The sequence below is a fragment of the Enterobacter sp. Tr-810 genome (genome assembly GCF_011752765.1).
Taxonomy (GTDB): Bacteria; Pseudomonadota; Gammaproteobacteria; order Enterobacterales; family Enterobacteriaceae; genus Enterobacter; species Enterobacter soli.
This window is the reverse complement of the sequence record NZ_VWWW01000008.1, coordinates 1-57,450: the sequence shown is the minus strand read 5'-3', so window position 1 is coordinate 57,450 and position 57,450 is coordinate 1. Positions and strand designations below refer to the sequence as shown.

The window sequence follows — 57,450 nt, the reverse complement described above, 5'->3', positions numbered from 1 at the left end:
TCTTCACTAACCTGAAGCTTTCCGGTCAGCGCGCGAAAATTGCAGAAAAAGTACTGAAAGAGATTGGCGATCGCCTGAAATTCCTGGTGAACGTCGGTCTGAACTATCTGACGCTTTCCCGTTCGGCTGAAACGCTCTCCGGCGGTGAAGCGCAGCGTATCCGTCTGGCAAGCCAGATTGGTGCGGGCTTAGTGGGCGTGATGTACGTGCTGGATGAGCCCTCTATCGGCCTGCATCAGCGCGATAACGAGCGCCTGCTCGGTACGCTTATCCACCTGCGTAATCTTGGCAACACGGTGATTGTGGTCGAGCACGACGAAGATGCTATTCGCGCCGCAGACCACGTTATCGACATCGGCCCGGGCGCAGGCGTACACGGCGGCCAGGTCGTGGCGGAAGGGACGCTCAAGGACATTATGGCAGTGCCGGAATCGCTGACCGGCCAGTACATGAGCGGCAAGCGCAAAATTGAGGTGCCGAAACAGCGTGTAGCGGCGAACCCGGAAAAAGTACTGAAACTCTCCGGTGCGCGCGGCAACAACCTGAAAGACGTGACCCTGACACTACCCGTTGGCCTGTTTACCTGTATTACCGGCGTGTCCGGTTCCGGTAAATCAACGCTTATCAACGATACGCTGTTCCCGATTGCGCAGACCCAGCTTAATGGCGCTACGCTTGCTGAACCAGCGCCGTACCGCGATATTCAGGGACTGGAGCATTTCGATAAGGTTATCGATATCGATCAGAGCCCAATTGGCCGTACGCCGCGTTCCAACCCGGCAACCTATACCGGCGTGTTCACGCCTGTACGTGAACTCTTCGCCGGTGTGCCGGAATCGCGTTCGCGCGGGTATACGCCAGGACGTTTCAGCTTTAACGTACGCGGCGGCCGTTGTGAAGCCTGTCAGGGCGATGGGGTTATCAAGGTAGAGATGCACTTCCTGCCAGATATCTACGTGCCGTGCGACCAGTGCAAAGGTAAGCGTTATAACCGCGAAACGCTGGAGATTAAATACAAAGGCAAGACCATCCACGAAGTGCTGGATATGACCATTGAAGAGGCGCGCGAGTTCTTTGATGCCGTGCCTGCGCTGGCGCGTAAACTGCAAACGCTGATGGATGTGGGGCTGACCTATATCCGTCTTGGGCAGTCAGCGACCACGCTTTCCGGCGGTGAGGCGCAGCGCGTGAAGCTGGCGCGCGAATTGTCCAAGCGCGGCACCGGCCAGACGCTGTACATTCTGGATGAACCGACCACTGGTCTGCACTTTGCGGATATTCAGCAGCTGCTCGACGTTCTGCATCAGTTGCGCGATCAGGGCAACACCATTGTGGTGATTGAACACAACCTCGACGTGATTAAAACCGCAGACTGGATTGTGGATCTCGGTCCGGAAGGCGGTAGCGGCGGCGGCGAAATTCTTGTATCCGGTACGCCAGAAACCGTTGCAGAGTGCGAAGCGTCGCACACCGCACGTTTCCTCAAGCCTTTGCTGTAATCGTCACACGGAGAGCTGTTGTCGGGTCGATTCCGGCAACAGCTCAACGGCCTGCTGATAAGATGCATCCACCAGATAGTAAATTTGCGAGCCGGGCAGCGATCCATCAAGATAGACGGTGCTCCAGTGGGCTTTATTGAGATGCTTGCTTGGCCGGACATCATGGTGCTGCTCGCGTAGCAGTTCAGCCAGCTCCGGGCTGGTTTTCAGCGATGCCGCCGGGCGACCTTCAACCTCTTTCACCATGGCAAACAGCACATCGCCAACCTTTATCTGCGTGGCTTTCCAGTCACTGTGGACGCTTTGCTCTGCGCCGGGCTTATTCATGCAATATTGAAGTATCTCCGAGATTGTCATCTTTGCTCACCTGTAAATGGGTTGAACGCGACCTGAGTACCTGCCTCTTTAAGTGTGCAGCAAGACGACAAAAGGTAAACCCGGCAGGCCTGATTTGTACAAAAAATCAGCATACCTCAGTATTCAGAATTCACAATCACCTCTTCGCCAAAACTCCCCGCCATTGGCAGCGGTCGGTAGGTCGAATTAGAGGCGCGTAACACCCTGATCCCTCTGGCACCGACATCACGAGCGGCGGTGATATCGTTATCTGAATCACCATAAAATACTTTGATATTTTTCTGCTCCAGCCACTGCGTTTTGGTGTTCTGACCGGGTTTATCACCCGCAAATATCACCGGGTTCATGTTGGCAGCAGGGATCAGAAAATCGTCCTGCAAGGTTTTGGATACCGTTTCGGTTTTGGTCTGGCTGCGTCCGGTCACAAAGAAAATGCTGTCGCCACGCTTAACATGCATGGCAATCAGCGAGCGAGCCACTTCTTTCGGAATGCTGAATTCATCCCAGCCATTATTCATTTTTTCCCAGAACTCCGGGTTTTTCAGATAGGCTTCGCTGTCCGGTGAGTACATTTTTTTACCGCGCCAGAAGCCCGGGCTTGAGAACAAGACGGTGTCGTCGATATCAAACCCCACGGCCATCGGCGGGCGACCCATCAGGCTGTTTTCAATCTGTGCCACAGAAACCCAGTGGATCGGTGCTTGTTCAGCAAGGATGGCGGCGGTGGTTCCGGTGTAAACCGGTGTGGGCGCGGAAGCTCGCGCAACGACGGCACTATTAAGCGAGAACAATAAGCAGGCGGCGCTGAGCGCCAGTGTGATCTTGCGCATATTTTCCCCTGAATATTCAGTTTGTTATCGTTTTATTTTGAGTGAATGGTCAAAAAACTACCCGACCATAACCCCAGCGGCAGGTGAAGGGAAGGAGTTTTTGCTTATGGAGCGGAATAAAAAGAAGATGATCACAAAGCGCAGAAGAAACGTGTAGGCCCGGTAAGCGCAGCGCCACCGGGCGAATGACTGGCACCGACGCGAACAAAAAAAGCCGGGTGGCGGCTTCGCCTTACCCGGCCTACATATAGCATGCAAGTAAGTGAATACTCACATCACTGCAGCAAACGCCTGCGCCACGCGCTGTACGTTACTGGCATTCAGACCGGCTACGCACATACGGCCGCTGGCAATCAGGTAAACGCCGAACTCATCACGCAGACGGTCAACCTGTGCCGCACTCAAACCGGTGTAGCTGAACATCCCGCGCTGTTTAAGCAGATAGTCAAAATTGTGTCCCGGTACGGCCTCTTTCAGCACGTTGACCAGCTCCTGACGCATAGACAGAATGCGTTTGCGCATCGCCTCCACTTCGGCAAGCCAGGACGCTTTCAGCTTATCGTCACCCAGAACGGTCGCTACAACCTGCGCACCAAAGTTTGGAGGGCTGGAGTAGATACGGCGCACGGTCGCTTTCAGCTGGCCCAGCACGCGCCCTGCGGCTTCAGCATCTTCACAGACCACAGACAAACCGCCAACGCGCTCGCCATACAGGGAGAAGATTTTAGAGAACGAGTTGCTGACCAGTACAGGTAACCCGGCGCTGGCAACAGCGCGAATCGCGTAGGCATCTTCTTCCATACCTGCGCCAAAGCCCTGATAGGCAATGTCGAGGAACGGGATCAGGTTACGCGCTTTCAGTACCTCAATCACCGCATCCCACTGAGGATTGGTGAGGTCTGCGCCCGTTGGGTTATGGCAGCAAGGGTGTAGCAGCACAATACTGCGCTCTGGCAGGGTGTTCAGTTTTTCCAGCAGTGCCTCTACGCGCACACCGTTGGTTTCGTTGTCGAACCACGGATAAGTTGCGACCTTAAAACCTGCACCTTCGAAGATAGCAACGTGGTTTTCCCACGTAGGATCGCTGACCCACACGCCGGAATCCGGGAAATATTTCTTCAGGAAGTCTGCGCCGACCTTCAGCGCACCCGAGCCGCCCAGCGTCTGGATGGTGGCGACACGTTTTTGCGCAAGCACCGGATGATCGGCCCCAAACAACAGCGGCGCAATGGTGCTACGGTAAGCATTTAACCCTTCCATCGGCAGATAAAGCGATGCGCCATGTGGCACAGCATTAAGACGCGCTTCGGCTTCTGCCACTGCCTGTAACTGAGGAATAATGCCATCCTCGTTGTAATACAGGCCAATGCTCAGGTTCACTTTGTCGCTGCGAGGATCTTCTTTGAAACGCTCCATTAAGGAGAGAATGGGGTCGCCGGCGTAGGCGTCAACTTTCTGAAACACGCGATGGTTCTCCGGAAATCGATGAGGCAGGGATTTCAACAATAAACCGGAACCTCCCGTAAAACCACCCTTTCCCCGCATCCTGCGATCGGCATAGGTTTTTTGCACTCTCGCCCCGTGTCATTTGCCCAATATTTCACAATCTCCCCCTGCCGTAATGTGAATCCTGCGCATCCGCGCATTCACTGATTCAAGGAGTTCACATTATGGATTCACAATTTATTGGTTCAGTCATTAACGCCCTGCCGCTGGAACATATGATCGGCGGCCCGCTGCAGGCGATGATCAAAGCGCAGGTTCAGGCCAGCAAGTCGTATACCGATTTCCTGCTTTCCGTCTGTATTAAAGACGGTAAAGCCGTCGCCATTGAGTTTGATTACGACGAAACCGTGGTGGACGAGCAAGGCGTTAATAAAGGCAGCGTTACCCGCAAAATGAGCATCCCGCTGCTGGCGGCCATCACTCACCCCATCATTTGCATTGAAGACGGCACCATCGACTTCGAGCTGGAAGTGAGCCAGAGCGAAGCCAGCTCCAGCAGCACTGAAGCGGAAGCCTCCGTTGAAGCGTCCATCGGCTGGGGCGTGTTCAAAGCCAAAATGACCGGCAAGGTATCGCATAAATCGGAGCAAACCCGCTCCACCGACACCCGCGCCAAGTATTCCATTCACACACAGATCAAACGTCAGGAACCGCCTGAAGCGCTGCAGCGCGTGATTGATTATCTCACCAACGCCAAAACCAAGCCTGTCGCGGCGCAGTAACGGCCCGCCAGCAGAGTATTGCTTTTCCCTAACGCATGAGGCTGCCGTCGGCGGCCTCACTTCAGGAGTGAATTATGTCTTTTAAAACGTGGCTACGCGGCAACAAGGATGAGGAGCCAGAGAATAAGACGGAGAAAGAGGCTGATGGAACGCCGCCTCCGGTAAAGGGAAATACTCCACCGCCTCCCGCGGATATTCCGGGCGTACCCGTCACGCTTGAAGATATTACCCGGGGAATGCAATACGCGGCGACGGCAGCTAATGAAATGATCGCCCAGCAGTATATGAAGGCGCTGGATCCTTTTTTTGAACCGGCGGACGACGGCTCGCTGATCCCCCGCACCATTCAGCTGGCATTGGATGAAAAGCACTATTTCGACCTGCCGCTGGTCGCACTTTCCACCCCGCGCGGCCTGATGCTGGAAAAAATGAAGGTCAACCTCACGATCCGCACCGAAGGGATGCAAACCCCGTCGCAGCAGGCGGGTGAAAACGAGTTTGGTCGCTTTCATGTCAGCCTTTCGCCTTCAAGCGACAGCAAAGGTGGACGCGATAGCCGCCACGTTGACGTGGAGATGCAATTTACCGCATTACCCCCGCCGGAAAGCGTGATGCGTTTGATTGACGAATACACCAACAAAGTCATTCCCCGTCCCAGAGCAGAGGAGACTCCATGATGCAAAAACAACCTGAAAGCACCGGCGATAAAGGCGTCGAGCTGATTTGCCATTTTGAAGGACTGAAGCTGGAGCGTTATCGCGACGCCGTGGGTTTGTGGACCATCGGCTACGGCCATTTGATCCTCAAAGAGGAGATGGAAAAACTCACCAAAATCACCACTGGCGAGGCCAAAACCCTGCTGCGCAAAGACCTGAAGCGCACGGAGGATGGCGTTAAAAAGCTGCTGACCCACAGTGCAACTCAAAGCCAGTTCGATGCGCTGGTGTCGTTTGCCTTCAACCTCGGCGTCGGCAATTTAAAGAAATCGACCCTGCTGAAAAAATTTAACACCGGGGATATCGACGGCGCAGCGCTCCAGTTCAAAAGCTGGAACAAAGCGGGCGGAAAAGTGTTGACGGGCCTTACCCGACGCCGCGAGGCGGAAATGAAGTTGTTTCTCAGTTAATTAAAAAGGAAAACACGATGAAAACATGTACTTTCATAAACGCCGCTGTTCTGGCCGTCACCCTTTCTGCTGCGATACAGGCCAGCGCAGCTCTGAAAACCTGTGAAGATGAAATTAAAGAGACCAATACGTTTTTATCTGAGCAGGGCATCGCGCCGATTAACGACGTGACGGACCTGGCGACCACACTGCGCAATATCAAGAACTTTGGTCGCCTGCCCGATCGCTATATCACTACCGACGAAGCAAGGCGGCTTGGCTGGTCTGGCAAAGAGACGGAGACACTCTGGGGGTTAAAACCTACCAATAAAAAGTGGATTGGCGGCGATAGCTACGCAAACCCGGCTCTGCCCGCAAAGCAGCAGTGGCTCAGCGCTGATATTGACGTTCAGAAGGGTTATCGCAGCCCTAAGCGCGTGATTTACAGCCTTTCCGGGCAACAGCGGTTTATCACAACCGATACGTATCAGCATTTGGCTGAGCTGGAACCTTGCCAATAATCCGCCCCTGTCACGGTGATAAAACCCCTTTTACCGGGGTTTTTATCTTGTTGAGGATAACGTCATGTCTGACATCTATCTCCCTACGCTTATTAGTGAAGCATTACTGGCTTTTTCAGGTTTATTTGGTGGTGTAAGTATTTCTTTTTTCTGGCAACCACAGCGGTTGCACCAGCACAGCCGGTTTATGGCGGGCATCATTTTTGGTGGGATCAGTATGGGGGCCGCGGTAGCGTTAGGTGGGTTAGCCGCCCGCTGGCTGAAAATAGATCTTAACCAGGCCGATATTACGCTGGGCTTAGGATACATATTGGGCGCCATGAGCAATGGGCTGATTGTTTGGCTGGCTAACTTCTTTCGTCGCCATGAACAGCGCGATATTTTTGACGTTGCCAGCGTGATCAAAAGCAAAGTCAGAAATGAGTCACTTCCTCAGCCTGATTTAAATAACAACAAACTTGATGGGGAATAAGATGCTTAACATGATGAACGGATGGGTTCTGCCTTTTATTATTGTTGTCGATCTGGTGACGTCGCTATTGATATTATTTGCGGCCTACAGCCGACGCGTACACGCTTTACCGACACTGTGTAAAATCGGTTTAGCGGCACTGGCGTTTGGCTTTTTTGGCGAAAGCAGCTTAAACGTGAAGTTTATTTTGACAGGCGCTGACATTCTGAGCGACAGCTTCCCTTTTTGGTTACTACAAGATTTCGGAACCTTAATTGTTGTTATCTATTACTTCAAATCACAATCGCACTAAACAAGATAAAAGCGCAACAAAGCCCACTTGTTGCGCTTTTATTTAACATGACAATCACTGCACGAAATTTTACGGCGTGTCGCCTAATTAGCAATATATTTAAAATAGAGCATTGCAGCCTGGGTGCGATTGTTTACCTGAAGCCGATGAAAAATTGACTCAAGGTGCACTTTGACCGTACCCGCACTGATGTTGAGTTGTCTGCTGATTTGCTTATTCGTTCCTCCGTTGGCCAGAAGTTTGAGAACTTCCTGCTGCCGACGACTCAGAGAGTGGATCGGCAATGCGCTAACGGGCTGTTCCCGGTGAACCACCGCCTGCTCGGGGAAGCAGACAACCCCGGAAGCGACCATGCTTAATATCTGGCTGATTTTCTCTACCGGAAGCTCTTTGGTGAAAATACCTTTTACATTTTGTCGAATGTAAAAATTAAATATTCTGTCTGTCGCTTTTCTCAACATCACGACAATCGGCAACGTAGGCCAATTGGACGTCAGACTATGGATGAAATCACTGCATTTCATTTCACCGTCGAGCAAAATAATGTTTACCGGCGTTGACGCCAGAATAACCTGTGCATCTTCAAAGCTGTTTGTAGCAAAAACGGTACATTCCGGCATGACTCTTTTCAGCTCAGTCTTCATACCGTGAATGTAGATCGGCAATTCATCGATCATCAATATATTCATTGCAACGTAACCTCGTGTGATTTCCATTCCCTTGAATTATTCAATCAACCTTTTCCGAAAATGAGTATGAGTGCTATTTCCGAACTGTAAAAACAGCATTCGGCATAAGGCAAATGCCATATTCCCTGACTAAGAAGTTAAGTAGCACTTAACGAAAAATACAGCCTTAATAAAATAGAACCCAAGAAACTATTTCTATCAGAAAAAGCCCAGGCTTATCGGCATATTTTCAATACAAACCTGACACTTATTATTAAAAGGCAGTTGTGTCATCCACCTATACAGTAATATTTTAACGAGGTTACTTATGACGACATTAACAGTATTTTTTTGTGGTACCGGATCTAATAAATTCGATGATTCTCATGCTAATTACTGGAGTGGCGAATTAATTTCCACACTGGCCGCGAACAACAAAGGCAAAGAGTTTGCCGAATGGGTCATTCTTGATGGGCCAGGAAGCGGTAATTTGCAAAGCGATGAGCTTTGGGTAAAAAGCGGCGATTATTCACAACTTCGCGGGCAGCTTGTGGGCAGCGGCTGGAAGGAAAACGTGCAGCATGCCATCAATATCATTAAAGGCCACGTTGACTGGCAGCGCGAAAAGCTGACTCAGGAGAATTATGAACAGCTTAAAAAAGCGGGGGTGCCCATCCAGGACGTCGAAGTGACCGGCTCTTTCTGGTGGCGTAAATATGACTATGGCGATCGCAAAGTGACGCAGCAGGCGCTTCAGCAGCAGATCATCAAGACCTTCCGCAAAGGGCAAGTCCTGCCGACTCAGGTTAACCTGGTAGGCTGGAGCCGCGGGGGAATTAGTTGCCATATGCTTGCCAATGCCATGCTGGCCGATCCGCTTTTGACCACTATTCCGGTGAACATTTTTGCCATCGATCCAGTGCCGGGCATGGGGAACTTCCAGACGGAGAAAGTCACGCTTGGCCGCAACGTCAAAGAGTATGTGGCTTTCTATGCCAGAGACGAGCGCTCGAAAGGCTTTTCGTGCGTGGTTCCGGATACCGACAACGCAACGGCAGTGCATATTTACCCGATGTCAGGGCGACACGCGACGCTGGTCGGCAATGCCTCCGCAAATGGCAATAGTGGAGAAAAAGTATTGCATGAACCGGGAATGATCGTGCGGCATTTCGCAGAAGTGTGCCTGCAAAGATGGGGTGTAAGCCTGGATAAAACGCTGAACCTGGGCGGACTACAGCTGCTGGAACTGCATCAGGCGAACCAGCGTAATGCGGGGCAATTCGCGCAGATGCAAAAAACGGTGTACACCGTTTCTGAGAACGATCAGGGCGAGCGTTACGTTTCTCTGGGCAGCACCGGAAAACCGTTCTCCTCCGTGCAGGGCGCACGCTTTAGCCCGGCAACAGGGCTGGCATCGGATTATTTAACCAACCAGGCCATCTACAACGTGTTGAAATAAGTCTGGTGACGGAATCGCGTCCAGCGGCACCCGGGGCGGCTGGACGCGAACGCCATAACTTACTCGACGTATTTCATCGCTACCCTTGAAGTGAGCCGCGTGATAAGTTCGTAAGCACTTACTTTCGTTATTTCCGCGATGCGTTCAACGGGCAGCCCTTCGCCCCACATCACTACCGAATCGCCTGCTTTATCTTCGGCGTCAGGCCCCAAATCCACGCAGATCATGTCCATTGCCACGCGACCGACAATTGTCACTTCACGGCCGTTGACCAGCACCGGTGTGCCGGACGGCGCAGCGCGTGGATAACCATCGCCATACCCCATCGCCACCACGCCAAGCCGCGTATCGCGCTCGCTGACCCAGGTTCCACCGTAGCCCACAGGCTCACCCGCTTTGTGCTCACGCACCGCAATCAGGTTAGACACCAGCGACATCACCGGCTGGAAGCCAAAATCCGGCCCCCAGGGCTTGTTGTCCAGCGGTGAAACGCCATAGAGAATGATGCCAGGACGTGCCCAGTCGAAATGCGACTGCGGCCAGAGCAAAATACCGCCGGATGCGGCAATAGAGCGCATTCCCGGCTTGCCTTCACAGAAGGTGTTGAAGATATCGAGCTGTTGCTCAGTGGCGCCACATTCTGGCTCATCGGCACGGGCAAAGTGGCTGACGATATTGACCGGCTGGCGCACGTTTTTGCACTGACTCAGGCGCTGGTAAAACGCATCCGCCTTCTCAGGGCGTACGCCCAGACGGTGCATCCCGGTATCGAGCTTCATCCACACGGTCACTGGCTCGCTGAGCTCAGCGGTTTCCAGCGCGGCAAGCTGCTCTTCGTTATGGACCGCGGTATGCAGATGCTGGTCGGCAATGGTGGTGAGGTCGCTGGCTTCAAAGAAGCCTTCGAGCAGCAGAATAGGCTGGGTGATTCCACCTGCACGCAGGCGCAGAGCTTCTTCAAGACGGGCGACGCCAAAAGCATCGGCATCGGGGAGCGTTCGCGCGGTCTCAAGAAGACCGTGTCCGTAAGCGTTCGCTTTCACGACTGCAACGAGCTTGCTGGCGGGTGCCAGTTCACGCAGACGTTGCAGGTTGTGTCGCAGAGCGCGGCGGTTAATAACAACAGTTGCCGCTTGCATTTGAATTCCTTAGAAATTACTCATCATCATATTGAGGGCCGGCATAGTTGTCGAAACGCGACCACTGTCCGTTAAAGGTCAGACGTACCGTACCGATTGGGCCGTTACGTTGTTTACCGATAATGATTTCCGCGATCCCTTTCAGGTCGCTGTTCTCGTGATAAACCTCATCACGGTAGATAAACATGATTAAGTCCGCATCCTGCTCGATGGAGCCGGATTCACGCAGGTCGGAGTTGACCGGGCGTTTGTCCGCACGTTGTTCCAGGGAGCGGTTAAGCTGTGACAGGGCCACAACAGGAACCTGTAGCTCTTTCGCTAACGCCTTCAGCGAGCGGGAAATTTCTGCGATTTCCAGCGTACGGTTGTCGGAAAGTGACGGCACGCGCATCAGTTGGAGGTAGTCGATCATAATCAGACCGATACCGCCGTGCTCGCGGGCAATACGACGCGCACGGGAGCGCACTTCCGTTGGCGTCAGGCCGGACGAGTCATCGATATAGATGTTACGTTTTTCCAGCAGGATCCCCATGGTGCCGGAGATGCGCGCCCAGTCCTCGTCATCGAGTTGACCGGTACGAATTCGGGTCTGATCCACGCGCGACAGCGATGCCAGAGAACGCATCATGATCTGTTCTGATGGCATCTCGAGGCTGAAAATCAGAACCGGTTTATCCTGCAACATCGCCGCATTTTCGACGAGGTTCATCGCAAATGTCGTTTTACCCATCGAAGGACGCGCCGCGACGATAATCAAGTCCGACGGCTGTAGGCCTGCGGTTTTCTTGTTGAGGTCGTCGTAGCCGGTATTGACGCCCGTTACGCCGTCGTGCGGCTGCTGGAAGAGCTGTTCGATACGCGCGACAGTGGCGTCGAGCACATCGGCAATATTTTTAGGGCCTTCGTCTTTATTCGCGCGACTTTCGGCAATTTTAAACACGCGTGATTCAGCCAGGTCGAGCAGATCTTCGCTGCTGCGCCCCTGTGGATCAAAGCCCGCTTCGGCAATTTCATTGGCCACCGAAATCATTTCACGAACAACAGCACGTTCGCGCACGATATCGGCATAGGCACTGATGTTCGCCGCACTTGGCGTGTTTTTTGAGAGTTCTGCCAGATAGGCAAATCCGCCACAGCTATCGAGTTGCCCAAGTCGCTCCAGCGATTCCGCGAGCGTAATCAGGTCAATCGGGCTGCCCGATTCTTGCAGGCGTGCCATTTCGGTAAAGATATGGCGGTGTGGACGGGTATAAAAGTCCTCAGACACGACGCGCTCGGCGACATCGTCCCAGCGTTCGTTGTCCAGCATTAAACCGCCCAACACCGACTGTTCCGCTTCAATCGAGTGCGGCGGGACTTTTAACCCGGCGACCTGATAATCACGCTCACGGGGTTCAGTCTGTTTGTTGAAGGGTTTGTTTCCTGCCATAGTGAATGGAGTTACCGAGATAAAGAGTGGGTCGAAAGATTACCACATTTTCTTATGGAGGAAGCATGGCAACGCGTATTGAATTTCACAAGCATGGTGGCCCTGAGGTACTCAAAGCCGTGGAGTTTACCCCCGCCGCACCGGGTGAAAACGAAGTCCAGGTTGAAAACAAAGCCATCGGCATCAACTACATCGATACCTATATTCGCGGTGGGCTCTATCCGCCACCGTCTCTGCCAAGCGGGCTGGGAACCGAAGCGGCAGGTGTGGTAATTAAAGTGGGCAGCGCCGTTAAGCACCTTAAAGAAGGTGACCGCGTGGTGTACGCGCAATCGGCACTGGGGGCTTACAGTTCCGTGCACAACGTTCCGGCCGATAAAGCCGCCCTTTTGCCTAATGCCATTTCGTTTGAACAAGCGGCGGCCTCGTTCCTGAAAGGCCTGACCGTTTACTATCTGCTGCGCAAAACCTACGAGATCAAACCCGACGAACAATTCCTGTTCCATGCCGCCGCGGGTGGCGTGGGCCTGATCGCCTGCCAGTGGGCAAAAGCATTAGGTGCGAAACTGATTGGTACCGTAGGCAATGCGCAAAAAGCACAGCGTGCATTGCAGGCTGGCGCATGGCAGGTGATTAACTACCGTGAAGAGAGCATTGTTGAGCGGCTAAAAGAGATAACCGGCGGCAAAAAAGTTCAGGTGGTGTATGACTCGGTGGGCAAAGACACCTGGGAAGCCTCGCTGGACTGCCTCCAACGCCGCGGTCTGATGGTGAGCTTCGGTAATGCGTCAGGCGCCGTGACCGGCGTTAATCTGGGCATTCTGAACCAGAAAGGCTCGCTGTATGTCACGCGCCCTTCTCTTCAGGGTTACATCACTAACCGGGAAGAGCTGGAGGAAGCCAGCAACGAGCTGTTCTCACTGATCGCCAGCGGGGTGATTAAAGTGGATGTGGCAGATGCGCAGAAATATCCGCTGGCGGATGCACAGCGCGCGCATGAGGTGCTGGAGAGTCGGGTGACGCAGGGGTCGAGTCTGCTAATTCCCTGAGCCCTAAAAAGAAATTGGGCTTCCTTTTCAGGAAGCCCTTTCTTTTTTTAGTTCGGCTGTATGTAGGGTACAGCTCGATGAATTCTTTAGCGGCAGTCATAGTGACAGAATCGATAACTAAATCCTATTCTGTTCTAAGCAATGATGCCGGAAAAGTTGCAGGTATGTGACGAACCCCTCAATACCTTAGTAACGAAAGCGGTTATTGCGCTGATAATTTTGGACTTTTGGTGATTTAATCGCCCGAATCACCCACACAACAGCAATTGCCAGCAGTAACCACGGTAACAGTTTGATCGTCAGGGCAAATAACCCACCAATAAACATGACGACCGTTGCCACCACCATCGCCGCGAGGATGCCGAGCAAGGATACGCCGGTCACCAGCAGCATGACAAAAAAGCCAATCACAAAAAGTAGTTCGAGCATGGTTCTCTCCCAGGTAATGCCCCAATGATGTATTGAGCATTACAAAAACCGTGCCAAACCTAACTCATTGTTATCAAAACAAAACGCCCCGCAACAATGTGCAGGGCGTGGTGAATTTAACTATCTTTTGGTGAAATTTATCGCTTATCAGCAACCAGACGCAGCGCGTGCTCCAGTACCTCGATGTCTGCACCGGCTTTATGTGCATTCTCACTGAGGTAACGACGCCACTGACGCGCCCCCGGGATCCCCTGGAACAGGCCAAGCATGTGGCGGGTAATGTGGCCAAGATAGGTGCCGTTGCTCAGCTCGCGTTCAATGTACGGATACATGGCTCGCACCACGGAGACCGGGTCAGTATCAGCACCTTCCACGCCAAAGATTTCACGATCAACCGTCGCCAGGATACCCGGGTTCTGGTACGCCTCACGGCCCACCATCACGCCATCCATATGGTTGAGATGCGCTTTGGCTTCTTCCAGCGATTTAATTCCGCCGTTAATCGACATCGTCAGCTGCGGGAAATCACGCTTCAGCTGATAGACGCGCGGGTAGTCCAGCGGTGGAATTTCGCGGTTCTCTTTCGGGCTAAGGCCCGAAAGCCAGGCTTTACGCGCATGGATGATAAACATCTCGCACTCGCCTTTTCCGGCAACGGTGTTGATGAAATCACACAGGAATTCATAGCTGTCCTGATCGTCGATACCGATACGTGTTTTGACCGTTACCGGTATGGAAACGACATCACGCATCGCTTTGATGCAGTCTGCAACCAGCTGCGCATTGCCCATCAGGCACGCGCCAAACATGCCGTTCTGCACGCGATCGGACGGGCAACCGACGTTGAGGTTAATCTCGTCGTAACCCCGTTCCTCAGCCAGCTTCGCGCACTGCGCCAGCGCGGCCGGATCGCTCCCACCAAGCTGCAACGCAACCGGGTGCTCTTCTTCGCTGTACGCCAGATAGTCGCCCTTTCCGTGAATGATCGCACCGGTTGTCACCATTTCGGTGTACAGCAACGTGTGGCGGGAGAGCTGACGCAGGAAGTAGCGGCAGTGTCTGTCCGTCCAGTCGAGCATCGGCGCAATGGATAAACGGTGTGCAGGATAAACAGTCTGTGATTCTGACGACATGGCGAAGTTTTAAGCATCTGGTGGAAAAGGGGCGCTACTATAGCACAGGCTCAAAAAGGATACGATTCGGCTTGATGTGATATCAAAAAATGATATCATAATTCTCAACTTGGCGGAGGATTAACATTAAATGGAATATACAAATGATGAAAACATTGAACGCCCGCCACCAAAAAACATTGCAGTTAATTTTCTCTTTACCAACACCTTGTTCTCTGGAATGGCGCAAAATTGAAGCACTTTTTATCGCGCTGGGTGCAAAAATGTCTGAAGGTAACGGCTCAAGGGTGAGATTCGAAATTAATGGAGTTGTAGCTTCGTTTCATCGTCCTCATCCGGATAAAGAAGCGAAGGTTTACCAGGTTCGCGACGCAATGGCTTTTCTCATCGCAACAGGAGTCTCTCCATGATTAACACCATGACTTATAAAGGCTATGCCGCAAAAATCGATTACAGTGATGAAGACCTGTGCTTCGTTGGGCATGTAGCAGGTATAAGAGATGTTATTGGTTTTCATGCAGATAATGTTTCTGGCCTCCGTACAGCCTTTGAAGAAGCCGTTGATGATTATCTTGCTTACTGCACAGAACAGGGTCGAGAGCCCCTGCGCCCGGCGAGCGGGAAAATCAGTTTACGAATAGCGCCGGAAATTCACTCTGCGATTAATATCGCAGCTGAAGTGTCAGGTAAAAGCGTTAACCAGTGGATCAGCGATACGCTCACTAAAGCGGCGCATGGATAAGTAAAAAGGCACCATTGCTGGTGCCTTTTGTTTTTAGAATGTCAAAGTCAGCTGTGCTCCCGCCCCCCAGGTTTCGTCTTCACCGTACAGGCCCATCAGGTCGACATGAACCGTGTTGAGCGGTGCGAACCCGACACCCGCCGTAAAGACGTTGCTGTCGTTGTTCTTCACATCTGCCCGGTAACCGGCGCGAACCGCCAGCCAGCTCAGCGGAGTGACTTCAGCACCTACGCCCACATACTGAGAGTTCTCTTCACTTTTAAAGCCTTTGGTTTCCGTCAGATCGCCATCCGCGGTCAGGGTCAGAAGATCGGTATGCCATGCTGCACCCGCAGTAACCACTGGGCTGATTTGGTAGGTATCGCGCACGCCGTCCACCTCTTTGGTGTCGATATCGCGCGAGAAGAGGTTATGCCCGGTCAGGCCGACCGTCCAGTTATCACCAAAGTCAGCGGCAATACCCGCATCGACGTTAAACCCGGTGTCGTCGTTACGGTAACGGCTGCTGTTGATGTCATCACTGTTGAAGTTATAGATAGACACCGTGTAGTTATACAGCCAGGTTTGTTGCAGCTTCGGGGTGATCCCCACAGATACTGGCACACCGCTGATATCAAACTGACGCGCCACCGCCACGCCGTAGTCTGAAACAATGGCCGCGCGACCAAAACCTTTTGATTTCAGATCGTTCGGATCAACACCAAACACAGCAGATGGCGCGGCTTCCACTGCCCGCAGTTTGTCGATATCGCCCTGATCGATGTAAGAACTCACGCGTGCACGCGCGTTGGCTTTTGCCACAAAGGCCACCGAGAGCACGTCATTAGGAATGCTTACAGCGATCCCACCACCCGCTTTACCGCTGGCGGTTTTTCCTTTCAGTGAATCCAGCTGATCGGCCAAGTCGCCTGCCGCAGAAGAAACCTCCCGCGATGCAGGGCTTAGAGGATTTAACAGATCGATAAGATTGATACTATCCAGCGTGTTGCGATAACGGTTCACGTCATCGCTGATGTCATCAATCTTATCCCGCAGATTGTCCTTATCAGAAATCTGCGCACCAATTGAGGGTAAAATGAGGGTGACGTCATCGTCAGGTTTCGCTTTTGCCAGCAATGCCGGGTTGATTAACACCCCGCTGCCATAGCTGCCCGCCGCTACGCCCGTGCCACCCATCGCGTCGCTGCGCGCTTCTGTCCAGGTATTGGCTGCTCCCGCCTGATTTGCCATAAACAGGGAGACAGCGATGCTAACCACCGAAAATTTAAAATGTTTCTTCACAGTATGCTCGTCTAATAGTCTGTTATGAAATAACCCCTGTCTGTTATCACCCAAACAGGAACGAACTATTGCTGTGAATAAGTACAAAAAGACCCGCTATTTCCCTAAGTTAAATCACCACCGGGCCTGTTGTTTTTTGTGATGGCCCTCAATATTTATAGAAGAGGAAATTATTTTCGCCCAGGTTTTCCATCGTGCGGGCCAAAAAACTGCGGCGGATGGTCTACCCACCGGTCTTCCCGCGTGGCGGCATACACCGGATTCAGCGGATAATAGATGCGGTTGTGCTTTTTGTTGGCTTCGCCGACGACCAGCAGCCGGACCTCTTCATCTGTATTGTTGATAAAGGTATGGCACACCCCGGTTCCGGCCGGAAATCCCACGCTATCACCCGGCTCCAGCTTCCACAGATAGCCATTTATCCAGGCTTCCGGGTAGCCTTCCAGCACATAGATAAACTCCTCTTCGTCGCTTTCCGCATGGGGATACGAGGTACGTCGCCCGGGCGGCAGGCGTTCGTGATGGATACCAATCCGCCCCAGGCCAAGTTTACGGGCCAGCGGTGCGCCAATGGAAAAACGCTCAGTGCTGTCGGGATAAGTAGAATCATCTGCGCCTTCTACATCGCGCCAGTGTCGAATACAGTCAGGTCTTTTCATCAGGTGTTTCCCCGGATTGCAATGCGTCAGGTATAGCACACCTGGCGGCTCTCGGTGTTTTTATCAGAACATGATAAAGTGAGGGTTTTCCATCCCATATACAGCCGAGGTGCTAAATGGATAAGTCCACAAAAGAGCTGCTGGCGCAAGCTGAGAAGCTTTGTGCGCAACGCAATGTGCGCCTGACCCCACAGCGCCTTGAGGTATTGCGTTTGATGAGCCTGCAACAAGGTGCAATCAGTGCGTATGATTTACTCGACCTGCTGCGCGAAAGCGAGCCGCAGGCCAAGCCGCCTACCGTCTATCGCGCGCTGGATTTCCTGCTGGAGCAGGGCTTTGTGCACAAGGTCGAATCAACTAACAGCTATGTGCTGTGCCATTTGTTTGATCAGCCGACCCATACCTCGGCCATGTTTATCTGCGACCGCTGTGGCGTGGTGAAAGAAGAGTGTGCGGAAGGTGTTGAAGACATTATGCATACGCTGGCAGCCAAAATGGGCTTCGCCCTGCGCCATAATGTGATTGAAGCACACGGATTATGCTCTGCGTGCGTGGAGGTCGAATCATGCAGCCATCAGGATGCCTGCCAGCATGACCACTCCATTCTGGTAAAGAAAAAACCGCGCTAACGGTAATAAATAAGGCGGCTCAGGGCCGCCCTCAGGTGTACATCCTTGTACTTGCGGGTATTACCGGTCTACCAGCGATAGTCGTTACGCTTTTCCCAGTCGCCGACTTCTTTCTCCGCCTGATCTTTGGCGTAGCCATAGCGTTCCTGGATTTTACCGACAAGCTGATCGCGCTTACCTTCGATGACCGTCATATCGTCATCTGTCAGCTTACCCCATTGCTCTTTCGCTTTACCTTTGAACTGTTTCCAGTTGCCGCTGATTTCGTCTTTATTCATCATCAGGTCCTCATCGTTAAAGAGTGAAAGGGCCGCCCGAAACCTTCATTTCATGCTGGACGTGATAATAATTTTAGACGCGTATCTGGCACTCAGGAATTTATTCAGAATCTTTTACCATCATTAGAGATCGTGATGCGATGAAAACCAGGTATTTTTTCTCCAGTGACGACGCCAGATAAACGCCAGCGAGAGGCCACGCAGAAGAAGAAAGACAGCAAGGGCCAGCCATAACCCATGATTCCCCAGATACGGCACTGTGAGCAGCGTTAAACCAAACCCAGCCGCCGCGACCGCCATGCTGTTACGCATTTCCGCGCCACGCGTTGCGCCAATGAACATCCCATCAAGCAAATAGCACCAGACGCCCACCACCGGTAAGATCACCTGCCAAATGATGTAGTGGCTTGCCAGTTCACGCAGCGCAGGTAGTGACGTGAGCAGCGCAACAATATGCTCACCAAAGCAGGCGTAGATGAGCGCAAATGCCAGCGCCACCAGCCCAGCCTGGCGACATGCGGCGCGCCAGACATCCTGCAATTGCCCGCTTTCACGCGCGCCATACGCTTGCCCGGAATGGGCTTCTACCGCATAGGCAAAGCCGTCGAGGGCGTAAGCGGTAAAGGTCAGCAGCGTCATCAGCACCGCGTTAACGGCAACGATTTCCGGGCCAAGCCGCGCGCCAAAGACGGTCAGCGCACCAAAACACAGTTGCAGTAACAGCGAGCGCAGCATGATGTCGCGGTTAAGCGCCAGCAGCTTGCGGATATTGCCGCGCCAGGCGGCCTTTAGCAGTGCAGGTGTTATGCCCCGCATCACCAGCACACGCCAGACCATCCACAGCCCGATAATCAGCGTGCCGTACTCGGCAATAGCCGTTGCCAGCGCCGCGCCCTGCACATTCATGTGCAACCCCATGACCAGCCAGAGATCGAGCACTATGTTCAGGACATTCCCGACAACCAGCAGGATAACGGGGGCACGGGCATACTGGACGCCCAGCAACCAGCCCAGCAGAACCAGATTTGCCAGCGATGCCGGGGCGCTTAGCCAGCGAATATCAAGGAAGCGCCGTGCCTGCTCCAGCACCGCTTCACTGCCACCTACAATGTGTAATGCCAGCTCAATCAGTGGGGTACGCAACAGAACGATAAGCATGCCCGCCCCCAGCGCCAGAATTAACGGCTGAACCAGCGCACGTGCCAGACGCAGGGGATCTTTTGCGCCAAAGGCCTGTGCCGTCAGCCCGGTGGTGCTCATGCGTAAAAAAAGCAGCAGCATAAAAAGGAAGCTGGTGGCCGTTGCGCCAATCGCCACGCCACCCAGATAGACCGGCGAATCCAGATGACCAATAACCGCCGTATCGACCAGCCCCAATAGCGGAACGGTGATATTGGAAAAGATCATTGGCAGTGCAAGACGCCACAATGCCTTATCAGAAGCAGTCAGCAGTGACATGAAAAATACCGGGAGTGAGAAATGAATCAGGCTACGGAGGTTCCGTAGCCTGTCAGGAAGAGATTACAGCCATTCTCCGTTGCGGATAACACCAACCGCCAGACCTTCAATGGAGAAGCTCTGTTCGCGAAGATCCACCACGATGGGGGAGAATTCGCTGTTTTCCGGCAGCAGCTGCACGGTGTTGCCCTGTTGTTTCAGGCGCTTAACGGTGACTTCATCATCAATACGCGCTACCACCACCTGGCCGTTGCGCACATCTTGTGTCTTATGAACCGCCAGCAGATCGCCATCAAGAATACCGATGTCTTTCATGGACATACCGCTTACGCGCAGCAGGAAATCCGCGCTCGGTTTGAACATGCCAGGATCAACCTGATAGTGACCTTCAATATGCTGTTGTGCGAGCAAAGGTTCACCTGCCGCGACACGGCCAACTAGCGGAATGCCCGTCTCTTCTTCTACCAGCAGACGGATGCCGCGCGAAGCGCCAGAAACAATCTCAATCACGCCTTTACGCGCCAGCGCTTTAAGGTGTTCCTCAGCAGCATTTGGAGAACGGAAGCCCAGACGCTGCGCGATTTCCGCACGCGTAGGTGGCATTCCCGTCTGGCCGATATGATCCCGGATGAGATCAAACACCTCTTGCTGCCTGGTCGTTAACGCTTTCATTCCGCCCCCTGGGTGTATATACAGTCATGCTGTGAGTATATACAGTTAAAGGCGATTTTGGAACCAAAAAGTGCACAAAAAACCAGGGACTTAATTATTCCTCGAGGCTCATCGGAAATGCGACCAAAGCAGCGTGACCCAGGTGATCACCGCAGTGATAATCGCCAACAACACGGCGGCAGACCCCATATCTTTTGCACGACCAGAGAGCTCATGGAAATCAGAGCCAATACGATCAACCACCGCCTCAATAGCGCTATTGAGAATTTCCACTATCATCACCAAAAGCACAGAACCAATAAGAAGAACGCGCGTGATGGCATCGACATCAAGGAAACAGGCAATGATGACCGCCACGATAGCGGCAACGCCTTCCTGACGAAAAGCGGCTTCATTGATCCACGCGGCACGGAAACCTTTCCATGAATAGCCGGCAGCTTTGATGATTCGGGTTAACCCAGTGGTATTATTGGCCATTAAAAGAACCTTTTATTAGAAATAGCGTCAGTAACTATAGACGCAGTGCGTTTACTGCCGCCCGAAGTATGACGGGTAACAACAGAAATTCTGCGCGCTTTCTGTTATCCTTGCGCCGCAATTGCATTATTAACCAGAGGCTTTACATCGTTTATGTCTGGCTGGCCACGAATTTACTACAAATTACTTAATTTACCATTAACCGTTCTGGTAAAAAGCAAGTCTATCCCAGCTGAACCCGCGCTGGAATTAGGGCTCGATACCTCTCGCCCTATTATGTATGTTTTGCCTTACAACTCGAAGGCAGACTTGCTCACGCTCCGCGCCCAGTGTCTGGCGCATGATTTACCCGATCCGCTTGAACCACTGGAAATCGACGGTACGCTGTTGCCGCGCTACGTGTTCATCCACGGCGGGCCGCGCGTGTTTACCTATTACACGCCAAAAGAAGAGTCCATCAAGCTGTTCCATGACTACCTCGATCTGCACCGCAGCAATCCTGATTTGGATGTGCAGATGGTGCCGGTATCGGTGATGTTTGGTCGTCGCCCTGGCCGCGAAAAAGGGGAAGAAAACCCACCGCTGCGGATGCTCAACGGCATCCAGAAATTCTTTGCGGTGTCCTGGCTTGGCCGCGACAGCTTCGTGCGTTTCTCGCCTTCTGTGTCGCTGCGCCGCATGGCAGATGAACACGGTACGGACAAAATCATCGCGCAAAAACTGGCTCGCGTGGCACGTATGCACTTTGCGCGCCAGCGCCTTGCAGCAGTAGGGCCGCGCCTCCCGGCACGTCAGGACCTGTTCAATAAACTGCTGGCGTCTAAAGCCATTGCCCGCGCCGTGGAAGACGAAGCGCGCAGCAAGAAGATTTCGCACGAGAAAGCGCAGCAGAATGCCATTGCGCTGATGGAAGAGATCGCCGCGAACTTCTCCTACGAGATGATTCGCCTGTCCGATCGTATCCTGAGCTTCACGTGGAACCGTCTCTATCAGGGGATCAACGTCCACAACGCCGAGCGCGTGCGTCAACTGGCGCATGACGGCCACGAAATTGTCTATGTGCCCTGCCACCGCAGCCACATGGATTACCTGCTGCTTTCCTATGTGCTTTACCATCAGGGCCTGGTGCCACCGCATATCGCGGCCGGTATTAACCTGAACTTCTGGCCTGCAGGGCCGATCTTCCGCCGCCTGGGTGCCTTCTTTATTCGTCGTACCTTCAAGGGCAACAAGCTCTATTCCACCGTGTTCCGCGAATATCTGGGCGAGCTGTTCAGCCGTGGTTATTCCGTTGAGTACTTCGTGGAAGGCGGGCGTTCACGTACTGGCCGCCTGCTTGATCCGAAAACCGGCACGCTGTCGATGACTATCCAGGCCATGCTGCGCGGCGGTACTCGCCCAATTACGCTGGTGCCGATTTACATCGGTTACGAGCACGTGATGGAAGTGGGTACGTACGCCAAAGAACTGCGCGGTGCGACCAAAGAGAAAGAGAGCCTGCCGCAGATGCTGCGTGGCCTGAGTAAGCTGCGTAATCTGGGTCAGGGCTATGTGAACTTCGGCGAGCCAATGCCGCTAATGAACTACCTTAACCACCACGTCCCGGAATGGCGAGAGTCAATCGACCCCATCGAAGCAATACGCCCTGCCTGGCTGACGCCAACGGTGAACGGCATTGCTGCCGAGCTGATGGTGCGTATTAACAACGCAGGTGCGGCTAACGCCATGAACCTGTGCTGTACCGCGCTGCTGGCATCACGTCAGCGTTCACTGACCCGTGAACAGCTTACCGAGCAGCTCGATTGCTATCTGGACATTATGCGTAATGTTCCGTACTCAGTGGATTCGACGGCGCCAGCCGCTACCGCCAGCGAGCTTATCGATCATGCCTTGCAGATGAATAAGTTCGAAGTTGAGAAAGATACGATTGGCGACATCATCATTCTGCCGCGCGAGCAGGCGGTGCTGATGACTTACTATCGTAACAACATCGCGCATATGCTGATGCTGCCTTCACTGATGGCCGCCATTATTACCCAGCACCGTCGCATTTCTCGTCAGGAACTGCTGCGCCATGTCGACGCACTGTACCCGATGCTGAAAGCCGAGCTGTTCCTGCGCTGGAGTAAAACCGAGCTGGCGGCAGAGCTGGATAAACTGACCGAAGAGTTGCGTCGTCAGGGGCTTATCACTGTTAATAACGACGAGTTGCATATCAACCCGTCTCGCTCCCGCACCCTGCAACTGCTGGCGGCTGGCGCGCGTGAAACCCTGCAACGCTATGCCATTACGTTCTGGTTGCTGAGCGCTAACCCATCCATCAACCGCGGCACGCTTGAGAAAGAGAGCCGCACGCTGGCACAGCGCCTGTCGGTACTGCACGGCATTAACGCGCCGGAGTTCTTCGACAAGGCAGTATTCAGCTCTTTAGTGCTGACGCTGCGTGATGAAGGGTTTATCAGTGATACCGGCGATGCCGAGCCGGAAGAGACGCTGAAGGTTTACCAGATGCTGGCTGACCTGATTACGTCTGATGTGCGTTTAACGATTGAGAGTGCGACGCAGGACGAGTGATATGAAAAAGCCGGGTGGCGGCTTCGCCTTACCCGGCCTACGATTCTGGACGATATCAAGGCCCGATAAGCGCTAGCGCCATCGGGCTTTTTTTCAGGCAAAATAGCTCATCGCCAGCCCTAAAAACAGCACCAGGCCCACGTAGTTATTATTCAGGAACGCTTTAAAGCAGGCTTCGCGCTCGCGCTTCGCAATCAGCTTTTGCTGATACACAAACAGCATCCCGGCAACCAGCACTGACCAGTAAAATTCCCAGTTCAGGGCGTTCAGGCGACCAATCGCCACCATCAGCGCCAGCACTGCAACCTGCAAAATCCCGATAATCAGTTTGTCCTGACGGCCAAACAGGATCGCCGTTGATTTAATGCCAATCTTCAGATCATCGTCACGGTCGACCATCGCGTATTGCGTATCGTACGCCACGGCCCACAGGATATTGGCGAGGAACATCAGCCAGCAGCTGAGCGGCACCGATTCGCTGACCGCCGCAAATGCCATCGGAATCGACCAGCCAAACGCAGCACCCAGCACCACCTGCGGCAGATGGGTATAGCGCTTCATAAATGGATACACCCAGGCCAGTGCCAGCGCCGCGACAGAAAGCAGGATGGTCATGGTGTTGAGGGTTAACACCAGTAAGAAGGAGAGCACCACCAGCACGATAAACAGCGTGCGCGCTTCTTTTTCCGTGACCTGGCCGCTTGGCAGTGGGCGGTTGGCCGTACGTTTCACATGGCCGTCGAATTTACGGTCGGCATAGTCGTTTACCACGCAACCTGCCGCACGCATCAGCCAGACGCCCGCGACAAACACCGCCAGGATCCACAGCGGCGGCAAACCCGGGGTTGCGACCCACAGCGCCCACAGGGTCGGCCACAACAGCAGTAACGCGCCGATGGGTTTATCAGTACGCATTAAGCGGTGATAGGCCAGCAGCTTGTTCTGCTTCAGACTCCACTCCATTTTTTCTTCCTCTCAGTACAACGGCGATGCCGGTAAAAAAAGCTCCGTCAGCATTAACGGTTTACCGCTCAGGCGAAGGCGGGAACGGCGCCCCCACAGTTCGGCATCGCGACCAATCTCAATAAAATCACGGGTAAGTTCGGAGGAGGTGAAAAGATACCGCCCCAGCGGTGTTTTCCCCAGTTGTTGCAGTGCTAATTCCGGCCCGCACAAGGTGGATTCTGGCACAACCGTCCGCCCGGCCAGCCACGGCTCGCCATCAGCACAGAGTAAAATCTCACGTAGCCAGTAGCGTTCTTCTTTTGGCAGCAGCGGCAATTCACCGGCAATCGCCTCAGGGGTAACAAATCCTTCCTGAATCAGCGTCACGGTGACCGTTTTGCCCTGTTGCTCAAAACGTTTAGTCATGGAATCTTCCAGCAGCAACCAGTCAAGTTGCTCCGGGTCAAGCGCGGGTATTTGGTCGAAATAGCGCAGCGCACGCAGTTGCGTTAGCGCAGGGTGTGACATGCCAGACTCTCCGATACATAACGTATTGGCATTGTATCGCAGAAAAGCAGATTGAGGGCGGCCAAACGTTATTTAGCGATCACTATCGCAACAATGGCGCAACAGCGCGGCGACACAAAAAAAAGTGCGCCCACTCAGGCGCACTAAAACTAACAAATCAGCACTGTGGGGAGACGGTTACCCCTTGCCTTTTACACTGCTGATAAAGGTGGAACGGGCAGTGGTTGAACCTAAACGCTCAGCTTCATCTAGCAGTTTCAGCGCCTTATCGACATCGCCTTTCTTAACAGCCTGCTTAATGGCGTTGTTAAAGTACGATTCGGTATCGTTGAGCACCGGTTCGGATGGTTTTGCCGGAGCCTGAGAGGCAGCGGCAACCGGTGCAGCTGCCGCTGGAGCAGCATAAACAGGTGCGGCGGTATTACCCACGGTCACAGGACCGGTGCCGGAGGAGCCAAACAGTGGGCCCACCAGGACGCTGGACGCATTGTTAGTTGAGACTTTCAGCTTCAGCAGGCCATCGGTGACGTGGCGCGCTAACGGGTCCGGGATATCCGGTACCGAGTTACCTGTGCCTTTGGCATAGGCTTTTGCCGGGTCGATAAGCTTGGTGGTCTGCTGCAAATCTTTCTCGGTGGTGAAGACCAGAACATAAATCTTCTGCTGACCCAGCGCAGGCGTCAGGCGCATTTTCCCTTCCAGACGGTCAGCACTCATCACGCCAGGCTCCTGGTAGCTAAAGTACTCGCTTGGGAAGAAGGCAGATGGCGTCATATTCTGATCAAGGATCAGCACATTCGGCGCAAATACGCTGGTTTGCTTGTTCACTTCACTGGTCAGGGTCAGCGTCAGCTCACCGATGTTTGCCGGTACGCTAAAGGCTGCGACCGGGCCGGTAATCCCCGGCACATTCAGCTGTTGGCCGCCCGCAGAGAGCTGCGTTGACTGGACTTTAGATTGATCAACCGGGGTCCAGGTGAGTTGCTGGAGCGCCGCCGCCGGGATGGCCGGCGCAGCGCTGGTATTCTGAGGAACGAAATTCACATCTGCAAAGGTGACAGCCGGAACACTGGCCAGCAGCCCCGCAGAGAGGCACAGCGCGACGAGACTTTTCTTCATTTTCATTGTTATTACCTCTGATAGCGTGAGCACTGCGGTGGCCAGGCAATAGCGCGCAGCACCCTAAGGATAGAGGGGCTTTCGCCCCTCTTTTTAGGTCATTACGTCAGGTCTTACGTATTACCACCAGATTTCCATCTGGGCACCGAAGGTCCACTCATCAGAGTCGCCACGGCTGAAGGTTTTCGCGGAAGTGTCGCTGTACGCTACGCCGGAATCATAACCAGCACCGGAGTCGCTGTTCGCGTAGCCCCATTTCTCATCCCACTTCGCGTAGGTTGCGAAGACACGGATAGCCGGACGGGACCAGATGCTGTCGCCTGCCTGCCATTGTTGTGCCAGGGTGATTTTGTACTGGCTGTTGGTATCGTCAGTTTTCTGAGATTTGACGTTGTCGTAACCAACTTCCAGCAAGGTGCTCATGATTGGCGTCCATTTGTACATAGGACGAACACCGACGGTCCACCATTTGGTGCCGTTGTTGTTATCCAGGTTGATGTCCTGGTACATACCCACGTACATCAGGTCCCAGGAGTCGCCCAGGGAGATCGCACCGTGGTCCAGCACGCGCCACATGTCGCCGTTGTTGTTGATGCTACCACCTTCAGGACGGCCTTTACCGTTGGAGGTCATAGAGTCAGTTGCGTATTGCAGAACGAACTTGTTGAAGCCCTTCAGCATACTTTGGGTATGTTCAGCGGTGAACATCCAGCCGTCTTTAGACGCGCCAGGTGCCAGAGAGTAGTCGTCTGGCAGGTTGGTATGACCGTAGTCAACACCGAACTCCAGCGTACCGCCTGGGTTGATTTCCATCTGCGCTAAACGGACGTCGAAGACATCGTTCGGTACCAGGTTGTCATAAATACGGTTACCCAGTGCATCACGGTCAGCAAAGGTGCCTGAACCGCCCGCTTCAGAAGAACGGGTTGCTGCCAGAGAGAGTTTACCGAAGCCCAGATCGATGTTTTCGATACCCGCACCAGGACCAGAAATATCCCAGTAGTAGAAGTCGATCATGTGGACGTCATGACGTTGATAGAAACGCTTACCTGCCCAGATGGTAGAACCTGGCAGTGCGTCGATGAGGTTTTTACCCTGCACGTTAGCTTCACGGAAAGCCGGGCTGGTGGATTCCCAGTCGTTCTGCTGAGAAACGGAATACGCTACGTTAGTATCGAAATAGAAGCTCTTATCGCCTTCTTTCCATACTTCCTGGCCCAGTTTTAACTCGGCATACGTTTCACATTCGTTACCAAGACGGTATTTACTTTGAGCACCTGTTGCCTGGAAACATTGTTGTTCACCGCCACTCCCGGTCCAGCCAATGCCGGAACGAGCATAACCTTTAAAGTCTACGGCTCCTGCCTGGGCAGACAGGATGCCTGCCGCAATGGCGATCGCCAGAGGGACTTGTTTGCGCAGAGTAATCATCATTCTATCTCCTGAGATCATTGCTTTTCTTTGAACACTTCACCTGATGGTTTCGTGCCTTTTATTGGGATTGCTTAAACGCCTGGCTCTTTGTGCAACCGACGACATGCAGTGCCATCCTCACGGAACAGATGGCAACGCTCTGGCGGCAAGCCGATAGCGAATGTGGCACCCTCTTCTACCAACACCACGTCATTCTGGCGATAAACCAGGTTCTGACGGATGGCGGGGATCTGGATATGAATCTGTGTTTCGTGACCAAGCTGTTCTACAACCTGAACTTCACCTTCCAGCGTCACATCAGCGATGTGGCTCGGCAGTAAATGTTCAGGACGAATTCCGAGGGACATATTCGCCCCTACCTGTACATTGGCGCTGTCAACCGGCAGCCAGACTTGCTGACGGTTTGGCAGCTCCACCTGTACCTGTTCAATCGCGGTGGCTGTCACTTTGACCGGCAGGAAGTTCATCTTTGGCGAGCCAATGAAGCCCGCAACAAAGCGGTCTGCCGGGTAGTGATAAAGCTCCAGCGGTTTACCCACCTGCGCCACGCGACCGGCGTCCAGCACCACAATCTTGTCGGCCAGGGTCATCGCTTCGACCTGATCGTGGGTGACGTAAACCATGGTGCGGCCAAGACGCTTGTGCAGACGGGAAATTTCGATACGCATCTGGACACGCAGTGCGGCATCCAGGTTAGAGAGAGGTTCATCGAGCAGGAACACGCGCGGTTCCGCCACCAGCGTACGGCCAATTGCCACACGCTGACGCTGACCACCGGAGAGCGCTTTCGGTTTACGCTCCAGCAGGTGCGCCAGCTGTAACACTTCGGCGACCTGAGTCACGCGCTGGTTAATCACCTCTTTTTTCGCCCCTGCCAGCTTCAGGCCAAATGACATGTTTTCGGCAACGGACAGATGCGGATAAAGTGCATAAGACTGGAACACCATGCCTACGCCACGTTCGGCAGGCGGGATGTCGTTCATACGGGTTTCACCAATAAACAAATCGCCACTGGTGATCGTTTCAAGACCGGCAATCATACGCAGCAGAGTTGATTTACCGCAGCCTGATGGGCCAACAAACACCACGAATTCACCTTCGTGGATGTCCAGATTGATGTCTTTCGACACCACTACGTCGCCCCAGGCTTTCGTTACATTACGCAGCTGTACGCTCGCCATGCCCTTCTCCCTTCGTTACAACCTGTCACCGACAGAAACATTCAAGATAAGTTCACTATGGGGTATCCATTACTTTCGTGAATCCTCCACCCCCCGGCTTTTTTATGGGGGAGGAGGCGGGAGGATGAGAGAGCAGGCTCTGCGACCGCGTCTGGGGCGCTGATACGAAAATCGTGAAGCGGCCTGCAAAATTCAGCGTGTTTTTGTGTGCGCCAGCACTCATAACTTAAATTTATGCAACAGAGATCACACAAACGGGGGGTGGGGCGTAGGGCTCAGGAGGATGGAAAGAGGATGTCAAATAAGGAGACTGAGTCACGTTGAACCACCTCAGTGTATCCACGAGCACATCACCAAAAAAGGATGGCAGATATGAAGATCAAGACTGGCGCACGCGTTTTCGCATTGTCCGCCCTGGCAGCAATGATGATTTCCGCACCGGCTCTCGCCAAAATTGAAGAAGGTAAGCTGGTTATCTGGATTAACGGCGACAAAGGCTATAACGGCCTGGCCGAAGTGGGTAAAAAATTCGAGAAAGACACCGGTATCAAAGTCACCATTGAACACCCGGATAAACTGGAAGAGAAATTCCCGCAGGTTGCTGCAACCGGCGATGGCCCGGACATCATCTTCTGGGCACATGACCGTTTCGGCGGTTACGCACAATCTGGTCTGCTGGCTGAAGTGACGCCAGACAAAGCGTTCCAGGACAAACTGTTCCCGTTCACCTGGGATGCCGTTCGCTATAACGGCAAGCTGATCGCTTACCCAATCGCGGTTGAAGCCCTCTCTCTGATCTACAACAAAGATCTGGTGCCAAACCCACCGAAAACCTGGGAAGAGATCCCAGCCCTGGATAAAGAGCTGAAGGCGAAAGGTAAATCTGCGCTGATGTTCAACCTGCAAGAACCGTACTTCACCTGGCCGCTGATTGCTGCTGACGGTGGCTACGCGTTCAAATTTGCAAACGGCAAGTATGACGTGAAAGACGTGGGCGTGGACAGCGCTGGCGCGAAAGCGGGTCTGACCTTCCTTGTTGACCTTATCAAGAACAAACACATGAACGCCGATACCGATTACTCCATCGCGGAAGCGGCGTTCAACAAAGGCGAAACCGCGATGACCATCAACGGTCCGTGGGCCTGGACCAACATCGACAAGAGCAAAATCAACTACGGCGTAACGCTGCTGCCAACCTTCAAAGGCAAGCCGTCTAAACCGTTCGTTGGCGTGCTGAGCGCAGGTATCAACGCCGCCAGCCCGAACAAAGAGCTGGCGAAAGAGTTCCTCGAAAACTACCTGCTGACCGATCAGGGTCTGGATGAAGTGAACAAGGACAAACCGCTGGGTGCTGTTGCGCTGAAATCCTTCCAGGATCATTTAGCGAAAGACCCACGTATCGCGGCAACCATGGATAACGCCCAGAAAGGCGAAATCATGCCGAACATCCCACAGATGGCCGCATTCTGGTATGCCACCCGTACTGCGGTTATCAACGCCGCAAGCGGTCGTCAGACTGTCGATGCTGCGCTGAAAGATGCTCAGGGTCGTATCACCAAGTAATGCCGTAGTTCCCTCTCCCTTTGGGAGAGGGTTAGGGTGAGGGTTGTCGCTATCCGGACGCCCTCACCCCGGCCCTCTCCCCCCAGGAGAGGGAGAAAAGATCAAACGTTGTAGAGGAAGAACCCATGGATGTCATTAAAAAGAAACACTGGTGGCAAAGCGACACACTGAAATGGTCAGTGATTGGTCTGTTATGCCTGCTGGTGGGATACTTGATTGTTTTAATGTACGTACAGGGGGAGTACCTGTTCGCCATCATGACGCTGATTTTAAGCTCTGCTGGCCTGTATATTTTCGCTAACCGTAAAGCCTACGCCTGGCGTTACGTTTATCCGGGTGTCGCCGGGATGGGGCTGTTCGTCCTGTTCCCGCTGATTTGTACCATTGCTATCGCCTTCACCAACTACAGCAGCACCAACCAGCTGGCGCAAGAACGCGCAACGCAGGTGCTTCTGGACCGCTCATACCAGGCGGGTAAAACCTTCAACTTCGGCTTGTATCCTGCGGGCGACGAGTGGAAGTTAGCACTCACTGACGAAGAGAGCGGTAAAAACTTCGTTTCTGACACCTTCAAATTCGGTGGTGAACAGAAGCTGGCCTTAAAAGAGGCTGCCCTGCCGGAAGGTGAACGCGCCAACCTGCGTATCATTACCCAGAACCGTCAGGCGCTGACCCAGCTGACCGCTATGCTGCCCGATGAAAGCAAAGTCACCATGAGCTCACTGCGCCAGTTCTCCGGTACGCAACCGCTCTACACGCTGGCCAATGACGGCACACTCACCAACAATCAGAGCGGCGTGAAGTACCGTCCGAACAACGACATCGGTTTCTATCAGTCCATTACCGCCGATGGCAAATGGGGTGATGACAAGCTCAGCCCAGGTTATACCGTGACTATTGGTTGGGATAACTTTGCCCGCGTCTTTACCGACGAAGGGATCCAGAAACCGTTCTTCGCCATTTTCGTCTGGACGGTGGTGTTCTCTGTACTGACCGTGATCCTGACCGTAGCCGTGGGCATGGTACTGGCGTGTCTCGTGCAGTGGGAATCCCTGAAAGGCAAAGCGATATACCGCGTGCTGCTTATCCTGCCGTATGCCGTACCATCGTTTATCTCGATTCTGATTTTCAAAGGGCTGTTTAACCAGAGCTTCGGTGAAATCAACATGATGCTGAGCGCGCTGTTCGGTATCAAACCGGCCTGGTTCAGCGACCCGACGACGGCCCGTTCGATGATTATCATCGTGAACACCTGGCTGGGTTATCCGTACATGATGATCCTGTGTATGGGCCTGCTGAAAGCCATCCCGGACGACCTGTATGAAGCCTCGGCAATGGATGGCGCTGGCCCGTTCCAGAACTTCTTTAAAATCACGCTGCCGCTGCTTATTAAACCGCTGACGCCGCTGATGATTGCCAGCTTTGCATTTAACTTTAACAACTTCGTACTGATTCAGCTGTTGACCAACGGCGGCCCTGACCGTCTTGGCACCACAACGCCAGCAGGCTATACCGACCTGCTCGTGAGCTACACCTACCGTATCGCCTTCGAAGGCGGCGGTGGTCAGGACTTCGGTCTGGCGGCGGCGATTGCCACCCTGATCTTCCTGCTGGTAGGCGCTCTGGCGATTGTGAACCTGAAAGCTACACGAATGAAATTTGATTAAGGAGGGCATCGATCATGGCAATGGTACAACCCAAATCTCAGAAGCTACGCCTCCTCGCGACGCATTTAGGCCTGCTGATTTTTATCGCGGCAATCATGTTCCCGCTGCTGATGGTCATCGCCATCTCCCTGCGTTCGGGTAACTTTGCGACAGGTAGCCTGATCCCGGATGAAATCTCCTGGGAGCACTGGAAGTTAGCGCTCGGCTTTAGCGTGGAACATGCGGATGGCCGCGTCACACCACCACCGTTCCCGGTGCTGCTGTGGCTGTGGAACTCGATAAAAATCGCCGGGATCACCGCGATTGGCATCGTCACGCTCTCGACTACCTGTGCGTATGCTTTCGCCCGTATGCGCTTCCCGGGCAAAGCCGCGCTGCTGAAAGGGATGCTGATTTTCCAGATGTTCCCGGCAGTACTGTCTCTGGTCGCGCTGTATGCCTTGTTTGACCGCCTGGGCCAGTATGTACCCTTTATCGGCCTGAACACCCACGGCGGTGTGATCTTCGCCTATCTTGGCGGTATCGCCCTGCATGTGTGGACCATCAAAGGCTATTTCGAAACCATCGACGGCTCGCTGGAAGAAGCGGCGGCGCTGGATGGCGCAACCCCGTGGCAGGCGTTCCGTCTGGTACTGCTGCCGCTGTCGGTACCTATCCTGGCGGTGGTGTTTATCCTGTCGTTTATCGCCGCCATCACCGAAGTGCCGGTCGCGTCCCTGTTACTGCGCGATGTGAACAGCTACACCCTGGCTGTTGGGATGCAGCAATACCTCAACCCGCAAAACTACCTGTGGGGCGACTTTGCCGCGGCGGCTGTACTCTCTGCCATCCCGATTACCGTGGTGTTCCTGCTGGCGCAGCGCTGGCTGGTTAATGGCCTGACGGCGGGCGGTGTAAAAGGTTAAGTTTCATTGTGTTATGCCACTGCAACCCTCAACTTTGACGTATTGTATTGACCCAACTTGTGACTGTTATTAGGCGGCCTTCGGGCCGCCATTTTTTTATTCACGTTTCAGCCGTTTAGAGTTGCACAGCCAGAGGGTGATCACCAAAAGCAGGATCGCCGCCGAGTAGATCAGCACATCAAGCGGGGATTTGTGGTCAACGATGATCAGCCGCACAATCGCCGTGATCCCAATGTAGACAAAATAGCGTAGCGGGAAGTGAAAACCTGACTGAAAATACTTCACAATCAGGGCAATAAATTCAAAGTAGAGAAAGTAGACCACCAGTCCTTCTACCAGCGCGTATTTGCTGGTTTGCTCAGGGGCAAACAATACATCCGCCAGATGCACCGTTTCTTTGCCCAGAAAGACGACCAGTATCAGGCCAAGGCTCAGCAGACCGAGGTTCAGCACGGTCTGGAGGATTGTTGAGATAAACTCAACGCGCGGACGAGTCAGGGATGTCATACAGCACCTCATTCTCCAGGGCGAGGTTCCTGTATAACGCAAAAATGTGACGCGGATCTATATTTTTTAATTATGTTTTATGTAAGGAACACGCCAATGAAGTGCAAACCAACCGGCATTCGCAACGTGACTTACGGCGACAATGTGACGGTATACGAACCCGCGAACCTGTATGACTGCGTGTTGGGCAACGGGGTGTTCGTCGGGCCCTTTGTTGAAATCCAGGGCAATACACGCATTGGCGACGACAGCAAAATTCAGTCCCACACGTTTATCTGCGAATACGTCACTATTGGTGAACGCTGTTTTATCGGTCACGGGGTCATGTTTGCCAACGATATGTTTCGTAACGGTAAACCTAACGCAGACCGCGACAGTTGGGGGCGCATTACCGTGGGTAATGATGTCTCAATAGGCAGCGGCGCAACCATTCTGGCAGTCTCCATCTGCGATGGCGTGGTGATTGGCGCCGGAAGCGTGGTGACAAAATCGATTGCAGAGAAAGGGGTCTATACCGGGAATCCGGCGAGGCTGCTGCGCCGCCTGTAGGTCGCCCGGTGGCGCTGCGCTTACCGGGCCTACAAAAAACGTAGGCCGGGCAAACAAGCATCAGCGGAAGTTAATGTTTTTATCGCTGGTCATGTCGTACAGCTGGAACTTACGTCCAAGCTGCTGGCCACCGTCACGCGTGAGTGGCGTCCAGCCGATTGCTGCGCGGCTGCGCGTCGCGCCGGTGGAGAACAGATCCAGCGGAATCGACACATAGACACCTTTGGTGAAGTCCCCTTCCCCGTATTCATCCGGTGACACGTTGGTAATGGTGGCATAACCACCCACCACGACGCCGCTGTCGAAGTGTTTAGAGATATCCAGCGTACCGCCTTTATCTCCCGCCAGATACTGCCCGACGCTGGCTTTGACCAGCACATCTGGTGCGAACGATGGCGTCCAGTAGGCCGTCAGGTGACCCGTCTTCACGCTGTAATCGGTGAACTTCATCATGTCCTGCGCACTGCGCCAGTCACGCTGTTTCACATAGTTGGCATCCACACCAAACGCCCAGTTGCTGTCGACCGGACGGTAAAGCACCTCTGCCCCCGCGCCGCCGTACATGGTTTCCAGATAGCCACCGTACACCTGGCCGTAGAAACCGTTACCGAAGTACTGGAAGTAGTTCGCCTGGAGGTTGTTCACGTAGGCATTATTCTGCACGTACTCACGCACGCGGGTACGCACGCGCGGTAGCTTCGAGTCGTTCGGCGGGTTGGTGTAGTTGAATTTGTCGTAGTTGTTGGCAATGTTGCCAAACAGGCTACCGGTGGTCAGCAGGTGATCAGTGACCCACAGATCCGCCGTGGCCATGACGCCCAGCTGATACATGTAGAAGTTTTCCGGCCCGCCGACGGACTGGTTCAGTACCGGATCGATATGGAAATCAAAGCGCGATTTATCGATATACCAGCCCTGCTCGGTGGTTTCAGGCACCACGGGCTCAATGCGTTTTTGCACCAGCTCGGTTTCATGCCCAAGCGGTTCGCCTTCAAGATGGCGCTTCAGGCTGGCCACATCCGTTTCCGTGGTCACCTGCGGCAAGTTAAGCCGGTTTTCCGTTACGCGGATCGTGCGGATCCCGTCCGGCAGATCGTTCATGATGATCCGGTTGGCGCGCTCGATCCCTTCGCGCGAGTCGCGGTATTTCACCTGCTCGCCGGTGACGTAAAGCGTATCGCCTTTCACCTGAATTTTCGGATCCGCCAGCCCCGCGTTGTATTTCAGCAGCGTCAGCTGGTTAGCCACCACGGAGTGCTGAATAATGGCATCCTGCGGCTCCGGCCGGTATGCAGGGCGTGCGTTGTCGTTGTAATGCGGCCGCATATCGTTGAAGTTGGTGCGCAGGGTAAAACCAAACATCACGGTGTTACCACGCTCATAGCTGAGGTTAACGTCGGCCCAATCGGTGACGCGGTAAATGGCGCCGACGTTAAACTTGCTCTTCTGCTCAATCTTTCCGGCGAAATCGTCGCTGTAGTTGTTCCCTTCGTACTCCAGCTTCAGGCGTAATGGCTGCCACGGCGTCTGGTATTCTACGCCGCCAAACAGCGAGGCCGGGCCGTGGAACATCTGGTCGCCGTTGATGGAGCCGGCTTTCTGGTAGCTGTTGTCGCGATAACAATATTTGTCGCTGTAGGAACAGAACGGGTTTTTCACGTTACCGCTGGTGCCGAGATAACCCCAGCCCATACCCAGCGAGAAATCAAACGGGCCCCAGGCTTTGCTGGCAACGATGTACTCCGCATCAAACAAGCCCGTACCGCCGATATCCCGCGCCCCGACGGACACTTGCGGCATCCAGTAGCTCTCTTCCCACAGGCGCAGTTTGACGTCGAAGGCTTTATCTTTGTAAGTCTGGTCGCCGGAGAATGCCTCTACGCTGCTGTATTGTTTGGTACGCACATCGGTATAACGCAGCGTGGTTTCCAGCCACGGAAACAGCTGCACAGAAGCAGAGTAATAGCGGTACTGATCGTTATCACGATAGTTAAGGCTCAGTTCCCCTTCACGCGCCATGCGTGCCGTGGGCGTTTGCATTAAGCCGACACCGCCGAAGTCCGATTGCGATGGACCCACCGGCGCCGGATACGTTTCTGCATGGCAGGCAGCGCTTACGCACAGCGCCAACATGCTGTAGAGATAAGTTCTTTTCATTAATCCGGTATCCGCTGCATCAGGGTGTGAAGGATATCGGCGTTGAGTCCGTCATATGCCTTCGTCCAGAAGTGGTCGGCAAAGCCGACAAAAATCACGCTGCCGGGCATGGGTTCGATATGGCGCTTGTTCCAGTAGGCCACGGGGACTTTTTGTGTGCGCCCGTCGGGATAAACCACCCAGGCGTAGCTGTTATCCGCACCACTCAACGCGCTCTGTTCATCAAGGTAACTCGCCACATCACGCCCTGGCGTGAAGGGCTTTTTACCCGGACTGCTGACAAGCCCCATCACGGTGATGGTTGAAGGCTGAACAGGAAGCCAGAGCGTGTACTCCCCTTCAAGCGTTGGGTTGCCGTTCTCTGCCACTCTCACCGCATCCGGGTCGAGGTTGATCTGCTGGCGGCCGGTTATCTTCAGCGCCTGCAACTGCTGGCGAACGCTGTTGATTGCCGCCGCGTCATCGCCATCTTCTTGTTCTGCAAGGCCGGTAAGCCTTGCGAGCAACGCGCGCTGTTTTTGTTCAGCCAGCACCGTTGCCTGGTGCTCGCTGATCACAGCCCCGGGCCACCAGCTGTTTGCCAGCCTTGGCTGGCCGACAAGATCCAGCAGATGCCCGGCATTGGTTAAGGTTTTGGGTTGTGTGCTGTCAGGCGTGTAAACCTTCACCGTGCCCGCAGACCAGGCCAGCGGCGCGGCAAGACACAGGATCAGCGCCATGCTAGTGCGGATTTTCATGGTTTCGCCGCCTTGATCAGAGTGGTTTTTACCGGGAAGAAATTGGCGCCGAGGTACTGTAGCGACTGGCGGATCTGCCCTTCATCATCCACCCAGTAGCGGTTATGCCAGCTTGTCTGATCGGTGGTGACCGCTTCATCCAGCACGCGAACCCGGGTTTCATCACTGCCAACCTTTACGCTGTCCGTACCGTCCCAGCGGAATACAGAGTGTGCCGTGGCGTAGCGTACCTGCTTGTGTTCCGTCCAGCCCATCGTGCGCGTCCAGCTTGCACCGTCGGTTATCTGATTCGGCTTGATGAGCGGGTCGGCCGCAAGGTTGTTGACCTCAAGCAGGTTATCGCCGCCGAGCAGCGTTTTTACGATACGGCCATGCTGCGTCACGATGGTGGCCTGATCCTGCGTCACCCATTTCTGCTGCCCGTTTTCATCGAAAGCGAGCACCACAAACAGTTGCGGGCCATCGTTTAACTGCATGTACTGGCTGGCATAGGGCATGTTCTGGATATCGTCATCGGTAAGATGCACGCCAGGTGTACCAAACATGCTGTCCCACAGCGAGTTTCCCAGCCCTTTAGTGGTGGCTGAACACGCCTGTAAAAGCAGGCAAATCAGGATGATTGCAGGTCGCTTCACGACTCTTCTCCGAAGGGGCGAAATAACCACACCGAAGTGTGGTTATGATTAAAACACCCGGTATTACTGGGTGCTGGTCGTCGTGGTGGTCGTGGTTCCGGTATTGGAGCCATCACCGCCACCGGTTGCCGCCAGCGCGACACCCACGGCTGAACTTACGGTGCTGGTGCTGGCTGCGGTAGAACTCCCCGCAGACGCAGACGTCGCTGCCGACCCTGCCGCTTCCCCGACCTGAACCGGAGCCGCATATACAGATGTCGCCGCAAGCGCAGATATGGCAAAAATGCCATACAGTACTTTCTTCATAACAATTTCCCTTCATTGAATGAATGGAGATGTGCCCAAAAAGAATTTCGAGCGGAATCGAGTATACACAACTAAAGCAGAGGGATTGTCGTACGGGTAAATAGAGGGGAGGTTTTCAGAATATTGGATATTTGCGATGAAAGAGAATAATTAAACTAATATAAAATCATTTTTATTCAGCAAGTTATAATAACAACATGCCAATTTCATTCTCCGTATATTCCTAAAATAAACCGCAGTAATTAACAGGTTAACGGCCTTTTTCAGATTAAACTCATCACGGGAATTTGAGTTAAATAACAGACATCAGGAATTATCCGATAAAAAAATGCCGGCATTTCGCCGGCATTTTTCATGACATATTAATTATGCACGCCATGCTTTATAACGATTAATCAAACCGTTTGTAGAGCTGTCGTGGCTGTTAATCGCTTTGTCATCACCCAGCTCTGGCAGAATGCGGTTTGCCAGCTGTTTGCCCAGCTCAACGCCCCACTGGTCAAAGGTGAAGATGTTCAGGATCGCGCCCTGAGTAAAGATTTTGTGCTCATACAGGGCAATCAGCGCACCCAGGCTGAACGGAGTGATTTCGCGCAGCAGGATGGAGTTGGTTGGGCGGTTGCCTTCGAACACTTTGAACGGCACAACGTGATCCAGGGTCGCCGGATCTTTACCCTGGTCGCGGTATTCCTGTTCAACCACGTCACGAGACTTGCCGAACGCCAGCGCTTCAGTCTGAGCGAAGAAGTTAGACAGCAGTTTCGGATGGTGATCCGACAGCGGGTTATGGGTAATCGCTGGCGCGATGAAATCGCACGGTACCATTTTGGTGCCCTGGTGGATCAGCTGGTAGAACGCGTGCTGGCCGTTGGTGCCAGGCTCGCCCCAGATGATTGGGCCAGTCTGGTAGTCCACGGCATTGCCGTTACGGTCAACGTATTTACCGTTGGATTCCATGTTGCCCTGCTGGAAGTAGGCAGCAAAGCGGTGCATATACTGGTCGTATGGCAGGATAGCTTCGGTTTCAGCACCGAAGAAGTTGTTGTACCAGATACCGATCAGTGCCAGCAGTACTGGCAGGTTTTTCTCAGGCGCGGTGGAGGCGAAGTGTTTATCCATCGCATGTGCGCCGGAAAGCAGCTCAACGAAGTTGTCGAAGCCAACAGACAGGATGATGGACAGACCGATTGCAGACCACAGAGAGTAACGGCCGCCAACCCAGTCCCAGAACTCGAACATGTTTGCTGTGTCGATACCGAACTCGCCAACCGCTTTACCGTTGGTAGACAGCGCGGCGAAGTGTTTCGCGACGTGTTTGTTGTCACCGGCGGTTTCCAGGAACCAGTCACGCGCGCTGTGGGCGTTGGTCATGGTTTCCTGGGTGGTGAAGGTTTTAGACGCCACCAGGAACAGAGTGGTTTCTGGGTTCACGTTCTTCAGCACTTCAGCGATGTGCGTGCCATCGACGTTAGAAACGAAGTGCATGTTGAGGTGGTTTTTGTACGGGCGCAGCGCTTCGGTGACCATGAATGGGCCGAGGTCAGAACCACCGATACCGATGTTCACCACGTCGGTGATGGCTTTACCGGTGTAGCCTTTCCAGCTACCAGAGATGATCGCTTCAGAGAAGGCTTTCATCTTCTCCAGTACCGCGTTCACTTCTGGCATCACATCTTTGCCATCGACGATAATTGGAGTATTGCTACGGTTACGCAGTGCAACGTGCAGCACAGCACGGTCTTCGGTGCGGTTGATCTTCTCGCCAGAGAACATGGATTTAATCGCATCGCTGAGCGCGGTTTCTTTCGCCAGATCCTGCAATTTTGCCAGTGTCTCTTCGGTAATGCGGTTTTTGGAGAAGTCCACCAGCATCAGGTCGTCGAAGGTCGCGGAGAACTTGTTGAAACGATCGGCATCTTTCGCGAACAGATCCGCGATAGAGACGTCTTTCATTTCATCAAAATGTTTCTGTAGTGCCTGCCAGGCAGCGGTCTGCGTTGGGTTGATGTTTTTCATTAGCAATACTCTTCTGATTTGAGAATTGTGACTGCGGTCGATTGTAGCGCCTGCAAATAAAAATTGTGATGGTTTTTATGCCATTGCCCTGGCCTGCATCAAACGCAGGTGAAAAGACCCGAAAAGTATAGCTGCTAAAACCTGCCCCCGAGGGGGTTGAATGTCGTTCAGAATGTCCTGATTTGCAGAATAAAATAGCGGCATGTTATAAGTCCTGTTACTGAGGGGTGCCCCCCCATGAAAAATCCGCATAATCCCAGCATTGACAGGACCTCCCCCACATTTTATTTATAGGGCCGTATTTGCGCCTGCACCTGTTTTCGTTTCATTCTTGTGCCAAGGTCGCTTTATTCATTCCCTGACACGAGGTTGTTATGACGAGTTTTGTGGTCGCTAAGTTTGGCGGCACCAGTGTGGCTGATTACGATGCCATGAACCGCAGCGCCGATGTGGTGCTAGCCGATCCGAATACCCGCCTGGTGGTGCTTTCAGCATCCGCTGGCGTGACGAACCTGCTGGTTTCTCTGTCTGAAGGACTGGAAGCGACAGAACGTTTCGTGAAGCTCGATGCGCTGCGCAAAATTCAGTTCAACATCCTCGAACGGATGCAGAATCCGAACGTCATCCGCGAAGAAGTTGAGCGCCTGCTCGAAAACATCACCACGCTTGCGGAAGCCGCATCGCTGGCAACCTCTACTGCCCTGACTGACGAACTGGTTAGCCACGGCGAGCTGATGTCTACCCTGCTGTTCGTTGAGATCCTGCGTGAACGTGAAGTTCAGGCGCAGTGGTTTGATGTCCGCAAAATCATGCGCACCAGCGACCGCTTTGGCCGCGCCGAGCCGGACGTCGACGTGCTGGCTGAACTGACCACCCAGCAGCTGACACCGCGTCTTGCTGAGGGTATCGTGATCACCCAGGGCTTTATCGGTAGCGAAGCGAAAGGCCGTACCACTACCCTTGGCCGTGGTGGCAGTGACTACACCGCCGCACTGCTGGGCGAAGCGCTGCACGCGACCCGTGTGGATATCTGGACCGATGTCCCGGGCATCTACACCACCGACCCGCGCGTGGTGTCTGCGGCGAAACGAATTGATGTGATCGCGTTTGAAGAAGCGGCGGAAATGGCCACCTTCGGCGCGAAAGTGCTGCATCCGGCGACCCTGTTACCTGCTGTTCGCAGTGATATTCCGGTGTTCGTTGGCTCCAGCAAAGATCCGAAAGCGGGCGGTACGCTGGTCTGCAAAAAAACCGAGAACCCGCCGCTGTTCCGCGCGCTGGCCCTGCGCCGCCGCCAGACGCTGGTGACACTGCACAGCCTGAACATGCTGCACTCCCGCGGCTTCCTGGCAGAAGTGTTTGGGATCCTGGCGCGCCACAATATCTCCGTAGACCTGATCACGACGTCCGAAGTGAGTGTCGCGTTGACGCTGGACACCACTGGTTCAACTTCTACTGGCGATACCCTGCTGACGCAATCGCTGTTGATTGAGCTGTCTGAACTGTGCCGCGTGGAAGTGGAAGAGAACCTGGCGCTGGTTGCCATCATCGGTAACAAGCTGTCACGCGCCTGTGGCGTGGGCAAAGAGGTCTTCGGCGTGCTCGACCCGTTCAACATCCGCATGATTTGCTACGGCGCATCCAGCTACAACCTGTGCTTCCTCGTCCCTGCCGATCAGGCTGAGCTTGTCGTGCAAAAACTTCATCAGAATTTGTTTGAATAAAATTCGTTAGCACGATAAACAATATCAATAAGCCGGGCACAGACCCGGCTTTTTCATAACTAAACAACACGACAATACTGCAAGGAATTAACTATGTTATCCGCCATCACCCGGCTGTTCCCGTTATGGGCACTGCTGCTCTCTGTACTCGCGTATTACACCCCCACCAGCTTCACGGGCATCGGCCCCTGGGTCACCACGTTGCTGATGCTGATTATGTTCGGTATGGGCGTGCATCTGAAAATTGACGACTTTAAACGCGTGCTGTCGCGCCCTGCACCTGTCGCTGCGGGTATTTTCCTGCACTATCTGGTGATGCCACTCGCGGCCTGGCTGCTGGCGATGGCCTTTAAGATGCCGCCAGATTTATCCGCCGGGATGGTGCTGGTCGGCAGCGTGGCCAGCGGTACAGCATCCAACGTGATGATCTATCTGGCGAAAGGCGATGTTGCGCTCTCCGTGACCATCTCGTCCGTGTCTACTCTCGTAGGCGTGATTGCCACACCGCTGTTAACCCGCCTGTATGTGGATGCGCATATTCAGGTAGACGTCATGGGGATGCTGCTCAGCATTCTGCAAATCGTGGTGATCCCGATTGCACTGGGGCTGATTATCCACCATCTGTTCCCGGGTGTGGTGAAGGCAGTCGAACCCGGTCTGCCGGCATTTTCGATGGTCTGTATTCTGGCAATCATCAGCGCCGTGGTAGCGGGTTCCGCCTCGCACATTGCGTCTGTCGGCTTTGTGGTGATCATTGCAGTGGTACTGCATAACACCATTGGCCTGCTGGGTGGTTACTGGGGTGGCAAACTGTTTGGCTTTGACGAATCCACCTGCCGCACGCTGGCGATTGAAGTGGGAATGCAAAACTCTGGCCTGGCCGCGGCACTAGGTAAAATCTACTTCTCGCCGCTGGCTGCCCTGCCTGGCGCATTGTTCTCAGTGTGGCATAACCTTTCAGGCTCTCTGCTGGCAGGTTACTGGTCTGGCAAACCTATTGAAGAACAACCGAAAAAAGATGTGGTGAAACAAGGTTAATTGCCGCTACTTGTTTTACACTGAAGCCTCTTCCACAGGAGGCTTCAGCGATGGCGACACCACGATTGACCCAGCAAGATATGACGGAAGCCGAGCAGCGTGAACTTAAGACGCTTCTCGACCGCGCCCGTATCGCCCATGGCCGCACACTGACTAATGGCGAAACCAATCAGGTAAAAAGAGAGTACATCGACAAACTGATGGTACAGCGTGAAGCAGAGGCAAAAAAAGCCCGCAAGTTGAAGAAACAGCAGGCTTATAAACCCGATGCAGAGGCGACGTTTTCCTGGTCGGCAAATACCTCTACCCGTGGACGGCGCTGATTAGCGCCCTTTCTTTTTGCGCCCCGGCTGGGTAAAGCGTTTTCCGTTAGCCGGTTTACCTCGCCCTTTGTCTTCTGCCTGCGGGGCTTTCACCACCGGGCGTTTAACCGCCTGGGTTTTCGGTTTGGCTTTCGCTTTTGGTTTCGCTTCAGAAGACGAATCCTCAATCAGCTTAAACAGCTCAATCAGCTCGTCACCGGTTAAATCGCGCCACTCACCCAACGGAATACCGGACAGGCTGACGTTCATGATTCGGGTGCGCTCCAGCTTCGTCACATCATAACCAAAGTGCTCGCACATACGACGGATCTGGCGGTTTAAGCCCTGCACCAGCGTAATGCGAAACGCGAACGGAGCTTCTTTCTTCACCTTACACTTTTTGGTGACGGTACCCAGAATCGGCACGCCGGCACCCATTCCACGGATAAACTCATCAGTGACCGGTTTATTCACCGTGACGATGTACTCTTTCTCGTGGTCGTTTCCGGCACGCAGAATTTTGTTTACCAGGTCGCCGTGGTTGGTGAGAAAAATCAGCCCCTGGGAGTCTTTATCCAGACGACCAATCGGGAAGATACGGCTGCTGTGGTTAACGAAATCAACAATGTTGTCCCGCTCGCCATCTTCCGTGGTACTAACGATACCAACCGGTTTATTCAACGCGATAAACACCAGGTCTTCGGCATCACGGGGTTCGATGACCTGACCATTCACTTTGACCACATCGCCAGGTACGACCTGGTCGCCGATGGTGGCGCGTTTGCCGTTGAGGAACACGTTACCCTGTTCAATGTAACGGTCAGCCTCGCGACGTGAGCAGATCCCGCTCTCGCTAATGTATTTATTTAATCGGGTTGATTGAGTTGGCAGCATAGTTTCTCCTGTAGAGGCGAAATATACCTTACCTTGTGGCTGAGAAAAAATGCCTTAGTAGCCATTGATAAGAAAATCGAGCGCATCCCGCAAAGAAGCCCTTTTATCAGTCAGATCCGCCACGCGCTCACCTAACTCTTTTGCGGAGATACCCGACATCATATGCATCATCACCACACAAGGTTTTCCAGCGATTTCAACCACCGGGCACACTTTCGCTGGGGGATGAATGCCACCGAGTTGGCTTAATTCAAGTGCAGGAGCAACCAGTACATGTTTCATCGCATTCGCAACGGGATGCTGCATGTTGATCAACCACGGATAAACCGCCTTACCGCTACCAGCATTCTCATAAGCAAAATATTGCTCCATCAGAACGACCTTTGAAAGTTGCTGAAAGAGCCGTTTTCATCCACCCATTGGTTAACTGCCTCAATGGCTTCTTTATTTTCTTCCAGCCACGCAGCACGATGTTTTTCACGAAACTTCTCCTGCAATGCTTCCGTTAATACGGCAGAAAGATTGAGTTCAAGTTTACGCGCCTCGTCCAGAATCTCTGGCGCAAGTGAAACATTGACCGATTTTTTAATGCCTTTAGCAGCGCGCATGACAACCCCCATTGGAATGCGCATGAATTGGCGAAGTGTAGCGTAGTAAACAAGCACTTTCTATTCCCTCTCAATAGTAAGGCTTTCAGGCTAGAACACATTTAAAAAGGAAGCACGCCTCGTAAAGCAGTTCTGCGAGGCGCTTTCAGAGATTAATACTCGTCCCGTTCGTCGTCTTCATCCGGTTGTTCCATCACGCTGTAGGCCACGGAACAGAACAACGAGTTAAGACGTTTCATATCGCCCAGCAGCCCCAGGTGCAGGGAGCTGGTTTCAATGCTTTGCACGTTTTGCTGATGCAGGCGCTCAACGTGCGCATGAGAGTAGCGGCGGTTAAGAATGCGGAAACGGTGTTTATTACGGCGTAAACGGCGTGCACCTGGCACATCGCTTGAGAAAAAGACCAACATCGCCAGCTTGAGGTTACTCAACAACTGTTCGTGCAGGGCTTCCAGCTCCTTCAGACCTTCAACCGAGAATGCACGACGTGCAGCCAGCGATTTATCGGCTATTTCACTGCCCATTCGTTCGACGATGTCAGAGGCCTGCTCCAGGTTGAGGGACATTTCGATGATTTCCGCCCACCGGCGCGACTCCTCTTCCGCCAGCTCGTCCTGAGGCATTCTCGCCAGATAGAGCTTGATGGCGGTATAAAGCACGTTGATATCATCTGCCAGCCTGCGCAGCTCTTTTTCTTCGCGAGGCTCGCCATGCATGACCTTTTGCAGCCCCTCCAGCATCGTTTCCATCGCATCGCCCATGCGCAGCGTTTCGCGGGCGGCATTGGCTAAGGCCAGGGCTGGCGTGTCCAGCGCAGAGGTATCCAGATGCTTCGGTTTCAGCCGGGCGTCCAGTTCAGGTTCATCGCGGATAAGGCGTTCGCAGAAGCGGGCCATTGGCGCAGCGAAGGGAACCATCGCCAGACAGCGCACCAGGTTGTAGAACACGTGGAAATAGATAACCAGCTCGGCGTCCGACAAAGGCAGCTTTTGCATGATCCCTGCCAGCAGGTGAACAAACGGCAGAATAATCAGGCTCCCCACCAGCTTAAACAGCAGGCTGCCGAGCGCAACGCGGCGGGCGGCGGCATTGGCGGCACTGTTGTTGAGCATCGCCAGCAAGCCAGAGCCAAGGTTCGCACCAATCACCAGACACAGTGCCACCGGGAACGAGATAGCCCCGGCACTCGCAAGGGTCGCGGTCAGCAGCACGGCGGCCAGGCTTGAATAACTGACGATAGCAAAGACGGCACCAATCAGCGCATCCAGCATGATATCGCCCGTCAACGAGGCGAAAATAACCTGCACGCCATTGGCCTGCGTAATGGGCGTCACCGCCTGCACAATCAGCTCCAGCGCCAGCAGGATCAACCCCAGGCCAATGCCCACTCGCCCGAGCTGCCCGGCGCGGGTCTGCTTACGGCCCAGGAAGAAGATAACGCCGATAAAAATCAGCAACGGCGACAACCACGACAGATCGAACGTCAGGATACGCGCCATCAGCGCAGTCCCCACATCGGCACCCAGCACAATCACCAGCGCAGGCGTGAGCGCCACCAGATCCTGTGCCACAAACGAGGTGACAAGCATGGTGGTGGCGTTACTGCTTTGCACCAGCGCCGTCACGCCGATGCCCGCACAGAAGGCGAGCGGTTTCTTCTCAACGCTGCTGCTGAGAACGGTTCGTAGGCGCGCACCGAATACGCGCATCACACCGGTACGGACAATATGTGTGCCCCATACCAGCAATGCCACTGCGGAGAGCAGGTGTAACAGAGTCAGCACAGAAGGGGGTCCTCCTTATCGTTATCGATTTTCCTGAGGTTCAGCGCGCGTTGTTTTGCCGGATGGCGGCTACGCCTTATCCGGCCTACGCACAGGCCCGGTAAGCAAATCCCACCGGGTGATGTGGAAAGAACCTTCTTTCAGTATAAGGGTTTAAACGTAAGAAAGAGACAGGGCGCCCAATGAGCGCCCTGTTTGTTGTAAGGAAAAGTGACCTTAGTCCGCGTCGTAGCCTAAATTCGGCGCTAACCAGCGCTCCACTTCTGAAACGCTCATCCCTTTACGCTGCGCATAATCTTCTATCTGATCGCGCTGAAGCTGGGCCACGGCAAAGTACTTGCTGTCCGGGTGACTGAAGTACCAACCAGAAACTGATGCCCCAGGCCACATGGCGAAGGATTCGGTCAGCTTCATGCCGGTGTGTGTTTCCACATCCAGCAGCTCCCAGATGGTGCCCTTCTCGGTGTGTTCCGGGCAGGCCGGGTAGCCCGGGGCCGGGCGAATGCCCTGGTAGTTTTCGCGGATTAACTCCTCGTTGCTGAGGTTTTCATTGGCCGCGTAACCCCAGTGCACCTTACGCACGCGCTCGTGCAGGTACTCCGCGAAAGCCTCCGCCAGACGGTCGGCAATCGCTTTCACCATGATTTTGTTGTAATCATCGTGCTGCGCTTCGAACGCATCCGCCAGCGCATCTTCTTCCAGACCACCGGTGACGGCAAATGCGCCGATGTAATCGGCTTTACCGGAAAGCTTCGGTGCCACGAAATCGGCCAGACAGTAGTTCGCAAAACCCACTTTCTCGGTTTGCTGGCGCAGATGGCGGCTCACAGCCAGCACATGGGTGCGGGTTTCATCACGATAGATTTCAACATCGTCGCCCACGCGGTTTGCCGGGAACAGCCCCACCACGCCACGCGGGTTGAGGGTTTTCTCCGCGCTCAGCATATCGAGCATCTCGTTCGCATCTTTGAACAGGCGCTGTGCTTCTTCACCCACCACTTCGTCTTCGAGGATGCGCGGGTATTTTCCCGCCAGCGACCAGGTCATAAAGAAAGGCGTCCAGTCGATGTAGTTACGCAGCGTTTCAATACTGGCCGTCACATCCTGCACGCCCAGACGGTGCGCAACCGGCGGCGTATAGCTGGACCAGTCGAACGCCAGATCGTTATCACGCGCGGCCTGTAGCGTAACCGGCGGCGTGCGGGGCTTTTTACGCGCGTGCTGAATACGGACGGTTTCGTACTCTTTGCGGGTACGTGCCACAAAATCATCGTGCTGCGTGGCGGATAGCAGCGAAGAGACAACCCCCACGGTACGCGAGGCGTTTTGCACGTAGACCGTCGGGCCACTGTAGTTCTGCTCGATTTTCACCGCGGTATGCGCTTTAGAGGTGGTCGCTCCGCCAATCAGCAGCGGAATGGTAAAGCCCTGACGCTCCATCTCTTTCGCCACGTTGACCATCTCGTCCAGTGACGGGGTGATCAGCCCGGAAAGGCCAATCAGGTCGGCGTTAACCTCACGTGCGGTTTTGAGGATTTTGTCCGCAGGCACCATCACGCCAAGATCGATAATTTCGTAGTTATTACACTGCAACACCACGCCGACGATATTCTTGCCGATGTCGTGAACATCGCCTTTTACGGTGGCGATGACCATTTTCCCGTTGCTGGAGCCTTTCTCTTTGCTGGCTTCGATAAAGGGTTCAAGGTAGGCCACCGCCTGCTTCATCACGCGGGCGGATTTCACCACCTGTGGCAGGAACATTTTGCCCTCGCCGAACAGGTCACCGACCACGTTCATGCCGTCCATCAGCGGACCTTCGATTACTTCAATCGGGCGTGCGGACTGGAGACGCGCTTCTTCGGTATCCAGTTCGATAAACTCGGTAATCCCTTTAACCAGCGAATATTCCAGACGCTTTCTCACATCCCAGGAGCGCCATTCGGCCTGCTGAACGTTGACCGCTTCATCCGATTTGCTGCCACGGTATTTTTCAGCCAGATCCAGCATTCGCTCGGTGGCATCATCACGACGGTTGAGGATAACGTCTTCCACCGCATCGCGCAGTTCTGCCGGCAGGTCGTCGTAAATCGCCAGCTGCCCGGCATTCACGATCCCCATATCCATCCCGTTACGGATAGCGTAGTAAAGGAATACGGCGTGGATAGCTTCACGCACCGGGTCGTTACCACGGAATGAGAACGACACGTTCGACACACCGCCGGAGATCAGCGCATGTGGCAGCTCGCGTTTGATGTCCTCACAGGCACCGATAAAGTCCTGGGCGTAGTTGTTGTGCTCTTCAATCCCGGTCGCCACCGCGAAGATGTTCGGGTCGAAGATGATGTCTTCCGGCGGGAAGCCCACCTCTTCGGTCAAAATTTTGTATGCACGGCGGCAAATCTCAATCTTGCGCTCGCGGGTGTCGGCCTGGCCGACTTCATCAAAGGCCATGACCACCACGGCTGCGCCGTAACGGCGTACCAGCTTCGCGTGATGGATAAAGATATCGATCCCCTCTTTCATCGAGATGGAGTTCACTATGCCTTTACCCTGAATACATTTCAGCCCTTTTTCGATGACCTCCCACTTCGAGGAGTCAATCATAATCGGTACGCGGGCGATGTCCGGCTCGCCGGCAATCAGGTTGAGGAAACGCACCATCGCCGCTTCGGCGTCTAGCATCCCCTCATCCATGTTGATATCGATAATTTGTGCGCCGCTTTCAACCTGCTGGCGGGCAACGTCCAGCGCTTCGCTGTACTTCTCTTCTTTAATCAGGCGTTTGAACTTCGCGGAACCGGTGACGTTTGTACGTTCACCGACGTTCACAAACAGGCTATCGTCGCCGATGGTCAGCGGCTCAAGGCCAGACAAACGGCAGGCGACGGGCAGCTCTGGCAGCTTGCGCGGCGGCAAGCCGGCTACCGCATTGCTCATGGCCGCGATATGTTCTGGCGTGGTACCGCAACAGCCACCCACGATATTCAGGAAGCCTGACTCGGCCCACTCGCGGATTTGCGCCGCCATGGTGTCGGCATCCAGATCGTATTCACCAAAGGCGTTTGGCAGACCGGCGTTCGGGTGGGCGGTGACGTAGCATTCCGCAATACGCGAGAGTTCCTGCACGTACTGACGCAGTTCATCAGGCCCCAGCGCGCAGTTCAGGCCGAAGGAGAGCGCTTCGGCGTGGCGCAGTGAGTTATAAAAGGCTTCAGTTGTCTGGCCGGACAAGGTACGGCCGGAGGCATCGGTAATGGTGCCGGAAATCATGATCGGCAGGTCAACGCCCAGCGCTTCGAACTCCTCTTTCACCGCGTAAATTGCAGCTTTGGCGTTGAGGGTATCGAATACTGTTTCAATCAGGATCAGATCGGAACCGCCTTCCACCAGCGCTTTTGTGGATTCGCGGTACGCGGCCACCAGCTGGTCGAAGCTAATATTACGAAACGCGGGGTCGTTCACGTCAGGTGAAATCGACGCCGTGCGGTTTGTCGGGCCAAGTACCCCGGCAACGTAGCGTGGTTTATCCGGCGTGCGGGCCGTCCATTCGTCTGCACAGGCGCGCGCCAGCTTCGCAGCGGCAAAGTTGATTTCCGCCGACAGGGATTCCATCTGGTAATCCGCCATGGCGATAGTTGTCGAGTTAAAGGTGTTGGTTTCAACGATATCCGCACCCGCTTCAAAATAGGCGTTGTGGATATCCGCAATCACTTGCGGCTTGCTTAACACCAACAGGTCGTTGTTCCCTTTCAGGTCACATGGCCAGTCGGCAAAACGCTCGCCGCGGAAATCGTCTTCACTCAGACGATAGCCCTGGATCATGGTGCCCATGCCGCCGTCCAGCACCAGAATTCGTTCATTTAACTGCGCACGCAGTTGCTCTACTTTGCTGCTCACACTTGCTCCCGACAACGCTCAACCAGGCCAAAAGGCCAGCAGTCCATACTGGCATAATCTGGCAGGGTGGAAAAGTCACACAGCGGTAACATGAGACATGTTCACTATCACTCATCCGATCAGTCAGGATAACGGTTGCAAAACCAGCAAATAAAACGAAAATGATTTCCACGATACAGAAAAAGGAGATCGTCATGGTCGCTACCGTTCCCGCTAAACGCGGCAGAAAACCTGCTGCCACCACCGCCACACAACAGGGCGGACAGGTTCAATCGCTGACTCGCGGTCTGAAGCTGCTGGAATGGATAGCCGAGTCGCACAGTAGCGTGGCCCTGACGGAGCTGGCGCAACAGGCTGGCCTGCCAAACTCCACCACTCACCGCCTGCTCACCACCATGCAGCAGCTGGGCTTTGTGCGTCAGGTGGGCGAACTGGGGCACTGGGCGGTGGGCGCACATGCGTTTATCGTCGGCAGTAGCTTCCTGCAAAGCCGTAACCTGCTGGCCATTGTGCACCCTATTCTGCGCAAGCTAATGGAAGAGTCCGGTGAAACAGTGAACCTGGCCGTTCTGGACCAGAGCGACCATCAGGCGATCATCATCGACCAGGTACAATGTACCCAGCTGATGCGTATGTCTGCCCCCATTGGCGGCAAACTGCCGATGCATGCCTCCGGGGCGGGCAAAGCGTTTCTCTCGCAGCTGAGCGAAGAACAGGTAACCGGCTTATTGCACCGCAAAGGGCTGTACGCCTACACCCATGCGACGCTGGTTTCCCCCGTCCATCTGAAAGAAGATTTAGCCCTGACGCGCAAGCGTGGCTATTCGTTTGATGATGAAGAACACGCGCTCGGCCTGCGCTGCCTCGCGGCCTGTATTTTTGACGAGCACCGCGAACCGTTTGCGGCCATCTCCATCTCCGGGCCCATCTCCCGCATGACCGATGACCGGGTAACCGAGCTGGGTGCGCTGGTGATTAAGGCGGCAAAAGAGGTGACGCTGGCGTACGGTGGGATTCGCTAGGATTGAGTGCGACCTGATGCCCTCACCCCGACCCTCTCCCACAGGGAGAGGGAGAAAACATGATGACCTCACCCTGCGGGAGAGGGAGAAAATCTGATGCTAAACCGCTGCTTACGCCGGTAAGCGTACACATCCTCCACGTGCCCGTTCTTAATCCGCGTTTGCAGTCCACGCCAGTAGCTGGCATGGAACAGGTCGTCGTGCATCTCTTCAAATAACGGCCCGATGCGCGGGTCAGCACAGAGCCAGTGACGAAACTCCTCCGGAAAAACATCCCCCGGCGAGACGCTATACCACGGCTCGCTGGCCATCTCGTCTTCCGGGTAGCGCGGCGGCGGTATGTCGCGGAAATTCACTTCGGTCATATAGCAAATTTCATCGTAATCGTAGAACACCACACGCCCGTGACGGGTGACGCCAAAGTTTTTAAACAGCATGTCGCCCGGGAAGATATTGGCGGCGGCAAGCTGGCGGATAGCATTGCCGTACTCTTCAATGGCATCCCGTAATCCTTGCCCTTCCGACTGCTCCAGCCAGATATTCAGCGGCACCATGCGGCGCTCTATGTAGAGGTGGCTGATGACAATTTTATCGCCCAGGTCGGTTATCTTACCCGGAGCTTCCTGAAGCAAAAGCGCCATGAGCGCCGGGTCAATCTGCTGCTTATCCAGCACAAAGTTTTCGAACTCCTGGGTGTCCGCCATGCGCCCGACGCGGTCGTGTTCTTTCACCAGCTGATAGCAGGCCCGGACATGGGCGGCAGTCATCTCTTTCTGTGGCGCGAACTTGTCTTTGATAACTTTAAATACCCGATCAAAGCCTGGCAGGGTAAACACCAGCATCACCATCCCGCGAATACCAGGGGCTTCGATAAACTGCTCATCAGCCGTGGAGATGTAGTGCAGATATTCCCGGTAGCTTTCGGTTTTGGCGTGCTTCTGACAGCCAATCGCCATATACAGCTCGGCGGTGGTTTTCCCCGGCAGGATCTCACGCAGCCACTCCACCAGAGCCGCTGGCAACGGTGCATACACCATGAAATAAGAACGGGCAAAACCAAACACAATGCTGGCCTCGGCGCTGGTTGTCAGGCAGGTATCGACAAACAGCTCGCCCTCATCGCTGCGGTGAATGGGCAGCAGGAACGGTACGGTAGCGGTGGGCGTAATCAGTTTGCCGACCAGCCAGGCGGCTTTATTACGGTAAAAAAGCTCATTCGCAACGTGAAGATGGCTGTGAGCGAGTACCTCTTCACCGAACGTTTCACCGAGATGCGCGATGATAAAACCGATGTCTCTGGTTTTGTTCTGCCAGGGCAAGCGCAGCGGTAAATCGGTTAACACGCGGTGTAGCAGAGACGCCCAGCCGTTATCGGGAAAGAAGTCTTTCGCCAACGGTCGCGGGATGGTACGAAAACGGCGCTCGGGCTGGGAGCTGAAAATAAATAACCGCTCGGGAGATAACGAGCGGTGGTCAAATAACCGGCAATAGACAGAGTTAAAAAAGCTCTCCGCAATTTCGAAGCGCGGGTAATCGGGTAATAAATGGGTGTAGTGCTCTTTAACGCGCAGCAAAAAAGCCGCATCAGGGCTTTTGCCATCGGTTATACAGCGCAGCTGTTCCACCACCAGACCCACGTGGTGATCGTAAAGGTGGATACGCTGTTTCATGGCCTGCTGAACGGCGTGCCAGTCGGCGTGTTCAAAACGCTGCTGTGCGCCGGACGTCACTTCCAGAAAACGACCATACTGCGCGTCAAAGCCTTGCAGGATGGTTTGTGCAATCAATAATTCCAGGCCACGCGACATCTTATTCCCCCTCACCCCAACCCTCTCCCCACAGGGGAGAGGGGGAAAACATCAGAACTGTGCTTCTTCCGTCGATCCCGTTAAGGCCGTCACAGAGGAGGCGCCCCCCTGAATGATGGTGGTGACTTTATCGAAGTAGCCTGTTCCCACCTCCTGCTGGTGAGAAACGAAGGTATAGCCCTCTTTACCAGCCTCGAACTCTGGCTGTTGTACTTTCTCAACATAGTGCTTCATGCCCTCGCCCTGCGCATAAGCGTGGGCCAGGTCGAACATGTTGAACCACATACTGTGAATACCTGCCAGGGTGATGAACTGGTATTTGTAGCCCATATCCGACAGCTGCTGCTGGAAGCTGGCGATCGTTTTATCGTCCAGATTCTTCTGCCAGTTGAAGGATGGTGAACAGTTATAGGCCAGCAGTTTTCCGGGGTATTTCGCATGAATAGCATCGGCAAAGCGTTTTGCCAGCGCCAGATCCGGTGTCGAGGTTTCACACCACACCAGGTCTGCATACGGTGCATAGGCCAGACCGCGGCTGATAGCCTGTTCAATGCCAGCATGGGTGCGGTAGAAGCCTTCGCTGGTACGCTCGCCGGTAATGAACTCGCTATCGTACGGGTCGCAGTCAGAGGTGATCAGGTCAGCCGCGTCTGCATCGGTACGGGCAATCACCAGCGTTGGGACACCCAGAACATCCGCAGCCAGACGCGCTGCAACCAGTTTCTGAATCGCTTCCTGGGTCGGCACCAGCACTTTACCGCCCATATGTCCACACTTCTTCACCGATGCCAGCTGATCTTCGAAGTGTACGGCCGCTGCACCGGCCTCAATCATCGATTTCATCAGCTCAAAGGCATTCAGCACGCCACCGAAACCGGCTTCCGCATCGGCGACGATCGGCAGGAAGTAATCCACAAAACGCGGATCGTTTGGCTCAATGCCCGCAGACCATTGGATCTGATCCGCACGACGGAAGGTGTTGTTGATCCGATCCACCACTGACGGCACAGAGTTTGCCGGATAGAGCGATTGATCCGGGTACATACTGGAGGCGAGGTTGGCATCCGCCGCCACCTGCCAGCCCGACAGGTAAACCGCCTCAATACCCGCCTTCGCCTGTTGCAGCGCCTGACCACCCGTCAGCGCCCCCAGGCTGTTGATGTAGCCTTTTTTAGAGCCGCCATGCAGCAGACGCCACATTTTGGCCGCACCCAGCTGCGCCAGCGTGCACTCCGGGTTGACCGAGCCACGTAATTTCACCACTTCCTCGGCGCTGTAAGGGCGACGAATACCTTCCCAGCGCGGCTGTGTCCACTCTTTTTGTAATTCTTCGATCTGTTGGGTACGTGTTTTCATGTGCAGATGCTCCATATTGTTATGTGGTGGATTACGCAAGCAGGCGGTAGCCTGGCAGGGTGAGGAAGTCGATTAAGTCATCTGATGTGGTGATTTGCTCCATCAGGCGCGCAGCGTCGTCAAAACGCCCGCTGCTGAAGCGGTGCTCGCCCAGTTCGTCCTGGATAACCAGCATCTCTTCGGCCAGCATCTGACGGAACAAGGATTTGGTTACCGGCTTGCCGTTGCTGAGCGTTTTTTGGTGATGGATCCACTGCCAGATAGAGGTGCGGGAGATCTCCGCCGTGGCGGCATCTTCCATCAGACCGTAGATTGGCACGCAGCCGTTACCGGAGATCCACGCTTCGATGTACTGCACGGCAACGCGAATATTGGCGCGCATCCCCTCTTCGGTGCGTTCACCCGTACACGGCGCCAGCAGCTGCTCTTCTGCGGTTGGCGCATCCTCTTCGCGCGTGACAAACAGCTGGTTTTTTTTGTCGCCCAGTACGCGGTTGAACACCTCCATCGCCGTATCGGCCAGGCCCGGGTGTGCAATCCACGTGCCGTCGTGGCCGTTACGTGCTTCCAGCTCTTTATCGGCTTTCACCTTGTTGAGCACCTGGTTGTTTCGCTCGGCATCTTTGCTTGGAATAAATGCCGCCATACCACCCATCGCAAACGCACCGCGCTTGTGGCAGGTCTTAATCAGCAGACGCGAATAGGCGCTGAGGAACGGTTTGTCCATGGTGACAACCTGACGATCCGGCAGCACGCGGTCGGGGTGATTTTTCAGGGTTTTGATGTAGCTAAAGATGTAATCCCAGCGTCCACAGTTCAGGCCAACAATGTGGTCGCGCAGCGCGTGCAGAATTTCGTTCATCTGGAAGACCGCCGGCAGCGTTTCAATTAACAGCGTGGCTTTGATGGTGCCGCGCGGCAGGTCGAAACGATCCTCTGCATAGCTAAAGACTTCACTCCACCAGGCCGCTTCCTGCCAGGCCTGAGTTTTTGGCAGGTAGAAATAGGGGCCGCTGCCTTTCGCCAACAAGCTTTTGTAGTTGTGGAAGAAATAGAGGGCAAAATCGAACAGGCTGCCAGGGATGGCTTCACCGCGCCAGGTGACATGCTTTTCAGGCAGATGCAGGCCACGTACACGGCAAATCAGAACAGCCGGATTCGGTTTGAGCTGGTAGATTTTCCCGGCTTCGTTGGTATAGCTGATGGTGCCGTTCACGGCATCACGAAGGTTGATTTGCCCGTCGATGACTTTTCTCCAGTCCGGAGCCAGAGAATCTTCAAAATCGGCCATGAAGACTTTAACGTTAGCATTCATGGCGTTAATCACCATTTTGCGTTCTACCGGGCCGGTGATCTCGACGCGACGATCCTGCAAATCTTCAGGAATGCCACGGATTGTCCAGTCGCTACGTCGAATGGAAGCGGTTTCCGAAATAAACCCAGGCAACTTTCCATCGTCAATTTCCTGCTGTTGATGGATGCGTGCCGCCAGCAGTTTATTGCGCTTTGGCGTAAAGCGGGTCACCAGCTCGGTCAGGAATTCGATGGCTTCTGGCGTTAAGATTTGCTGTTCTTGTTCGCCATGTGGCTGGTTAAAGGCCAGTTCATCGGCCGTGGTTGCCTGTTGAGTCATTATTCTGCTCCTCATCAAAGATCCAAAAACACTCCCCCAATGCGAGCGAAAGATCGTTGTGTGGTTTTCGCTCAGCAGAATTAAGACTATCTATAATTTTTCCAAAATCAAAAACAATTTCCATTTTAATTATTAATTGAATGCAACATGCTGATTAATATGGAGTTAAAGTTTTTATCGATGTTGAGTGTTATTTCGGAAATAGAAAAGGCACCCGAAGGTGCCTGATCTGAATAGCTGAAACGCTTTAGGATCGTCCGGAGTAGTGAATTACTCCAGCGTCGGATTCATGTGGCGCAGATCGTATGGCGTGATTTGGTAGACGTAATAGTTGAGCCAGTTAGTGAAGAGCAGATTTCCATGGCTGCGCCAGGTGGCCCGAGGCTTGTTTTGCGGGTCGTCTTTTGGGAAATAGTTATAAGGAACTTCCGGGCTCAAACCGGCTTCAACATCACGGAAAAACTCCGCTGCGAGGGTGTTTGGATCGTACTCAGGATGCCCGGTCACAAACGCGATACGTTTGTCTTTGCTGGCAAACAGGTAGGCATCTCCGTCTTCCGTTTCCGCCAGGATCTCGAGATCGGTGTAATCACGGATCAACTGCGCCGGGAAATCGGCGTAGCGGGAATGCGGAGCGAGGAAGGAGTCATCGAAACCACGCGTCAGCAGCGCATGAGGATGAAGAATGTGGTGTTCGTATACGCCAGAGAGCTTTTCAGTGCGGGTTTGTTTGGGGATGCCATACAGAATATTCAGTGCGGCTTGTACCGCCCAACAGACAAAGAGTGTGGAGGTGACGTGATCTTTTGCCCACTCCAGCACCTGTTTGATCTGCGGCCAGTAGGCGACATCATTAAACTCCACCAGACCCAGCGGTGCGCCAGTCACAATCAAGCCATCGAAGTTTTCGTCGCGGATATCATCAAAGTTACAGTAGAAGTTGTTCAGATGCTCAGAAGGGGTGTTGCGCGACTCACGGGCATCGATACGCAGCAGCTGGATATCCACCTGAAGCGGCGAGTTCGACAGCAGACGCAGGAACTGATTCTCTGTTTCGATCTTTTTCGGCATCAGATTGAGAATAAGCACCTTCAGCGGGCGAATTTCCTGACCTGTTGCACGTGAAGCTGTCATTACGAAGACATTTTCTTCACGTAAGAAATTGACGGCTGGTAGCTCGTCCTGCACCCGAATCGGCATAACCTTATATCCTCACAGCATACGTATAAACGTTTAGACATCCAGACAGCTAACGATACGCAGAAATGGCCTGAATGTCGAGTCTGCAAGTGAAAGGTGAGAAAGTTTCAAGGAAGGATCGTGCGGTCCACATTGCCGGGTGGCGGCTTCGCCTTACCCGGCCTGCGGTTTTGCAGGCCCGGTAAGCGCAGCGCCACCCGGCATTTTTTAGCGCGCAAAGCAAAAAACCCCGCACCTTTCGGTACGGGGTTCTTCTTATTTGATGCCTGGCAGTTGTATGCCGGGCGTCCTGCCCGGCACCCTGCGGGCAGCACTCCGTGCTGTTCAAATCCGCTCCCGGCGGATTTGTCCTACTCAGGAGAGCATTCACCGACAAACAACACGTAAAACAAAAGGCCCAGTCTTTCGACTGGGCCTTTCATTTTATTTGATGCCTGGCAGTTCCCTACTCTCACATGGGGAGACCCCACACTACCATCGGCGCTACGGCGTTTCACTTCTGAGTTCGGCATGGGGTCAGGTGGGACCACCGCGCTAAAGCCGCCAGGCAAA

At 54.0% G+C, this 57,450-nt stretch carries 55 protein-coding genes and 1 rRNA gene (1 of these 56 only partly in view); 21 read left to right on the top strand and 35 right to left on the bottom strand.

The window, feature by feature from the left end:
- Positions 1–1,499, top strand: partial view of an excinuclease ABC subunit UvrA gene (gene uvrA / locus F3J30_RS19485; protein WP_166718273.1) — the 3' portion only. The gene continues 1,324 nt to the left of window position 1, outside the view; 1,499 of the gene's 2,823 nt are visible here — the last part of the coding sequence; its start codon lies beyond the left edge, outside the window; the stop codon is at positions 1,497–1,499.
- A 3-nt stretch (positions 1,500–1,502) separates the two neighbouring features.
- On the opposite strand, the gene F3J30_RS19480 is transcribed toward uvrA, so the two are convergent.
- The 3 genes from F3J30_RS19480 to tyrB all read right to left on the bottom strand — a co-directional run bounded on the left by F3J30_RS19480 (position 1,503) and on the right by tyrB (position 4,150).
- Positions 1,503–1,856 carry an MmcQ/YjbR family DNA-binding protein gene (locus F3J30_RS19480; protein ID WP_014068524.1) on the bottom strand — a complete coding sequence of 118 codons (354 nt, stop codon included), beginning with the start codon at positions 1,854–1,856 and terminating at the stop codon, positions 1,503–1,505.
- A gap of 116 nt (positions 1,857–1,972) precedes the next feature.
- Positions 1,973–2,686, bottom strand: coding sequence for an acid phosphatase AphA (gene aphA, locus F3J30_RS19475; RefSeq protein ID WP_166718272.1), 714 nt, complete (start codon positions 2,684–2,686; stop codon positions 1,973–1,975).
- Between the two features lie 270 nt (positions 2,687–2,956).
- Positions 2,957–4,150: an aromatic amino acid transaminase gene (gene tyrB, locus F3J30_RS19470; protein ID WP_166718271.1), complete on the bottom strand. Its 1,194-nt coding sequence runs from the start codon at positions 4,148–4,150 to the stop codon at positions 2,957–2,959.
- A gap of 206 nt (positions 4,151–4,356) precedes the next feature.
- Between tyrB and F3J30_RS19465 the strand changes: the two genes are divergently transcribed.
- The 6 genes from F3J30_RS19465 (at position 4,357) to F3J30_RS19440 (ending at position 7,304) form a co-directional block, all read left to right on the top strand.
- The gene (locus tag F3J30_RS19465) at positions 4,357–4,914 is read left to right on the top strand and encodes a DUF2589 domain-containing protein (protein WP_014068521.1); all 558 of its coding nucleotides are present in this window, start codon (positions 4,357–4,359) and stop codon (positions 4,912–4,914) included.
- 74 nt (positions 4,915–4,988) lie between these two features.
- Positions 4,989–5,591 (top strand): DUF2589 domain-containing protein, encoded by a 603-nt coding sequence (locus F3J30_RS19460; protein WP_014068520.1) that lies wholly within the window; start codon positions 4,989–4,991, stop codon positions 5,589–5,591.
- Entirely contained in the window at positions 5,591–6,040 is a 450-nt protein-coding gene (locus F3J30_RS19455) for a lysozyme (RefSeq protein WP_041162173.1), read from the top strand. Before F3J30_RS19460 ends, F3J30_RS19455 begins: the two co-directional genes overlap by 1 nt.
- 17 nt (positions 6,041–6,057) lie before the next feature.
- On the top strand, positions 6,058–6,540 hold the full coding sequence (locus F3J30_RS19450; protein WP_166718270.1) for a ribonuclease domain-containing protein: 483 nt from the start codon (positions 6,058–6,060) through the stop codon (positions 6,538–6,540).
- Positions 6,541–6,604: 64 nt separating this feature from the next.
- The gene (locus tag F3J30_RS19445; RefSeq protein ID WP_014068517.1) at positions 6,605–7,012 is read left to right on the top strand and encodes a hypothetical protein; all 408 of its coding nucleotides are present in this window, start codon (positions 6,605–6,607) and stop codon (positions 7,010–7,012) included.
- 10 nt (positions 7,013–7,022) lie between these two features.
- The gene (locus tag F3J30_RS19440; RefSeq protein WP_245551563.1) at positions 7,023–7,304 is read left to right on the top strand and encodes a hypothetical protein; all 282 of its coding nucleotides are present in this window, start codon (positions 7,023–7,025) and stop codon (positions 7,302–7,304) included.
- An 83-nt stretch (positions 7,305–7,387) separates the two neighbouring features.
- Here the strand turns inward: F3J30_RS19440 and F3J30_RS19435 are convergent, their stop codons facing one another.
- Positions 7,388–8,020: a response regulator transcription factor gene (locus tag F3J30_RS19435; RefSeq protein ID WP_245551562.1), complete on the bottom strand. Its 633-nt coding sequence runs from the start codon at positions 8,018–8,020 to the stop codon at positions 7,388–7,390.
- Between the two features lie 280 nt (positions 8,021–8,300).
- On the opposite strand from F3J30_RS19435, the gene F3J30_RS19430 reads away from it, so the two are divergent.
- Positions 8,301–9,431, top strand: a complete 1,131-nt coding sequence (locus tag F3J30_RS19430; protein ID WP_166718269.1) for a hypothetical protein — start codon at positions 8,301–8,303, stop codon at positions 9,429–9,431.
- A gap of 59 nt (positions 9,432–9,490) precedes the next feature.
- Here the strand turns inward: F3J30_RS19430 and alr are convergent, their stop codons facing one another.
- Together alr and dnaB are read right to left on the bottom strand one after the other, a co-directional pair.
- A complete protein-coding gene (gene alr / locus F3J30_RS19425; protein ID WP_014068513.1) occupies positions 9,491–10,570 on the bottom strand; it encodes an alanine racemase in 1,080 nt (359 codons plus the stop codon).
- Positions 10,571–10,586: 16 nt separating this feature from the next.
- The gene (gene dnaB, locus F3J30_RS19420; RefSeq protein ID WP_166718268.1) at positions 10,587–11,999 is read right to left on the bottom strand and encodes a replicative DNA helicase; all 1,413 of its coding nucleotides are present in this window, start codon (positions 11,997–11,999) and stop codon (positions 10,587–10,589) included.
- 65 nt (positions 12,000–12,064) lie between these two features.
- Between dnaB and F3J30_RS19415 the strand changes: the two genes are divergently transcribed.
- Positions 12,065–13,048, top strand: a complete 984-nt coding sequence (locus F3J30_RS19415; RefSeq protein ID WP_014068511.1) for a quinone oxidoreductase — start codon at positions 12,065–12,067, stop codon at positions 13,046–13,048.
- Between the two features lie 186 nt (positions 13,049–13,234).
- Here the strand turns inward: F3J30_RS19415 and pspG are convergent, their stop codons facing one another.
- A complete protein-coding gene (gene pspG, locus F3J30_RS19410) occupies positions 13,235–13,477 on the bottom strand; it encodes an envelope stress response protein PspG (RefSeq protein WP_166718267.1) in 243 nt (80 codons plus the stop codon).
- Positions 13,478–13,614: 137 nt separating this feature from the next.
- Positions 13,615–14,610: a tRNA dihydrouridine(20/20a) synthase DusA gene (gene dusA / locus F3J30_RS19405; protein ID WP_166718266.1), complete on the bottom strand. Its 996-nt coding sequence runs from the start codon at positions 14,608–14,610 to the stop codon at positions 13,615–13,617.
- A 143-nt stretch (positions 14,611–14,753) separates the two neighbouring features.
- Between dusA and F3J30_RS19400 the strand changes: the two genes are divergently transcribed.
- Positions 14,754–15,020, top strand: a complete 267-nt coding sequence (locus F3J30_RS19400; RefSeq protein ID WP_014068508.1) for a type II toxin-antitoxin system HicA family toxin — start codon at positions 14,754–14,756, stop codon at positions 15,018–15,020.
- Positions 15,017–15,352, top strand: coding sequence for a type II toxin-antitoxin system HicB family antitoxin (locus tag F3J30_RS19395; protein WP_014068507.1), 336 nt, complete (start codon positions 15,017–15,019; stop codon positions 15,350–15,352). Before F3J30_RS19400 ends, F3J30_RS19395 begins: the two co-directional genes overlap by 4 nt.
- Before the next feature lie 33 nt (positions 15,353–15,385).
- Here the strand turns inward: F3J30_RS19395 and traF are convergent, their stop codons facing one another.
- Together traF and F3J30_RS19385 are read right to left on the bottom strand one after the other, a co-directional pair.
- On the bottom strand, positions 15,386–16,633 hold the full coding sequence (gene traF, locus F3J30_RS19390) for a conjugal transfer protein TraF (protein WP_166718265.1): 1,248 nt from the start codon (positions 16,631–16,633) through the stop codon (positions 15,386–15,388).
- A gap of 170 nt (positions 16,634–16,803) precedes the next feature.
- Positions 16,804–17,292, bottom strand: a complete 489-nt coding sequence (locus F3J30_RS19385; protein ID WP_166718264.1) for a cupin domain-containing protein — start codon at positions 17,290–17,292, stop codon at positions 16,804–16,806.
- A 116-nt stretch (positions 17,293–17,408) separates the two neighbouring features.
- Between F3J30_RS19385 and zur the strand changes: the two genes are divergently transcribed.
- Positions 17,409–17,921, top strand: coding sequence for a zinc uptake transcriptional repressor Zur (gene zur / locus F3J30_RS19380; RefSeq protein WP_014068504.1), 513 nt, complete (start codon positions 17,409–17,411; stop codon positions 17,919–17,921).
- A gap of 68 nt (positions 17,922–17,989) precedes the next feature.
- On the opposite strand, the gene F3J30_RS19375 is transcribed toward zur, so the two are convergent.
- From F3J30_RS19375 to F3J30_RS19360, 4 genes are all read right to left on the bottom strand, one after another.
- On the bottom strand, positions 17,990–18,199 hold the full coding sequence (locus tag F3J30_RS19375; protein WP_028017939.1) for a CsbD family protein: 210 nt from the start codon (positions 18,197–18,199) through the stop codon (positions 17,990–17,992).
- A gap of 123 nt (positions 18,200–18,322) precedes the next feature.
- Complete coding sequence (dinF, locus tag F3J30_RS19370; protein WP_166718263.1) at positions 18,323–19,657, bottom strand: MATE family efflux transporter DinF; 1,335 nt, start codon at positions 19,655–19,657, stop codon at positions 18,323–18,325.
- Positions 19,658–19,720: 63 nt separating this feature from the next.
- Positions 19,721–20,329 carry a transcriptional repressor LexA gene (lexA, locus tag F3J30_RS19365; RefSeq protein ID WP_014068501.1) on the bottom strand — a complete coding sequence of 203 codons (609 nt, stop codon included), beginning with the start codon at positions 20,327–20,329 and terminating at the stop codon, positions 19,721–19,723.
- Between the two features lie 108 nt (positions 20,330–20,437).
- On the bottom strand, positions 20,438–20,806 hold the full coding sequence (locus F3J30_RS19360) for a diacylglycerol kinase (protein ID WP_014068500.1): 369 nt from the start codon (positions 20,804–20,806) through the stop codon (positions 20,438–20,440).
- A 153-nt stretch (positions 20,807–20,959) separates the two neighbouring features.
- Between F3J30_RS19360 and plsB the strand changes: the two genes are divergently transcribed.
- On the top strand, positions 20,960–23,380 hold the full coding sequence (gene plsB / locus F3J30_RS19355) for a glycerol-3-phosphate 1-O-acyltransferase PlsB (RefSeq protein ID WP_166718262.1): 2,421 nt from the start codon (positions 20,960–20,962) through the stop codon (positions 23,378–23,380).
- 93 nt (positions 23,381–23,473) lie between these two features.
- Here the strand turns inward: plsB and ubiA are convergent, their stop codons facing one another.
- The 5 genes from ubiA to malK all read right to left on the bottom strand — a co-directional run bounded on the left by ubiA (position 23,474) and on the right by malK (position 28,587).
- Positions 23,474–24,343: a 4-hydroxybenzoate octaprenyltransferase gene (ubiA, locus tag F3J30_RS19350; protein WP_166718261.1), complete on the bottom strand. Its 870-nt coding sequence runs from the start codon at positions 24,341–24,343 to the stop codon at positions 23,474–23,476.
- A gap of 12 nt (positions 24,344–24,355) precedes the next feature.
- A complete protein-coding gene (gene ubiC, locus F3J30_RS19345; protein ID WP_166718260.1) occupies positions 24,356–24,853 on the bottom strand; it encodes a chorismate lyase in 498 nt (165 codons plus the stop codon).
- A gap of 177 nt (positions 24,854–25,030) precedes the next feature.
- On the bottom strand, positions 25,031–25,978 hold the full coding sequence (gene malM, locus F3J30_RS19340; protein WP_166718259.1) for a maltose operon protein MalM: 948 nt from the start codon (positions 25,976–25,978) through the stop codon (positions 25,031–25,033).
- Positions 25,979–26,092: 114 nt separating this feature from the next.
- Entirely contained in the window at positions 26,093–27,406 is a 1,314-nt protein-coding gene (locus F3J30_RS19335; protein WP_014068492.1) for a maltoporin, read from the bottom strand.
- Positions 27,407–27,477: 71 nt separating this feature from the next.
- Entirely contained in the window at positions 27,478–28,587 is a 1,110-nt protein-coding gene (gene malK, locus F3J30_RS19330) for a maltose/maltodextrin ABC transporter ATP-binding protein MalK (RefSeq protein WP_014068491.1), read from the bottom strand.
- 372 nt (positions 28,588–28,959) lie between these two features.
- On the opposite strand from malK, the gene malE reads away from it, so the two are divergent.
- The 3 genes from malE (at position 28,960) to malG (ending at position 32,722) form a co-directional block, all read left to right on the top strand.
- Complete coding sequence (gene malE / locus F3J30_RS19325) at positions 28,960–30,150, top strand: maltose/maltodextrin ABC transporter substrate-binding protein MalE (protein ID WP_014068490.1); 1,191 nt, start codon at positions 28,960–28,962, stop codon at positions 30,148–30,150.
- A 125-nt stretch (positions 30,151–30,275) separates the two neighbouring features.
- Entirely contained in the window at positions 30,276–31,817 is a 1,542-nt protein-coding gene (malF, locus tag F3J30_RS19320) for a maltose ABC transporter permease MalF (RefSeq protein ID WP_166718258.1), read from the top strand.
- A gap of 14 nt (positions 31,818–31,831) precedes the next feature.
- Positions 31,832–32,722 carry a maltose ABC transporter permease MalG gene (gene malG, locus F3J30_RS19315; protein ID WP_014068488.1) on the top strand — a complete coding sequence of 297 codons (891 nt, stop codon included), beginning with the start codon at positions 31,832–31,834 and terminating at the stop codon, positions 32,720–32,722.
- A gap of 96 nt (positions 32,723–32,818) precedes the next feature.
- On the opposite strand, the gene psiE is transcribed toward malG, so the two are convergent.
- Positions 32,819–33,229: a phosphate-starvation-inducible protein PsiE gene (gene psiE / locus F3J30_RS19310; protein ID WP_000202963.1), complete on the bottom strand. Its 411-nt coding sequence runs from the start codon at positions 33,227–33,229 to the stop codon at positions 32,819–32,821.
- 96 nt (positions 33,230–33,325) lie between these two features.
- On the opposite strand from psiE, the gene F3J30_RS19305 reads away from it, so the two are divergent.
- Positions 33,326–33,778 (top strand): acyltransferase, encoded by a 453-nt coding sequence (locus F3J30_RS19305; protein WP_166718257.1) that lies wholly within the window; start codon positions 33,326–33,328, stop codon positions 33,776–33,778.
- A gap of 60 nt (positions 33,779–33,838) precedes the next feature.
- Here F3J30_RS19305 and F3J30_RS19300 read toward each other — a convergent pair whose 3' ends face one another.
- The 5 genes from F3J30_RS19300 to pgi form a co-directional block, all read right to left on the bottom strand.
- Positions 33,839–35,935 (bottom strand): YjbH domain-containing protein, encoded by a 2,097-nt coding sequence (locus F3J30_RS19300; RefSeq protein ID WP_166718256.1) that lies wholly within the window; start codon positions 35,933–35,935, stop codon positions 33,839–33,841.
- Positions 35,935–36,672: a capsule biosynthesis GfcC D2 domain-containing protein gene (locus F3J30_RS19295; RefSeq protein ID WP_166718255.1), complete on the bottom strand. Its 738-nt coding sequence runs from the start codon at positions 36,670–36,672 to the stop codon at positions 35,935–35,937. Before F3J30_RS19295 ends, F3J30_RS19300 begins: the two co-directional genes overlap by 1 nt.
- Entirely contained in the window at positions 36,669–37,307 is a 639-nt protein-coding gene (locus tag F3J30_RS19290; RefSeq protein WP_166718254.1) for a YjbF family lipoprotein, read from the bottom strand. Before F3J30_RS19290 ends, F3J30_RS19295 begins: the two co-directional genes overlap by 4 nt.
- 63 nt (positions 37,308–37,370) lie before the next feature.
- A complete protein-coding gene (gene yjbE / locus F3J30_RS19285; protein ID WP_013095034.1) occupies positions 37,371–37,613 on the bottom strand; it encodes an exopolysaccharide production protein YjbE in 243 nt (80 codons plus the stop codon).
- Between the two features lie 366 nt (positions 37,614–37,979).
- Positions 37,980–39,629, bottom strand: coding sequence for a glucose-6-phosphate isomerase (gene pgi, locus F3J30_RS19280; RefSeq protein ID WP_166718253.1), 1,650 nt, complete (start codon positions 39,627–39,629; stop codon positions 37,980–37,982).
- 374 nt (positions 39,630–40,003) lie between these two features.
- Here pgi and lysC point away from each other — a divergent pair, with 374 nt between their 5' ends.
- From lysC to F3J30_RS19265, 3 genes are all read left to right on the top strand, one after another.
- Positions 40,004–41,353 carry a lysine-sensitive aspartokinase 3 gene (gene lysC, locus F3J30_RS19275; RefSeq protein WP_166718252.1) on the top strand — a complete coding sequence of 450 codons (1,350 nt, stop codon included), beginning with the start codon at positions 40,004–40,006 and terminating at the stop codon, positions 41,351–41,353.
- 93 nt (positions 41,354–41,446) lie between these two features.
- On the top strand, positions 41,447–42,391 hold the full coding sequence (gene panS, locus F3J30_RS19270) for a ketopantoate/pantoate/pantothenate transporter PanS (protein ID WP_166718251.1): 945 nt from the start codon (positions 41,447–41,449) through the stop codon (positions 42,389–42,391).
- Positions 42,392–42,441: 50 nt separating this feature from the next.
- Positions 42,442–42,714 (top strand): DUF3811 domain-containing protein, encoded by a 273-nt coding sequence (locus tag F3J30_RS19265; RefSeq protein WP_166718250.1) that lies wholly within the window; start codon positions 42,442–42,444, stop codon positions 42,712–42,714.
- Here F3J30_RS19265 and rluF read toward each other — a convergent pair whose 3' ends face one another.
- The 5 genes from rluF to metH all read right to left on the bottom strand — a co-directional run bounded on the left by rluF (position 42,715) and on the right by metH (position 49,879).
- Entirely contained in the window at positions 42,715–43,587 is an 873-nt protein-coding gene (gene rluF / locus F3J30_RS19260; RefSeq protein WP_166718249.1) for a 23S rRNA pseudouridine(2604) synthase RluF, read from the bottom strand. It abuts the gene before it with no gap.
- 54 nt (positions 43,588–43,641) lie between these two features.
- A complete protein-coding gene (locus F3J30_RS19255; RefSeq protein WP_166718248.1) occupies positions 43,642–43,959 on the bottom strand; it encodes a CcdB family protein in 318 nt (105 codons plus the stop codon).
- On the bottom strand, positions 43,959–44,252 hold the full coding sequence (locus F3J30_RS19250) for a type II toxin-antitoxin system CcdA family antitoxin (protein WP_166718247.1): 294 nt from the start codon (positions 44,250–44,252) through the stop codon (positions 43,959–43,961). The genes F3J30_RS19255 and F3J30_RS19250 overlap by 1 nt, the downstream gene beginning before the upstream one ends.
- 95 nt (positions 44,253–44,347) lie before the next feature.
- Positions 44,348–45,979: a Na/Pi cotransporter family protein gene (locus F3J30_RS19245; protein WP_166718246.1), complete on the bottom strand. Its 1,632-nt coding sequence runs from the start codon at positions 45,977–45,979 to the stop codon at positions 44,348–44,350.
- Between the two features lie 216 nt (positions 45,980–46,195).
- Positions 46,196–49,879 (bottom strand): methionine synthase, encoded by a 3,684-nt coding sequence (gene metH / locus F3J30_RS19240; RefSeq protein ID WP_166718245.1) that lies wholly within the window; start codon positions 49,877–49,879, stop codon positions 46,196–46,198.
- Between the two features lie 194 nt (positions 49,880–50,073).
- Here metH and iclR point away from each other — a divergent pair, with 194 nt between their 5' ends.
- The gene (gene iclR, locus F3J30_RS19235; protein WP_166718244.1) at positions 50,074–50,901 is read left to right on the top strand and encodes a glyoxylate bypass operon transcriptional repressor IclR; all 828 of its coding nucleotides are present in this window, start codon (positions 50,074–50,076) and stop codon (positions 50,899–50,901) included.
- A 68-nt stretch (positions 50,902–50,969) separates the two neighbouring features.
- On the opposite strand, the gene aceK is transcribed toward iclR, so the two are convergent.
- From aceK to rrf, 5 genes are all read right to left on the bottom strand, one after another.
- Complete coding sequence (aceK, locus tag F3J30_RS19230; protein WP_166718243.1) at positions 50,970–52,709, bottom strand: bifunctional isocitrate dehydrogenase kinase/phosphatase; 1,740 nt, start codon at positions 52,707–52,709, stop codon at positions 50,970–50,972.
- A 51-nt stretch (positions 52,710–52,760) separates the two neighbouring features.
- Positions 52,761–54,065: an isocitrate lyase gene (aceA, locus tag F3J30_RS19225; protein WP_168714508.1), complete on the bottom strand. Its 1,305-nt coding sequence runs from the start codon at positions 54,063–54,065 to the stop codon at positions 52,761–52,763.
- 31 nt (positions 54,066–54,096) lie between these two features.
- Complete coding sequence (aceB, locus tag F3J30_RS19220) at positions 54,097–55,698, bottom strand: malate synthase A (RefSeq protein WP_166718242.1); 1,602 nt, start codon at positions 55,696–55,698, stop codon at positions 54,097–54,099.
- Positions 55,699–55,968: 270 nt separating this feature from the next.
- Entirely contained in the window at positions 55,969–56,898 is a 930-nt protein-coding gene (metA, locus tag F3J30_RS19215) for a homoserine O-succinyltransferase (protein WP_014068469.1), read from the bottom strand.
- 432 nt (positions 56,899–57,330) lie between these two features.
- Positions 57,331–57,446, bottom strand: a 5S ribosomal RNA gene (rrf, locus tag F3J30_RS19210).
- Positions 57,447–57,450: the final 4 nt, after the last annotated feature.

Coding starts and splice junctions, on each gene's coding strand:
- F3J30_RS19480 (WP_014068524.1), bottom strand. CDS start 1,856: ATGACAATCTCGGAGATACTTCAATATTGCATGAATAAGCCCGGCGCA.
- aphA (WP_166718272.1), bottom strand. CDS start 2,686: ATGCGCAAGATCACACTGGCGCTCAGCGCCGCCTGCTTATTGTTCTCG.
- F3J30_RS19465 (WP_014068521.1), top strand. CDS start 4,357: ATGGATTCACAATTTATTGGTTCAGTCATTAACGCCCTGCCGCTGGAA.
- F3J30_RS19460 (WP_014068520.1), top strand. CDS start 4,989: ATGTCTTTTAAAACGTGGCTACGCGGCAACAAGGATGAGGAGCCAGAG.
- F3J30_RS19455 (WP_041162173.1), top strand. CDS start 5,591: ATGCAAAAACAACCTGAAAGCACCGGCGATAAAGGCGTCGAGCTGATT.
- F3J30_RS19450 (WP_166718270.1), top strand. CDS start 6,058: ATGAAAACATGTACTTTCATAAACGCCGCTGTTCTGGCCGTCACCCTT.
- F3J30_RS19445 (WP_014068517.1), top strand. CDS start 6,605: ATGTCTGACATCTATCTCCCTACGCTTATTAGTGAAGCATTACTGGCT.
- F3J30_RS19440 (WP_245551563.1), top strand. CDS start 7,023: ATGATGAACGGATGGGTTCTGCCTTTTATTATTGTTGTCGATCTGGTG.
- F3J30_RS19435 (WP_245551562.1), bottom strand. CDS start 8,020: ATGGAAATCACACGAGGTTACGTTGCAATGAATATATTGATGATCGAT.
- F3J30_RS19430 (WP_166718269.1), top strand. CDS start 8,301: ATGACGACATTAACAGTATTTTTTTGTGGTACCGGATCTAATAAATTC.
- alr (WP_014068513.1), bottom strand. CDS start 10,570: ATGCAAGCGGCAACTGTTGTTATTAACCGCCGCGCTCTGCGACACAAC.
- dnaB (WP_166718268.1), bottom strand. CDS start 11,999: ATGGCAGGAAACAAACCCTTCAACAAACAGACTGAACCCCGTGAGCGT.
- F3J30_RS19415 (WP_014068511.1), top strand. CDS start 12,065: ATGGCAACGCGTATTGAATTTCACAAGCATGGTGGCCCTGAGGTACTC.
- pspG (WP_166718267.1), bottom strand. CDS start 13,477: ATGCTCGAACTACTTTTTGTGATTGGCTTTTTTGTCATGCTGCTGGTG.
- dusA (WP_166718266.1), bottom strand. CDS start 14,610: ATGTCGTCAGAATCACAGACTGTTTATCCTGCACACCGTTTATCCATT.
- F3J30_RS19400 (WP_014068508.1), top strand. CDS start 14,754: ATGATGAAAACATTGAACGCCCGCCACCAAAAAACATTGCAGTTAATT.
- F3J30_RS19395 (WP_014068507.1), top strand. CDS start 15,017: ATGATTAACACCATGACTTATAAAGGCTATGCCGCAAAAATCGATTAC.
- F3J30_RS19385 (WP_166718264.1), bottom strand. CDS start 17,292: ATGAAAAGACCTGACTGTATTCGACACTGGCGCGATGTAGAAGGCGCA.
- zur (WP_014068504.1), top strand. CDS start 17,409: ATGGATAAGTCCACAAAAGAGCTGCTGGCGCAAGCTGAGAAGCTTTGT.
- F3J30_RS19375 (WP_028017939.1), bottom strand. CDS start 18,199: ATGAATAAAGACGAAATCAGCGGCAACTGGAAACAGTTCAAAGGTAAA.
- dinF (WP_166718263.1), bottom strand. CDS start 19,657: ATGTCACTGCTGACTGCTTCTGATAAGGCATTGTGGCGTCTTGCACTG.
- lexA (WP_014068501.1), bottom strand. CDS start 20,329: ATGAAAGCGTTAACGACCAGGCAGCAAGAGGTGTTTGATCTCATCCGG.
- F3J30_RS19360 (WP_014068500.1), bottom strand. CDS start 20,806: ATGGCCAATAATACCACTGGGTTAACCCGAATCATCAAAGCTGCCGGC.
- plsB (WP_166718262.1), top strand. CDS start 20,960: ATGTCTGGCTGGCCACGAATTTACTACAAATTACTTAATTTACCATTA.
- ubiA (WP_166718261.1), bottom strand. CDS start 24,343: ATGGAGTGGAGTCTGAAGCAGAACAAGCTGCTGGCCTATCACCGCTTA.
- ubiC (WP_166718260.1), bottom strand. CDS start 24,853: ATGTCACACCCTGCGCTAACGCAACTGCGTGCGCTGCGCTATTTCGAC.
- malM (WP_166718259.1), bottom strand. CDS start 25,978: ATGAAAATGAAGAAAAGTCTCGTCGCGCTGTGCCTCTCTGCGGGGCTG.
- F3J30_RS19335 (WP_014068492.1), bottom strand. CDS start 27,406: ATGATGATTACTCTGCGCAAACAAGTCCCTCTGGCGATCGCCATTGCG.
- malK (WP_014068491.1), bottom strand. CDS start 28,587: ATGGCGAGCGTACAGCTGCGTAATGTAACGAAAGCCTGGGGCGACGTA.
- malE (WP_014068490.1), top strand. CDS start 28,960: ATGAAGATCAAGACTGGCGCACGCGTTTTCGCATTGTCCGCCCTGGCA.
- malF (WP_166718258.1), top strand. CDS start 30,276: ATGGATGTCATTAAAAAGAAACACTGGTGGCAAAGCGACACACTGAAA.
- malG (WP_014068488.1), top strand. CDS start 31,832: ATGGCAATGGTACAACCCAAATCTCAGAAGCTACGCCTCCTCGCGACG.
- psiE (WP_000202963.1), bottom strand. CDS start 33,229: ATGACATCCCTGACTCGTCCGCGCGTTGAGTTTATCTCAACAATCCTC.
- F3J30_RS19305 (WP_166718257.1), top strand. CDS start 33,326: ATGAAGTGCAAACCAACCGGCATTCGCAACGTGACTTACGGCGACAAT.
- F3J30_RS19300 (WP_166718256.1), bottom strand. CDS start 35,935: ATGAAAAGAACTTATCTCTACAGCATGTTGGCGCTGTGCGTAAGCGCT.
- F3J30_RS19295 (WP_166718255.1), bottom strand. CDS start 36,672: ATGAAAATCCGCACTAGCATGGCGCTGATCCTGTGTCTTGCCGCGCCG.
- yjbE (WP_013095034.1), bottom strand. CDS start 37,613: ATGAAGAAAGTACTGTATGGCATTTTTGCCATATCTGCGCTTGCGGCG.
- pgi (WP_166718253.1), bottom strand. CDS start 39,629: ATGAAAAACATCAACCCAACGCAGACCGCTGCCTGGCAGGCACTACAG.
- lysC (WP_166718252.1), top strand. CDS start 40,004: ATGACGAGTTTTGTGGTCGCTAAGTTTGGCGGCACCAGTGTGGCTGAT.
- panS (WP_166718251.1), top strand. CDS start 41,447: ATGTTATCCGCCATCACCCGGCTGTTCCCGTTATGGGCACTGCTGCTC.
- F3J30_RS19265 (WP_166718250.1), top strand. CDS start 42,442: ATGGCGACACCACGATTGACCCAGCAAGATATGACGGAAGCCGAGCAG.
- rluF (WP_166718249.1), bottom strand. CDS start 43,587: ATGCTGCCAACTCAATCAACCCGATTAAATAAATACATTAGCGAGAGC.
- F3J30_RS19255 (WP_166718248.1), bottom strand. CDS start 43,959: ATGGAGCAATATTTTGCTTATGAGAATGCTGGTAGCGGTAAGGCGGTT.
- iclR (WP_166718244.1), top strand. CDS start 50,074: ATGGTCGCTACCGTTCCCGCTAAACGCGGCAGAAAACCTGCTGCCACC.
- aceK (WP_166718243.1), bottom strand. CDS start 52,709: ATGTCGCGTGGCCTGGAATTATTGATTGCACAAACCATCCTGCAAGGC.
- aceA (WP_168714508.1), bottom strand. CDS start 54,065: ATGAAAACACGTACCCAACAGATCGAAGAATTACAAAAAGAGTGGACA.
- aceB (WP_166718242.1), bottom strand. CDS start 55,698: ATGACTCAACAGGCAACCACGGCCGATGAACTGGCCTTTAACCAGCCA.
- metA (WP_014068469.1), bottom strand. CDS start 56,898: ATGCCGATTCGGGTGCAGGACGAGCTACCAGCCGTCAATTTCTTACGT.